The 55,428-nt window shown below is 62.5% G+C and carries 59 protein-coding genes and 1 riboswitch (1 of these 60 only partly in view); of the genes, 26 read left to right on the forward strand and 33 right to left on the reverse strand.

The features are described 5' to 3' along the window. The 3 genes from O0882_RS00295 to O0882_RS00305 form a co-directional block, all read left to right on the forward strand. On the forward strand, positions 1 to 220 hold the 3' end of the coding sequence (locus O0882_RS00295; protein ID WP_289944350.1) for an MlaD family protein. 812 nt of this gene lie to the left of the window's left edge; only the last 220 of its 1,032 coding nucleotides appear in the window; its start codon lies off the left edge, out of view; the stop codon is at positions 218 to 220. Then, positions 217 to 888 (forward strand): hypothetical protein, encoded by a 672-nt coding sequence (locus O0882_RS00300; protein ID WP_289944353.1) that lies wholly within the window; start codon positions 217 to 219, stop codon positions 886 to 888. The genes O0882_RS00295 and O0882_RS00300 overlap by 4 nt, the downstream gene beginning before the upstream one ends. Before the next feature lie 88 nt (positions 889 to 976). Next, entirely contained in the window at positions 977 to 2,302 is a 1,326-nt protein-coding gene (locus O0882_RS00305; RefSeq protein ID WP_289944355.1) for an ATP-binding protein, read from the forward strand. Here the strand turns inward: O0882_RS00305 and O0882_RS00310 are convergent. From O0882_RS00310 to O0882_RS00345, 8 genes are all read right to left on the reverse strand, one after another. Continuing rightward, positions 2,299 to 3,624, reverse strand: a complete 1,326-nt coding sequence (locus O0882_RS00310; protein ID WP_289944356.1) for an HD domain-containing phosphohydrolase — start codon at positions 3,622 to 3,624, stop codon at positions 2,299 to 2,301. The genes O0882_RS00305 and O0882_RS00310 overlap by 4 nt on opposite strands. 14 nt (positions 3,625 to 3,638) lie before the next feature. Next, entirely contained in the window at positions 3,639 to 5,120 is a 1,482-nt protein-coding gene (locus O0882_RS00315) for an ATP-binding protein (protein WP_289944358.1), read from the reverse strand. Then, complete coding sequence (locus O0882_RS00320; RefSeq protein WP_289944359.1) at positions 5,117 to 5,956, reverse strand: HDOD domain-containing protein; 840 nt, start codon at positions 5,954 to 5,956, stop codon at positions 5,117 to 5,119. The genes O0882_RS00315 and O0882_RS00320 overlap by 4 nt, the downstream gene beginning before the upstream one ends. After that, positions 5,953 to 6,285, reverse strand: coding sequence for a hypothetical protein (locus O0882_RS00325; protein ID WP_071076449.1), 333 nt, complete (start codon positions 6,283 to 6,285; stop codon positions 5,953 to 5,955). Before O0882_RS00325 ends, O0882_RS00320 begins: the two co-directional genes overlap by 4 nt. Further along, on the reverse strand, positions 6,282 to 7,124 hold the full coding sequence (locus tag O0882_RS00330) for a response regulator (RefSeq protein WP_289944363.1): 843 nt from the start codon (positions 7,122 to 7,124) through the stop codon (positions 6,282 to 6,284). Before O0882_RS00330 ends, O0882_RS00325 begins: the two co-directional genes overlap by 4 nt. Positions 7,125 to 7,297: 173 nt before the next feature. After that, positions 7,298 to 7,768, reverse strand: a complete 471-nt coding sequence (locus O0882_RS00335; protein WP_289944365.1) for a hypothetical protein — start codon at positions 7,766 to 7,768, stop codon at positions 7,298 to 7,300. Between the two features lie 87 nt (positions 7,769 to 7,855). Further along, on the reverse strand, positions 7,856 to 9,109 hold the full coding sequence (locus O0882_RS00340; RefSeq protein WP_289944367.1) for a DEAD/DEAH box helicase: 1,254 nt from the start codon (positions 9,107 to 9,109) through the stop codon (positions 7,856 to 7,858). 79 nt (positions 9,110 to 9,188) lie between these two features. Further along, the gene (locus O0882_RS00345) at positions 9,189 to 10,247 is read right to left on the reverse strand and encodes a DUF4105 domain-containing protein (RefSeq protein ID WP_289944369.1); all 1,059 of its coding nucleotides are present in this window, start codon (positions 10,245 to 10,247) and stop codon (positions 9,189 to 9,191) included. Between the two features lie 72 nt (positions 10,248 to 10,319). On the opposite strand from O0882_RS00345, the gene O0882_RS00350 reads away from it, so the two are divergent. The 5 genes from O0882_RS00350 (at position 10,320) to motA (ending at position 13,123) form a co-directional block, all read left to right on the forward strand. After that, a complete protein-coding gene (locus tag O0882_RS00350) occupies positions 10,320 to 10,841 on the forward strand; it encodes a hypothetical protein (protein ID WP_289944371.1) in 522 nt (173 codons plus the stop codon). Between the two features lie 27 nt (positions 10,842 to 10,868). Beyond that, positions 10,869 to 11,573 (forward strand): hypothetical protein, encoded by a 705-nt coding sequence (locus O0882_RS00355; protein ID WP_289944372.1) that lies wholly within the window; start codon positions 10,869 to 10,871, stop codon positions 11,571 to 11,573. Between the two features lie 41 nt (positions 11,574 to 11,614). Beyond that, the gene (locus tag O0882_RS00360) at positions 11,615 to 11,971 is read left to right on the forward strand and encodes a glyoxalase superfamily protein (RefSeq protein WP_289944374.1); all 357 of its coding nucleotides are present in this window, start codon (positions 11,615 to 11,617) and stop codon (positions 11,969 to 11,971) included. Positions 11,972 to 12,082: 111 nt separating this feature from the next. After that, on the forward strand, positions 12,083 to 12,217 hold the full coding sequence (locus O0882_RS00365; RefSeq protein ID WP_289944376.1) for a hypothetical protein: 135 nt from the start codon (positions 12,083 to 12,085) through the stop codon (positions 12,215 to 12,217). Between the two features lie 42 nt (positions 12,218 to 12,259). Beyond that, a complete protein-coding gene (motA, locus tag O0882_RS00370) occupies positions 12,260 to 13,123 on the forward strand; it encodes a flagellar motor stator protein MotA (RefSeq protein ID WP_071076441.1) in 864 nt (287 codons plus the stop codon). A 27-nt stretch (positions 13,124 to 13,150) separates the two neighbouring features. On the opposite strand, the gene O0882_RS00375 is transcribed toward motA, so the two are convergent. Together O0882_RS00375 and O0882_RS00380 are read right to left on the reverse strand one after the other, a co-directional pair. Beyond that, positions 13,151 to 13,549: a VOC family protein gene (locus O0882_RS00375; RefSeq protein ID WP_289944379.1), complete on the reverse strand. Its 399-nt coding sequence runs from the start codon at positions 13,547 to 13,549 to the stop codon at positions 13,151 to 13,153. A gap of 177 nt (positions 13,550 to 13,726) precedes the next feature. Next, positions 13,727 to 14,320, reverse strand: a complete 594-nt coding sequence (locus O0882_RS00380) for a TetR/AcrR family transcriptional regulator (RefSeq protein ID WP_289944381.1) — start codon at positions 14,318 to 14,320, stop codon at positions 13,727 to 13,729. Between the two features lie 165 nt (positions 14,321 to 14,485). Here O0882_RS00380 and O0882_RS00385 point away from each other — a divergent pair, with 165 nt between their 5' ends. Continuing rightward, the gene (locus tag O0882_RS00385) at positions 14,486 to 15,709 is read left to right on the forward strand and encodes an MFS transporter (RefSeq protein ID WP_289944384.1); all 1,224 of its coding nucleotides are present in this window, start codon (positions 14,486 to 14,488) and stop codon (positions 15,707 to 15,709) included. A 664-nt stretch (positions 15,710 to 16,373) separates the two neighbouring features. Here O0882_RS00385 and O0882_RS00390 read toward each other — a convergent pair. From O0882_RS00390 to O0882_RS00410, 5 genes are all read right to left on the reverse strand, one after another. Beyond that, a complete protein-coding gene (locus tag O0882_RS00390) occupies positions 16,374 to 16,643 on the reverse strand; it encodes a hypothetical protein (protein WP_289944388.1) in 270 nt (89 codons plus the stop codon). A 108-nt stretch (positions 16,644 to 16,751) separates the two neighbouring features. Next, positions 16,752 to 17,153: a hypothetical protein gene (locus tag O0882_RS00395; RefSeq protein WP_289944389.1), complete on the reverse strand. Its 402-nt coding sequence runs from the start codon at positions 17,151 to 17,153 to the stop codon at positions 16,752 to 16,754. A gap of 81 nt (positions 17,154 to 17,234) precedes the next feature. After that, positions 17,235 to 17,621 (reverse strand): hypothetical protein, encoded by a 387-nt coding sequence (locus tag O0882_RS00400; RefSeq protein WP_289944391.1) that lies wholly within the window; start codon positions 17,619 to 17,621, stop codon positions 17,235 to 17,237. Between the two features lie 171 nt (positions 17,622 to 17,792). After that, a complete protein-coding gene (locus tag O0882_RS00405; protein ID WP_289944394.1) occupies positions 17,793 to 19,610 on the reverse strand; it encodes a DUF4153 domain-containing protein in 1,818 nt (605 codons plus the stop codon). 102 nt (positions 19,611 to 19,712) lie between these two features. After that, positions 19,713 to 20,150, reverse strand: coding sequence for a hypothetical protein (locus tag O0882_RS00410; protein ID WP_289944396.1), 438 nt, complete (start codon positions 20,148 to 20,150; stop codon positions 19,713 to 19,715). 80 nt (positions 20,151 to 20,230) lie between these two features. On the opposite strand from O0882_RS00410, the gene O0882_RS00415 reads away from it, so the two are divergent. Then, positions 20,231 to 20,626: a MerR family transcriptional regulator gene (locus O0882_RS00415; RefSeq protein WP_289944399.1), complete on the forward strand. Its 396-nt coding sequence runs from the start codon at positions 20,231 to 20,233 to the stop codon at positions 20,624 to 20,626. Positions 20,627 to 20,678: 52 nt separating this feature from the next. Here the strand turns inward: O0882_RS00415 and O0882_RS00420 are convergent, their stop codons facing one another. The 3 genes from O0882_RS00420 to O0882_RS00430 all read right to left on the reverse strand — a co-directional run bounded on the left by O0882_RS00420 (position 20,679) and on the right by O0882_RS00430 (position 23,249). Further along, positions 20,679 to 21,320: a choice-of-anchor C family protein gene (locus tag O0882_RS00420; protein WP_289944401.1), complete on the reverse strand. Its 642-nt coding sequence runs from the start codon at positions 21,318 to 21,320 to the stop codon at positions 20,679 to 20,681. A 151-nt stretch (positions 21,321 to 21,471) separates the two neighbouring features. Beyond that, positions 21,472 to 21,966, reverse strand: coding sequence for a ribonuclease E activity regulator RraA (rraA, locus tag O0882_RS00425; protein WP_289944402.1), 495 nt, complete (start codon positions 21,964 to 21,966; stop codon positions 21,472 to 21,474). Positions 21,967 to 21,998: 32 nt separating this feature from the next. After that, positions 21,999 to 23,249: an MFS transporter gene (locus O0882_RS00430; protein ID WP_289944404.1), complete on the reverse strand. Its 1,251-nt coding sequence runs from the start codon at positions 23,247 to 23,249 to the stop codon at positions 21,999 to 22,001. 175 nt (positions 23,250 to 23,424) lie between these two features. On the opposite strand from O0882_RS00430, the gene O0882_RS00435 reads away from it, so the two are divergent. Then, the gene (locus tag O0882_RS00435) at positions 23,425 to 24,150 is read left to right on the forward strand and encodes a helix-turn-helix transcriptional regulator (protein WP_354670248.1); all 726 of its coding nucleotides are present in this window, start codon (positions 23,425 to 23,427) and stop codon (positions 24,148 to 24,150) included. 23 nt (positions 24,151 to 24,173) lie between these two features. Here O0882_RS00435 and fliD read toward each other — a convergent pair whose 3' ends face one another. The 4 genes from fliD to alr all read right to left on the reverse strand — a co-directional run bounded on the left by fliD (position 24,174) and on the right by alr (position 28,930). Further along, the gene (gene fliD, locus O0882_RS00440; RefSeq protein ID WP_289944407.1) at positions 24,174 to 25,559 is read right to left on the reverse strand and encodes a flagellar filament capping protein FliD; all 1,386 of its coding nucleotides are present in this window, start codon (positions 25,557 to 25,559) and stop codon (positions 24,174 to 24,176) included. 231 nt (positions 25,560 to 25,790) lie between these two features. Beyond that, on the reverse strand, positions 25,791 to 26,111 hold the full coding sequence (locus tag O0882_RS00445) for a PilZ domain-containing protein (RefSeq protein ID WP_289944409.1): 321 nt from the start codon (positions 26,109 to 26,111) through the stop codon (positions 25,791 to 25,793). 261 nt (positions 26,112 to 26,372) lie between these two features. Continuing rightward, entirely contained in the window at positions 26,373 to 27,749 is a 1,377-nt protein-coding gene (radA, locus tag O0882_RS00450) for a DNA repair protein RadA (protein ID WP_096236532.1), read from the reverse strand. Between the two features lie 74 nt (positions 27,750 to 27,823). After that, positions 27,824 to 28,930, reverse strand: a complete 1,107-nt coding sequence (gene alr, locus O0882_RS00455) for an alanine racemase (protein WP_289944412.1) — start codon at positions 28,928 to 28,930, stop codon at positions 27,824 to 27,826. 247 nt (positions 28,931 to 29,177) lie between these two features. Here alr and lplT point away from each other — a divergent pair, with 247 nt between their 5' ends. Continuing rightward, positions 29,178 to 30,440, forward strand: coding sequence for a lysophospholipid transporter LplT (gene lplT, locus O0882_RS00460; protein WP_289944414.1), 1,263 nt, complete (start codon positions 29,178 to 29,180; stop codon positions 30,438 to 30,440). 66 nt (positions 30,441 to 30,506) lie between these two features. On the opposite strand, the gene O0882_RS00465 is transcribed toward lplT, so the two are convergent. From O0882_RS00465 to tsaB, 4 genes are read right to left on the reverse strand one after another with little or no spacing between them, the layout of a single operon-like run. Then, positions 30,507 to 31,388 carry a DUF1853 family protein gene (locus O0882_RS00465; protein ID WP_289944416.1) on the reverse strand — a complete coding sequence of 294 codons (882 nt, stop codon included), beginning with the start codon at positions 31,386 to 31,388 and terminating at the stop codon, positions 30,507 to 30,509. Positions 31,389 to 31,437: 49 nt separating this feature from the next. Further along, positions 31,438 to 32,316 (reverse strand): uracil-DNA glycosylase, encoded by an 879-nt coding sequence (locus tag O0882_RS00470; RefSeq protein WP_289944417.1) that lies wholly within the window; start codon positions 32,314 to 32,316, stop codon positions 31,438 to 31,440. Beyond that, positions 32,313 to 32,810: a ribosomal protein S18-alanine N-acetyltransferase gene (rimI, locus tag O0882_RS00475; RefSeq protein ID WP_289944418.1), complete on the reverse strand. Its 498-nt coding sequence runs from the start codon at positions 32,808 to 32,810 to the stop codon at positions 32,313 to 32,315. Before rimI ends, O0882_RS00470 begins: the two co-directional genes overlap by 4 nt. Further along, a complete protein-coding gene (tsaB, locus tag O0882_RS00480; RefSeq protein ID WP_289944419.1) occupies positions 32,807 to 33,532 on the reverse strand; it encodes a tRNA (adenosine(37)-N6)-threonylcarbamoyltransferase complex dimerization subunit type 1 TsaB in 726 nt (241 codons plus the stop codon). Before tsaB ends, rimI begins: the two co-directional genes overlap by 4 nt. Before the next feature lie 260 nt (positions 33,533 to 33,792). On the opposite strand from tsaB, the gene dapC reads away from it, so the two are divergent. From dapC to O0882_RS00525, 9 genes are all read left to right on the forward strand, one after another. Beyond that, a complete protein-coding gene (dapC, locus tag O0882_RS00485) occupies positions 33,793 to 35,022 on the forward strand; it encodes a succinyldiaminopimelate transaminase (RefSeq protein ID WP_289944420.1) in 1,230 nt (409 codons plus the stop codon). A 16-nt stretch (positions 35,023 to 35,038) separates the two neighbouring features. Next, on the forward strand, positions 35,039 to 35,866 hold the full coding sequence (gene dapD, locus O0882_RS00490) for a 2,3,4,5-tetrahydropyridine-2,6-dicarboxylate N-succinyltransferase (RefSeq protein ID WP_070223998.1): 828 nt from the start codon (positions 35,039 to 35,041) through the stop codon (positions 35,864 to 35,866). A 122-nt stretch (positions 35,867 to 35,988) separates the two neighbouring features. Continuing rightward, on the forward strand, positions 35,989 to 37,536 hold the full coding sequence (locus tag O0882_RS00495; RefSeq protein WP_289944422.1) for an FAD-dependent oxidoreductase: 1,548 nt from the start codon (positions 35,989 to 35,991) through the stop codon (positions 37,534 to 37,536). Between the two features lie 115 nt (positions 37,537 to 37,651). Then, a complete protein-coding gene (locus O0882_RS00500) occupies positions 37,652 to 38,368 on the forward strand; it encodes a hypothetical protein (RefSeq protein WP_289944425.1) in 717 nt (238 codons plus the stop codon). 10 nt (positions 38,369 to 38,378) lie between these two features. Continuing rightward, positions 38,379 to 38,987, forward strand: a complete 609-nt coding sequence (locus O0882_RS00505; RefSeq protein ID WP_289944426.1) for an RES family NAD+ phosphorylase — start codon at positions 38,379 to 38,381, stop codon at positions 38,985 to 38,987. Between the two features lie 138 nt (positions 38,988 to 39,125). Beyond that, positions 39,126 to 39,482 (forward strand): ArsC family reductase, encoded by a 357-nt coding sequence (locus tag O0882_RS00510; protein WP_289944428.1) that lies wholly within the window; start codon positions 39,126 to 39,128, stop codon positions 39,480 to 39,482. Positions 39,483 to 39,516: 34 nt separating this feature from the next. Next, entirely contained in the window at positions 39,517 to 40,653 is a 1,137-nt protein-coding gene (gene dapE, locus O0882_RS00515; RefSeq protein ID WP_289944430.1) for a succinyl-diaminopimelate desuccinylase, read from the forward strand. A 56-nt stretch (positions 40,654 to 40,709) separates the two neighbouring features. Beyond that, on the forward strand, positions 40,710 to 41,600 hold the full coding sequence (gene prmB / locus O0882_RS00520; RefSeq protein ID WP_289944432.1) for a 50S ribosomal protein L3 N(5)-glutamine methyltransferase: 891 nt from the start codon (positions 40,710 to 40,712) through the stop codon (positions 41,598 to 41,600). Between the two features lie 104 nt (positions 41,601 to 41,704). Next, positions 41,705 to 43,699: an ATP-binding cassette domain-containing protein gene (locus tag O0882_RS00525; protein ID WP_099763078.1), complete on the forward strand. Its 1,995-nt coding sequence runs from the start codon at positions 41,705 to 41,707 to the stop codon at positions 43,697 to 43,699. 40 nt (positions 43,700 to 43,739) lie between these two features. Here the strand turns inward: O0882_RS00525 and O0882_RS00530 are convergent, their stop codons facing one another. Beyond that, positions 43,740 to 44,240, reverse strand: coding sequence for a chemotaxis protein CheW (locus O0882_RS00530; protein WP_289944435.1), 501 nt, complete (start codon positions 44,238 to 44,240; stop codon positions 43,740 to 43,742). Positions 44,241 to 44,436: 196 nt separating this feature from the next. Here O0882_RS00530 and arfB point away from each other — a divergent pair, with 196 nt between their 5' ends. Further along, on the forward strand, positions 44,437 to 44,835 hold the full coding sequence (gene arfB / locus O0882_RS00535) for an alternative ribosome rescue aminoacyl-tRNA hydrolase ArfB (RefSeq protein WP_034779396.1): 399 nt from the start codon (positions 44,437 to 44,439) through the stop codon (positions 44,833 to 44,835). Here arfB and O0882_RS00540 read toward each other — a convergent pair whose 3' ends face one another. Both O0882_RS00540 and O0882_RS00545 read right to left on the reverse strand, forming a co-directional pair. After that, the gene (locus O0882_RS00540; protein WP_289944437.1) at positions 44,836 to 46,695 is read right to left on the reverse strand and encodes a flagellar assembly protein A; all 1,860 of its coding nucleotides are present in this window, start codon (positions 46,693 to 46,695) and stop codon (positions 44,836 to 44,838) included. 159 nt (positions 46,696 to 46,854) lie between these two features. Next, the gene (locus tag O0882_RS00545) at positions 46,855 to 47,256 is read right to left on the reverse strand and encodes a hypothetical protein (RefSeq protein ID WP_289944439.1); all 402 of its coding nucleotides are present in this window, start codon (positions 47,254 to 47,256) and stop codon (positions 46,855 to 46,857) included. Positions 47,257 to 47,520: 264 nt separating this feature from the next. Here O0882_RS00545 and ompR point away from each other — a divergent pair, with 264 nt between their 5' ends. Together ompR and O0882_RS00555 are read left to right on the forward strand one after the other, a co-directional pair. Continuing rightward, positions 47,521 to 48,222, forward strand: coding sequence for a two-component system response regulator OmpR (ompR, locus tag O0882_RS00550; RefSeq protein ID WP_223278807.1), 702 nt, complete (start codon positions 47,521 to 47,523; stop codon positions 48,220 to 48,222). 13 nt (positions 48,223 to 48,235) lie between these two features. Continuing rightward, positions 48,236 to 49,594, forward strand: coding sequence for a sensor histidine kinase (locus tag O0882_RS00555; RefSeq protein ID WP_289944441.1), 1,359 nt, complete (start codon positions 48,236 to 48,238; stop codon positions 49,592 to 49,594). A 46-nt stretch (positions 49,595 to 49,640) separates the two neighbouring features. Here the strand turns inward: O0882_RS00555 and O0882_RS00560 are convergent, their stop codons facing one another. Beyond that, on the reverse strand, positions 49,641 to 50,120 hold the full coding sequence (locus O0882_RS00560; protein WP_289944443.1) for an Imm26 family immunity protein: 480 nt from the start codon (positions 50,118 to 50,120) through the stop codon (positions 49,641 to 49,643). A gap of 93 nt (positions 50,121 to 50,213) precedes the next feature. Beyond that, positions 50,214 to 50,519 carry a hypothetical protein gene (locus tag O0882_RS00565; RefSeq protein ID WP_289944446.1) on the reverse strand — a complete coding sequence of 102 codons (306 nt, stop codon included), beginning with the start codon at positions 50,517 to 50,519 and terminating at the stop codon, positions 50,214 to 50,216. Positions 50,520 to 50,661: 142 nt separating this feature from the next. On the opposite strand from O0882_RS00565, the gene O0882_RS00570 reads away from it, so the two are divergent. Together O0882_RS00570 and O0882_RS00575 are read left to right on the forward strand one after the other, a co-directional pair. Continuing rightward, the gene (locus tag O0882_RS00570) at positions 50,662 to 51,819 is read left to right on the forward strand and encodes an iron-containing alcohol dehydrogenase (protein ID WP_289944448.1); all 1,158 of its coding nucleotides are present in this window, start codon (positions 50,662 to 50,664) and stop codon (positions 51,817 to 51,819) included. Between the two features lie 66 nt (positions 51,820 to 51,885). Then, positions 51,886 to 51,983: riboswitch (TPP riboswitch) on the forward strand. A gap of 86 nt (positions 51,984 to 52,069) precedes the next feature. Next, positions 52,070 to 54,214, forward strand: a complete 2,145-nt coding sequence (locus tag O0882_RS00575; RefSeq protein WP_289944450.1) for a TonB-dependent siderophore receptor — start codon at positions 52,070 to 52,072, stop codon at positions 54,212 to 54,214. Here O0882_RS00575 and O0882_RS00580 read toward each other — a convergent pair. Together O0882_RS00580 and pnuC are read right to left on the reverse strand one after the other, a co-directional pair. Next, complete coding sequence (locus O0882_RS00580; RefSeq protein WP_289946764.1) at positions 54,211 to 54,759, reverse strand: ATP-binding protein; 549 nt, start codon at positions 54,757 to 54,759, stop codon at positions 54,211 to 54,213. The two genes, O0882_RS00575 and O0882_RS00580, sit on opposite strands and share 4 nt — an antisense overlap. Then, the gene (gene pnuC / locus O0882_RS00585; protein WP_289944452.1) at positions 54,759 to 55,370 is read right to left on the reverse strand and encodes a nicotinamide riboside transporter PnuC; all 612 of its coding nucleotides are present in this window, start codon (positions 55,368 to 55,370) and stop codon (positions 54,759 to 54,761) included. The genes O0882_RS00580 and pnuC overlap by 1 nt, the downstream gene beginning before the upstream one ends. Positions 55,371 to 55,428 lie beyond the last annotated feature (58 nt).

The following is a 55,428-nucleotide window of genomic DNA, read 5'->3' on the forward strand; positions in this document are numbered from 1 at the left end:
GCTGAACGCGCTGCTGGCCGACACCCGCAACAGCCTGAAAAAAGTCGATGCCGTGCTGGTCGAGGCGCAAGCCGTGGGCGCCAACGCCAGGGCGGCGACAGCCGACCTGGGCCCGCTGCGCGCGGACGTGGAAAGCAATCTGCGCAAGGTCGAACAGCTGGTCAATGAAATCAACCGCAAATGGCCGTTCAAGCGCAATCCGGAGATCAAACTGCCATGAGAAATATCAAACTCCTCCTGTCTGCCCTGGCCATGGCAGCGCTTGCCGCCTGTTCCAGCGGCCCACCCGTGCCGGACTGGAAAATGAATGCGCAAAGTTCCGTCGAGCGCTTCCAGGCCGCCTATCTGAATGGCAACGCCCTGGTCGAACAGACGGAATTCCGCCGCGCCCGCAGCCAGGTGGCCGGCACGGGCAAGCTCGAGCTCGTGGCACGCATTGAACTGCTGCGTTGCGCCGCGCGCGTGGCCAGCCTGGCCTTCGATGACTGTGCCGGCTTCGACGCCCTGCAAGCGGACGCGAATGACGCCGACCGCGCGTATGCGGCTTACCTGGCCGGCAAGGCGCAAGCGTCCGACATCGCCCTGCTGCCGCAAGCGCAGCGCGCGCCAGCCGGTGCCGGCGCCGACATTGCCGCCGCCAGCGCCGTGGCGACCATCAAAGATCCGCTGTCGCAGCTGGTGGCGGCCGGCGTGCTGCTGCGCTCGGGCCGCGCCACGCCGGAGCTGCTCGACACGGCCGTGGCCACCGCCTCGGACCAGGGCTGGCGCCGCCCGCTGCTGGCGTGGCTGGGCGTGCAGCGCCTGCGCGCCGAACAGGCGGGCGACACGCAAGCGGCGCAGCGCATTGCGCGGCGCATGGCGATCGTCGAGCAGCCACTGGCCCCCTGAGCGTGCCGATGATGGACCCAGAGCAGGCAGAATCAGGCATAATCAAGCCAGGATGACGGCAATGCGGTGCAGGCAGCGAGGTGTGACGATGCAGTTCGAGGATTTCGACTTTTCCAACCCCGAGGCCGGCAAGCACGGCGAGGGGCCACCTGGCGATGGCACGCCGGCCGCCACGGCCGTACGCCTGCAATACCTGCTCGACAATACGCCCTCCATCATCTATTGCACCGTGCCCAGCGGCGACTTCAAGATGACCTTTGTCAGCAACAATGCCTTGAATGTGCTGGGCTACCCGCCCGAGGAAATGGTGGCCGACCCCAACTTCTGGTTCGACCACATCCACCCCGACGATGCGCCCGGTATTTTTTCCAGCCTGGCACAGATCTTCGTCGAAGGCGCGCGCGCCTATGAATACCGTTTCCGCGTGCGCGACGGCAGCTATCTGTGGATGCACGACAGCCTGCGTCTGGTGCGCGACGAGCATGGCGTGCCGTTCGAGGTGATCGGCTCGCTGACGGACATCACGGAACGCAAGCGCATGGAAGCGATGCTGCAGGCGCGCGGCGAAGAACAGCAACTACTGATCAGCAAGTTGCAGGAAGCGCACGACCAGCTGCTGCAATCGGAAAAGATGGCCTCCATCGGCCAGCTGGCGGCCGGCATCGCGCATGAAATCAACAACCCGATCGGCTTCGTCAATTCCAACATGAGTTCGCTGCAAGGCTATGTCGGCACCCTGTTCGGCGTGATCGGGCAATATGAAGCGGCGATGCGCGAGACACTCGACGGCCCTGCCCTGGCCGCACGCGTGGCCGAGGTGCGCGCGCAGGCCGACCTGGCCTTCCTGCAGGACGACATGGTGGACCTGGTGCGCGAATCGATGGATGGCTTGAAGCGCGTGCGCGATATCGTGCAGGCGCTGAAGGATTTTTCCCATGTGGGCGAGACGGACTGGCAAGTGGCCAGCCTGCACGCGGGCCTGGACAGCACCCTCAATATCGTCGCCAACGAATTGAAATACAAGGCGCGCATCGAGAAACAGTATGGCGAACTGCCGCCGATACTGTGCCTGGCGTCGCAGCTGAACCAGGTGTTCATGAACCTGCTCGTCAACGCGGGCCAGGCCATCAGCAGCGACGGCGTGATCAGCATCCGCACGGGCCACGCGGGCGACTGGGTGTGGGTGGAAATCGGCGACACGGGCGCCGGCATCCCACCGGAGCACCTGAACCGCATCTTCGAGCCATTCTTTACCACCAAGGCGGTGGGCAGCGGCACGGGCCTGGGGCTGTCGCTGTCGTACGGCATCGTCAACAAGCATGGCGGGCGCATCGAGGTGGCGTCCGAAGTGGGCCAGGGCACGCGCTTTACCGTGCACCTGCCGCTGCAGCCGCCCACCGCCACGAACGCCTAGGCTTCCTTGACGGGCGCGTACACGCGGATGCTCAGGCGCCCGCCATTCTTGCCTTCGAAATCGAGCAACTGGGCAATCACGCGGGCCGTCAGCACGTGTTCGGCCGCCAGCAGCATCAGGCCATCGCGGCTGATCAGGTCGCGCGACAGCGTCATGCCCGGTTCCAGCTGGCCTGACAGCACGGTCAGGTCGCGCGCCGGCGGCTCCGTCTCTTCCATGATGCTGCGGAAAGCGGCCACCACGGCCGGGTCGTAGCGCTTGCCGACGCTGTCGTAGATCAGGGTGCGGGCTTCGTCGGCGCGCAGGCTGCGCTGCACCATGGCGCCGATCTGCAAGCCGTCGTAGTCGGACGCCAGCGCCAGGATGCGCGCGCCCATGGGAATGGCCAGGCCCACCATGCCATCGGGAAAGCCGCCGCCGTCGAAACGCTCCAGCTGCGAGCGCAGGATGACGGAGACGGCGCGCAACTCGTCGAGCGCCATCAATAATTGTTCGGCGCGCAGCGGATGCTTGCGGAACGCGGCCAGCTGCTCGCCCGTCCAGGCGCTGGCCGGCAGTTCCAATACATCGTCACTCAAGCTGAGCTTGCCGATATCCTTGAGCAGGGCCGCGATGAACACGTCGCGCGCCTCCTGCCCTTCCAGGCCCAGCGCCTGCGCCAGCTTGCGCGACAGCTCCGCCACCCGCCGCGCATGGCCGACGAGCTTGCCGCCGCGCATCTCGATCAGGTTGGAAAACACCTTGATCGTCGTCACGAACGTGGCCTTCAGGCGCTCATTGGCCGCCTGCACCTCGTCGTGCGACTGTTTCAGCTGCTGCGTGCGCGTGGCCACCTTCGCTTCCAGGCTGGCGTTGAGCGCCTGCAGCTGCACGTTCTGGCTGGCCGTCAACGCTTCCAGGCGCAGTTTTTCCTGTTCCAGCGCGCGCCGTTCCAGCGCGTGTCGCACCACCAGCACGATATCGTTCTCATCCCACGGCTTGGTCACGTAGCGGTAGATTTCGCCCTGGTTGATGGCGTCGAGGATGGACTGGATATCGGCATAGCCCGTCAGCAGCAAGCGTATGGTGCCGGGCCAGCGCTGGCGCACCTGGGCCAGGAATTGCGCGCCATCCATCTGCGGCATGCGCATGTCAGAGATGACCAGGTCCACCGTCTCGCTCTCGAGCAGGGCCAGGCCCGCCGCACCGCCGTCGGCCGTCAGCACGCGGTAGCCGTGCGGGCGGAACAGCCGCCGCAGCGACGAGAGGATATTCGGTTCGTCGTCGACGCACAGGATGGTCGGCGGCGCGGCCGCGGTGCTGGCGCTGGTACTGGTGCTCATGCTGTCCTGTTCGGTCATGGTGCCACGGCCTGCGCCTGGCGCACGGGCAAGGTGATGCGGAAGGTGGTGCCGCGGCCGATGATGCTGCGCACGTCGATGCGGCCGTGGTGTTTCTGCACCGTGGTGTAGGCCAGCGACAGGCCCAGCCCCGTGCCCTTGCCGACGGCCTTGGTGGTAAAGAACGGATCGAAGATGCGCGACAGGTGTTCGGGTGCGATGCCGCCGCCCGTATCCTCGACCTCGATCCACACTTCCGTGGCGTTGTCGCTGCCCGTGCGCAAGGTGATGCGTCCGTGCTCCTCGCCCATGGCGTGGGCCGCGTTGACGACCAGGTTCATGATCACCTGGTTCAGTTCGGAAGGCTGGCATTCGATATCGGGAATGTCACCATATTCGCGCACCACGTCGGCCTTGTACTTGACCTCGTTATTCACGATATTGAGCGTGGTATCGATGCCCTGGCGCAGGTCGGCCCAGACCCACTCCTGGTGCGCATCCGTGCGCGAAAAATCCTTCAGGTCCTGCACGATGCGGCGCACGCGCGAAATGCCTTCCTTCGACTCGCCCATCAGCATCGGTATATCGGTGCGCAGGAAGTCCAGGTCGATCTGCTCGCGCAGCGCGCGCAGGCGCGCCGCCACCACGGCGTCGGCGACGGCCGGCTCGGCTTCCTCGTAGGCGTCGAGCATGCTGAACAGGTCGTCCAGGTAGCCTTCCAGCGTGCCGACATTCGAAAATACATAGCCGATGGGATTGTTGATCTCGTGCGCCACGCCGGCGGCCAGCTGGCCGATCGAGGCCAGCTTTTCCGACTGCAGCAGCTTTTGCTGGGCCAGCGACAGCTTGCTGTTCAATTCCGTCAGGGCCAGGTTACGCTCGCGCAATTCCAGATCGGCGATCTGGCGCTGGCGGATATCGTCGGCCAGGCGCTCGTTCATTTCGGCCAGCTGGGCCGTGCGCTTGGCCACCAGGTGTTCCAGGTTGTCGTGCGCCTTGCGCAGCGCCAGTTCGGCCAGGCGCCGTTCGCTCACATCGCGCAGGGTTTCGATGGCGCCCACCAGACGTCCCTGGCGGTCGCGCAGGGGTGCCGCCGTAAAATGCAGCCAGTGGCCGTCGGGGCCGATATCGGCAAAGAAATCCTCGGCCTCGAAGGCGCCGGGAATCACGGGGGAGCGCTTGAGCTTGCCAAGGTAAAGGTCATTTTCACCGAGCGCGATATCGTCGGCCACCAGCAGGTCGGCCAGACAGGCGCGCGGCTGCGGATAAAACGCCTTCCAGTGGTCGCGCGTGCCGACCATCTCGGCGGCTGTAAAGCCCAGCAACTGTTCACAGGCGCTGTTCCAGTGCGTCACCACATGCTCCGTATCGATGGCGAAGGTGGCCACGGGATGGCCGTCGAAAAACGCCGATAGCGCGATGGTGTCGCCCTGGCGGCGTTCCGGCGTGGCGGGCAGTGCCTTTCCTGGGTCTGTTTCCATGGCCTCTTTCTTGTTCATGCCAGCATGATCCGCGACATTTCATCGAAGGTGTGTTCAGTTTGCCCCAGCAGCGCCAGCCAGGCCTGCTCGTCCAGCGCGACGCTGCGCCAGCCCATCGGGGACAGGGCCGGCACCAGCGCATCGTCGACGCCGGCCAGGTCGAGCGCCAGGGCGACGGCATTGGCCATGTGCACGACCAGCGGCAAGCCGCCCGCCTCCAGGCGGTCGATGGCGTGGTGGTCGGCCACCGCCTGCTGTATCGCCTCGGGAAACTTCCAGTAGGCGGCCAGGGCGCTGCCCACTTGCGCGTGATCGATGCCGATGACGGCCAGTTCCGCCTCGGCCATCTGGCAGTCATGCGTCTGGCGGTAGCTGCGCACGAGCGCGTGCTCGGCAGGGAAACGCGTCACCAGCACCAGGGTGCCCAGGTCGTGCAGCAGGCCGGCCGTGAACGCCGTCTCGGGATTGACGTGCAGGTGCGGCGCCAGCAGGCGCGCGGCGATGGCCGTGGCCAGCGAGTGGCGCCAGAACGCCTTGAAATCGAAGCCGCCGGCCACCGGCGCGAAGCTGCCCGTCAGGGCGCAGGCCGTGACGACGGTGCGGATGCTGTGAAAGCCCAGCACGGAAACGGCTTGCGGAATGCTGGTGACCTTCGATTGCATGCCGTAGAACGAGGAGTTGGCGATGCGCAAGGTCTTTGCCGCCAGGGCCTGGTCCAGCTCGATCTTTTGCGCCAGCACATGCACGTCCGTATCGTCCTGGTCCATGCTCGACAGCAGCTCCAGCACCACCACCGGCAGCGAAGGCAGTTCCTGTATCTGGCGGATGATATGTTCAAAACTGAGCCGTGTCATGCCGCGCCCCCTTGCCGGTAGCGCTGCAGCAGCGCCAGCAGTTCCGCCCCGGCGGAATCGGGCGGCGTGGCGCGAAACAGTACGGCCAGCCGTTCCAGCCGGCGCAAGCGTTCCTGCTCCGCATGCGCCTGTGCGGCGGGGTCCGGCGCCTCGTCCATGACAACATGGCAGCGCTCCACATTGCGCCTGCGCAAGGCTGTCAGGCTGGCCGCCGTCAGGGTGGCGCCCCGGGCCAGCAGCACGGCGCCGCTGGCGTCACTCAACGCCTGCGCCAGCACCATGCCTTCCTGTGCCTGCTCCATGGAAATCTCGCGTCCGCTTTCACTCATGTATCCACTCCATGACGACTCAGGGTGACCAGGCTGCCGCGCGAGCGCGAATGCAAGCCCATCGGATGGATTGCCACGACATACGGCTGGCCGTCGATGGCGGCCAGGCGGGGCGTGTCCTGCCCGTCGAACAGTTGCGGCAAGACCAGCGCCGCCTCGTTGCCCAGCAGGGCCGCGCCCCGCTCGAACAGATTGGCTGCCGCCGCGTTGATGAAGGCGATCATGCCTTCATCGTCGAGCCCGATCACGGGCAGCGGCAGAAATTGCAGCACTTCGCGCGCGATGCCCAGGCTGACTTCATCGCGGCTGATCTGGTGCTGCTGCTGGCTCACCAGCGCCTGCATGGCGGCATTGGCCGCCGCCAGCGCCTGGTTGGCGTCGCGCAACTGCGCATTCAGGCGCACATTGTCGTCGTCGATGCCCTTCAGGCGAAAGGCTTCGGCGATATGCTCGCGCAGCTGATGGTCTTCCCAGGGCTTGGTGAGGAACTTGAAGATGGCGCCCTCGTTGACGGCGTCCGTGACGGCCTGCAACTCGGTATAGCCCGACAACATGATACGGATGGTTTGCGGACACAGCAGCTTGGCCTTGCGCAGGAAGTCGGCGCCCAGCATGCCGGGCATGCGCTGGTCCGACACGATCACGTCGACCACATTGCTGGCCAGCACGTCCAGTCCTTCCTGGCCGCTGTTGGCCGTGAGGATATGGTAGCCATCGCGCCGCAGCAGGCGCTTGAGGGAAGCGAGGATATTCGGCTCGTCATCGACCAGCAGCAAGGTGCGCCGCTGCGCCGCAGGCTGCTGTACGGCGTCAGCCGCCAGCACCGCGGTACCCGGCATACCATGCTCGTCGTGCAAATCCATCGGATCATCCTCTCATCGCCACGGCGATATGGAAGCTTGCCTGGAGCGGGAATCTGCCGCGCGGCATCATCTTGCGCGGCAATCAGCTTGCGCTGAAATTATACGACTAAATATTCCCGTATGACACTAATCCCGCACTTATCCGGCACTTATCCGCGCCGCGCCGGGCAAGGCGTGTCGCGGTAAAACACAAAGCCGCCCAGGCCGATGGCCTTGGTGTCGGCTTTCACGCCATAGACCAGCGTATTCTTGTCCGCCTCGATGCGCAGCAGATTCTGGTGCTGCACGATTTGCGCGTGGGACAGCTCCAGCGAGGGCGTCGGCGCCAGCTGCAGGCGCAGTTCGGACGTGGCCGCATCATACGCCCAGCGGCCCGGGTTAAAGAAAGCGAAGCCGCCGTCGAAACGCAGGCTGCCATCCGTGAACTGGGTCAGGCAAATGCCGGGAAATTCACTGGGCGGGTTGTACCAGGTGGCCGCCACGGCCGCATCGGCCGGCGCTTTGCCCGGCATCTGCATGCCGTTCGTGCCATCGGGCTTGTCACCGCTCCCGCCCATGCCGGCGCAACCGGCCAGCGCCAGCGCGCAAGCCAGTGCGCCCGCGCGTGTGATGAATGTCATGTGCATTCCCATCCCCTTGCCTTATAGAAACACAATCTTAATCCGGGAAACCTGGCCGTTCAAGCGGCCAGCGCACATAAGGCCGATTTAATTGCCCCCCGCCGCTTTGGCAGCCGCTTCGCGCAATTTATCCTTTTTGCTTTTGCGCGCGCCCTTCACGCCGCCGTTCACCGTATCGGTAACGGGATGCACGGGCGCGGGCAGTTCCGTCGGTTCGAAACCAGCCACCACTTCGCGCACGATGCGCAAGTCGTTGCGGTTTTCGATCAGGCGGAAATGCGCTTCCGTATCGGCCGTGACGAAACTGATGGCCGTGCCGCTTTCGCCGGCGCGGCCCGTGCGGCCGATGCGGTGCGTGTAGTCGACGGCCGAACGGGGCAAGTCGTAATTGACGACGGCCGGCAAGCCGGCGATGTCGATGCCGCGCGCGGCCACGTCGGTGGCGACCAGCACCTGCAAGCGCCCCGCCTTGAAGTCGGCCAGCAGCTGACTGCGCGTGCCCTGGCTGAATTCGCCGTGGAAGGCGCCCACATGCAGGCCCGCGCGCTGCAGCTTGTCGGCCACGTGTTCGGCCGCGTACTTGGTGGCGACGAACACCAGCACCCGATCCCACTGCTGCTGCAGGATCAGGTAGCGCAGCAGCTGCGTGCGGCGCGGCACGTCGACCGTGATGGCGCGCTGCACGATGTCGGGCTTGTCCTGCGGTTCGGACGCCACTTCGATGCGCACGGGCTCCTTGAGCAGGCTGTCGGCCAGCGCCTGCACGCTGTCGGGGAAGGTGGCGGAAAAGAACAGGTTTTGCCGCTTGCCCGGCAGCAGCGCCAGGATGGCGTTGATTTCTTCGCTAAAACCCATGTCGAGCAAACGGTCCGCTTCATCCAGCACGCACAGCGACACGCCGCCCAGTTTCACGGCATTTTGCCGCACCAGGTCCAGCAAGCGGCCCGGCGTGGCGACGACGATATCGGCGCCGCCGCGCAAGTCCATCATCTGCGGATTGATCGAGACGCCGCCGAACAGCACGGAAATCTTCAGTTTGATCGGCAGCGGCTTGGCCAGCGCGTGCACCGTCTGTCCCACCTGCGCCGCCAGCTCGCGCGTGGGCACGAGGATCAGCGCGCGCACCTGGCGCGGGCCGGAAACGGGCGCCATCAGCGCCTGCAGCAGCGGCAGCGCGTAGGCGGCCGTCTTGCCGGAACCCGTCTGCGCCGCGCCCAGCACGTCACTGCCGCGCAAGATGGCGGGAATGGCGGCCGCCTGGATGGCCGTCGGCGCGGCATAGCCGGCCTTGTCGACGGCACGGACCAGGGCGGGAATCAGACCCAGTGAGGAAAATGGCATAGCGGGCCTTCTTTATTCGTAAAGTGAGACCGGCCGCGAAAGGCGGCCGGTCGGAATTGCGACAGTATAAGGCAGACCGCTACTGGCGTGGCATTTGCAGCGTCGGATGGCCCGTTTCATCGTAGCCCGGCATGCCGCGGCGGATCGCATGCGAAAAGTCCGCGTCGTCATTCGCCGCCCGCGCGCGCGCCGTGACGTGGCCCCCTGTACGCAGCTGCTGGAAGCTCTGGCCGGGCACCAGGCCCTTGACGTCGAACAGATAGCGGTCCAGGTAGCCCGAGGCCATCAGCCGGTAGTCGAACGGCAGGCCCGGCACGATGCGGCGCACCATCTCGAAGACGATGGTGGTGCAGTTGGCCGTCAGGGTGTTGTAGAACTGCGGCTTGGCCTTCAGCGCCTGCGCTTCGTCCAGGTAGGCCAGGAACAGCGAGCGCATGGCCGCTTTCGGCATCATCACGCGGTACAGATGCATGTCCTCGCCGCGCGCATTCGTGCGCACGCGCAGGATGTCGCGCTCGTCGGCGGCGATCAGGCTCATCTCGAAATGCTTGAAGAAGCCGCCGATGGCGGAAAAGCTCTCGCCCTTTTCCTTGCGGATCTCGATGGAAAACGTCAAAAAGCGCCCGTCGGCAAAACCGAAGGAAATCAAGGTATGCGCGATGTAAGGGCCCGTCCAGTACGACAGCGCCGTGTCCACCGTGCGCAGCTCGTCGAGGTCGTAGCTGCGCTGCTCCCACTTGACCGTGTAGTCATCGTCGCTGCGCCAGTCGAAATTGCGCACATTGTCCAGCGTGACGCGATTGCCCGTCACCGTGCCCGTGACATTGCGCGCCACGTCGTCGGCCCACACGCGCTGCTGTTTCGGCGTAATCAGACTCCACCACAGGAGCAGCAGGATAAAACCGGCCGCATACGGCAGCAGCACGCGCACATCGCCGCGCGTCCACCACAGCACGACGCTGGCCACGCCCAGCGCGCCCCACAGCAGCGCGCCGATGGCTTGCGCGGCCGTGCCGCCGGACAGCTGGTACCACAGCGCCAGCGCGCCCCACAGTGCAGTCAACAGAAGAATCAGGGAAACGGCCATTTTGCCGAGGGTGGCCAGCACGGAGCGGGCACGCAGTGATAAGAAAGTCATGCCTCAATTATAGGGGCAAGTGACGATGTGCCAGTATTTCGGGCGTGCCTGCCTATCTTGGGACAGGCCACGATGTTATTTGGATGGCATAATGATTTCTTTTGCAATCAATTCTGCCTGCGTATGCAACTCCATGGTTTTTCCATCGTCAAAGGTTTAACTAAAATCTTGCTTGAAGGGCAAGAACTTGACCTGCACAACGATTACGAATTCACGCAGATCGACTACCGCATCGCTGCACGGCAGCTGCAACTGCATTGGGTACGCAGTGCCGGCGACTGGGTCAGGCCATCCATGCCCCCGGCGCTGACACTGGTGTGCGCAGGCGTGCAGGTGCTGAAAATCCGGGAATCCGGCGAAGATGAGCATGTTGACGGGGAGAAATGCCTGTCCTCCATCGGCTTCATGTGGAATGCCATGCGCGATGACATGGACGGCGTCGCATCGCATGAGGCGAGCCAAGGCTGCACGGATCTCGCGTTGATTTTCATGAGTGACCTGAGCATCAAGATTGCCGCCGCCGAGGCACGCATCCTTGTTGGCGCAGGGCCGGCCAATCAGGCCGCATCCATCGCAGCAGAGCAACAACTATAACAAGCACAACAACATTCAGGTGACACTTTGCAGCATCAAACGCTCTACGCCCTCGCGGGCAGCCTCAACTCCCTCTTCATCGTCGTCAGCTTGTACGGCCTGTGGTCACAACTGCAAAAGATCTGGCAGCGCAAGCACGACGCCAGGGTCGGCGCCGGCCAGACGACGGACATCCTGTCGCTCAACCAGTTCAGCGTCAGCTTCCTTGCGTATTGCGCGTTCTTCGTCTACGGCTATTCGATCACGCCGTTCAACCATTACATCGTCTGGCCCCGCTTGATCGCTTCGCTGATCGCGCTGGCCATCCTGTATGAAATCGACCGTGACCGCCGCAGCCTGGCATCACGCAATGCGCTGCTGGCCTGCGCGCTGCTGCTGTGCGCGGGGGTGGCGGGGCTGGCGTTCGGCCCCACCTTCACCGACGAGAAACGCGTAATCTCGCAAAGCCTGATCGTCGCCGTCACCGTGCTGCTGGCGCAGGGCTATGCGCACCAGATCCGATTGATCTGGCGCTCGGGCAAGACGGGCGCCGTGTCGCTGAAAATGAGCCAGTTCATCCTGGCGATGGATATCAGCACCATCTTCTTTGCCTGCGTCATGGGGCTGAAAACCGGCTGGCCCCTGCTGCTGCTGGCCTGCGTCAGCGCCACGACCAAGCTGATCATCATGTGGCTGTTCCGCTGGGAGAAGATCAGTTCCGCCGCGCGGATCAAACGGCAAGCGCCGGCCTGAGGCTAGAATGGCGGGATCGCCACCATATTGAAAGCGCCGCCATGCATGCTCCCATTCCCATCCTGCGCAGCTTTTCCGAAGAAAAAGCGCGTGAGTTCTACCTCGATTTCCTCGGTTTTACCCTGGACTGGGAACACCGCTTCGTGCCCACCGCGCCGCTGTACCTGCAGGTGACGCGGGGCGAGCTGGTGCTGCACCTGTCCGAACATTACGGCGACGCCACGCCCGGTGCGGCGCTGCTGATCCCCGTCGACGACGTCGCCGCCCTGCACGCGGAGCTGCAGGCCAGGGATTACCCGTATGCGCGGCCCGGCATCCGCGACGAGGACTGGGGCCGCATCCTGGAAGTGGCGGACCCGTTCGGCAACCGGCTGCGCTTCTGGCAGCGCAGCGAATAGCGGTTACTGCCCGCTCAAGGCGCACATCTCCGCAGACAGGTTCGCTTTGCCCTCGAAGCCGATGCCGACCAGGTCCGGGGACGACTCATTGCCTCCCAGGCCCGCCGCGATATGTCACGGGCGCCTGCCAACCTGTACGCCTGCTACCCGAGCCGCCACCAGTTGCCCGCCAAAGTGCGCGCTTTTATCAATTTTCTCGGCCAGCAGTTGCAGCCGGAAGCGGCCACGGCGGCGGAATCAGGTTAAACTACAATATTGCGATATGGCAATATTATGAAGGAGTAAGTTTTGCTAGTCATCCTCGGATTTCTCGTCGTGCTGTTTTCCGTCTTCGGCGGCTTCGCCATGCAGGGCGGCCACCTGGCGGCCCTGTTCCAGCCGCTGGAACTGCTGATGATCGGCGGCGCCGCGCTGGGCACCTTCTTTGTCGGCAACGACGCCAAGGCCATCCGCGCCACGTTCGCCGCCCTGCCCACCCTGTTCCACGGTTCGCAGTACACGAAAGCGCGCTATATGGAACTGATGGGACTGATGTATGAAATCCTCAGCAAGATCCGCAAGGAAGGCTTGATGTCGGTCGAGGATGATATCGACGATCCCTACCGCAGCGCCATCTTCGTGAAATATCCGTACACGCTCGGCGACGAGCACATCCTGGAATTCATCACCGATTATTTGCGCCTGATGGTGTCGGGCAATATGGACGCTTACCAGATCGAAAACCTGATGGATAACGAGATCGAGACGCACCATGAAGATGCGGAAATGCCGATCCAGACGATTTCGCAGCTGGCCGACGCCATGCCCGCCTTCGGCATCGTGGCCGCCGTGATGGGCGTGGTGCATACCATGGCGTCCGTCGGCTTGCCGCCGGCCGAGCTGGGCGTGCTGATCGCGCAGGCGCTGGTGGGCACCTTCATCGGCATCTTGCTGGCCTACGGCTTCATCGCCCCGCTGGCCAGCTTGCTGCGCCGCAAGCACCATGAAACGGCAAAGATGTACCAGTGCGTAAAGGTGACCCTGCTGGCCAGCCTGAACGGCTATGCGCCAGCGCTGGCCGTGGAATTCGGCCGCAAGGTCATTTCCGCCACGGAACGCCCCTCGTTCAGCGAACTGGAAAACCACGTGCGCCAGGTGCGCACGAAGAACTGATACGGCCAGTTTCACTTGCCCGGCGCGTCAGGCTTCCGGCGCCGTCCATACCAGGTTCCACAGATGTCCATCGATATCCTCGAAGCCTTGGTCATACATGAAGCCATGGTCCTCGGGCGGATGCGGTATGCGGCCACCAGCGGCAGCTGCCTTGGCGATCAGGCTGTCCACCTCTTCCCGGCTTTCGCAACTGAGGCAAATGACGACTTCATTGGCTTGCCTGGCATTCGCCACCGGCTTGTCGATCAGGGACTGGAAGAACGGTTCCGTCGTCAGCATGGCCTGAATGGTGTCGTCGACGATGTTCATGAACGCCGCGCTCTCGCCGCTGAAGCGGTGATTGAAGGAAAAGCCGAGAGCGGAAAAGAAGGCCTTGGATGTATCCAGGTCCTTCACGGGCAGGTTGAGGATGATCTGTTTGTTCATGGCGCTTCCCTGGGTTCGGTGGAATGGGCAACCGGTGCGTCACCCCTGTGACGGGTGAGGCACACAAAATTGACACGCTGGCGAAAAAAACGTTCCTCTATCTAATATATCAATAAAAGTGACGGGCACGTGATCGATGGCATGCATGCAAGCTTGGCGCGATGACCTTGTAACGTTTCACGAAGACCTGTTAAGCAACAGCCCGCGTAGTAGCAATTCCAAGGCAGCAACTCCCTCGATCAATCGCGCCGTGCCTTCGTCACCGTCTGCGATCCAGAACGCCGCTTCTGCCAGACTGCCGTAAATCAGCGAAGCCAGTGCCCGTGGGCTGGCGTCAGCCACGATGCCTTGCTGAATCAGCTCCTGGATAATGCCCTGCATCGACGCGACGCAATGGCGCTGCGAGTCTGGTGAGGCACCACCCAGGACCGCCCTGGCATCGCGCAAGACGATGCGCTGAATTTCCGGCTCCAGGGCCATCTCCAGATAGGCACGGCAGCGACTGCGAAAACCGTCCCACAGATCGTCGGCGCTTTCGGAGATGGTTCGCAGGCGGTCATCCATTTCCGCGTCGATCTGTTCCACCACCGCGAGCAGCAAGCCCTGCTTGTCGCCAAAGTGGTGATACAGCGCACCACGCGTCAGCCCTGCCTGCGCGGTGAGGTCATCCATTGATGTGTCGGCATAACCGCGCTCGCTGAACACTTTGCGAGCAGTGGCCAGCAACGATGCACGGGTTTCTTCCATTTCGGCACGGGTGCGGCGAACCATTGCTTTCTCCTTACATACGTAGCGCATGATTGTTTACATACAGTGCGTATGAATATATACTTATTCATACGTGATGTATGTATTATCACTGTGACGTGTCTCCATTGCAAGCTGGGCATGCCAGCACAAACCATTTATCGCATGATCGAATGAAGGATATGACCCATGAGTACGTCTCCCTGCGCCGCAACAGAAACCGCTGTCCGTCACCCGTGGCTGGCGGTCACCGCCATAGGCATGGCCACCTTCTCGGTCGTGACGACGGAAATGCTCCCGGTCGGCCTGTTGACGCCGATTGCTGACACGCTGGACACCTCCACCGGAACCGCCGGCCTGATGATCTCGCTGCCAGCAATACTGGCGGCCTTGTTCGCTCCGCTGCTGGTGATCGCATCGGGAAGCCTGGACCGGCGCAAAATTCTCTGTGGTTTGCTGAGTCTGTTAGTGATCGCGAACATTGCCTCGGCATTGGCACAAAACATGGCGTGGATGCTGGCTGCACGTGTACTCGTCGGTTTTTGCATGGGCGGAATCTGGGCCATTGCCGGTGGCCTGGCTTCCCGCCTTGTTCCTGCTCCCTCAATCGGTCTGGCAACGTCGATTATCTTCGGCGGAGTAGCGATCGCTTCTGTGCTGGGCGTACCGCTTGGCGCACAAATCGGCGACTTTGCAGGATGGCGCTGGGCCTTTGGCGCCATGGCGCTGTTTAGCGGCCTGGTACTGGCGCTGCATCTGGCTGTCATTCCTGCCCTGCCCGCTGCCGGTTCGGCGACCTTGCGCCAATTCGGCAAGCAATTGCGCAACCGGCAATTGCAAGCGGGGCTGCTTCTGACCCTGTTGCTGGTGACGAGCCATTTCGTGGCCTTCACCTTTGTGCGTCCGTTGTTGCTGTCAGTGTCGGGGTTTGATGCGCAATGGCTGGGCGCACTGCTGTTTTTCTATGGCTTCGCAGGCATCATTGGAAACTTCCTGGCCGGTGCCGTTGCGGTGCGGCGCACGGCGCCCACCATCATCGCTATCTCGAGTGGCTTGCTGCTCACGCCGCTACTCTTCCTGGCGGTCGGCGACTCCAGCATCGGCGGCGGCGTGGTGTTGCTGGCCTGGGGACTAGCCTACGGTGGTGTATCGGTCGGCCTGATGACCTTGATGATGAAGGCGGCGCCCCGGGCCGTGGAGATAGTCGCCGCGCTGTATGTGGGCGTATTCAATGTTGCCATTGCGCTCGGGGCATGGGCCGGTGGACAGGCCGTCGACGGGCTGGGCCTCTGCTCCAACCTCTGGCTCGCCGCAGGATTCGCCGCTGCTGCCTTGCTGCTGTCGTTCAGGATCAGCTTTGTTGAACACGCAATGAAGGCTGCCGGCAAGCAGCTTGGCTCGACAACGGATTGACGCAATACAGTCTGTCATGAAAGCTTCTGGCCGATTGCCTCCGGCCAACAACTTGAGCGGCCCCGAAACGGGCGACTACCACGATTATTGCGGACTTCACCGTCCACCATCGTCACACTGCACAGCTCATTGCAGTTTCTTGGTGGATTGCAAATTGGGTTCAGGCGAGTCTAATTGTAAGTTCAAAAGCGCTTCCGCATTGGGTGGGATACCATCCTTGCGTCAATGCTTGCCGAATAGCGTGCTCCACGACTGAGGGAGTAATGGCACGCGCGTCAAAACCCAGCCAATTATCCGGCCGTGCAATATCTGTTTTCACCAGGAGCGTGGTTCGGCCATCGCTTTCAGATTCAACGGAAAAAGACAAACCAGTCCTCGCCTGGGCCTGTATGTATGTTGGTCGCCGCCTGACTGACCATCGATATGATATAAAATCGACAATAATTCGACGGCTTCCTTTGCTTGCGATGGACATTACATTACCTATGGTTCAGTGGCAGGTTCCGCCCCTAAGCGGAAGTTCGGTTAGCTGAATCTGAAATTCACCCGCACATTTTCCGGGGGCATTTACTACCCCAAGTTTTCCGCATCCAGTTTCGGCAAAGGTTGGGACCAAAAAAGTGCCATATGCATGTTTTTTTGTTCACGATGAGCACTAACATTTCTAGCCACGAATTCCATCTTCAAAATGGTAGTGCTCTTGGCTAGCGCATGTAAATCTCTGTTCAAATTCCGGAGTAAATTCGTGCTCCTTCATCGGTGTAAAGAAGTCATTCTTAATTGCCCAGTCGTACATCCCAAAGTTCACTGGATATTTTGTTAAAACGCCTGTCAATTTTTTTGATTCTATCCACAGAATGGCCTGGTCTTTATCTGAGAAGACTCCTGATGCGAATTTCCCTCCGGAGCCGGAAAATATCCAAACCTCGTTCATCCGTTGTTCCTTGTGTGAAAAAGACTAAATTTAAGTGTTACCTTGAGCAGCTGCTTTTGGCCGATTCCCGTCGTTGCCAGGTTCTGCCCCAAAGCAGACGTAATCGCGTCACCACCATTTGCCGAACTTGTTGAGCGCAGAATGCAGCGCAAGCATTGACCCGGCATTGATCTTCAGACGAATTGCGATGCTGTCGCCATCTTGTGACTGCCTTTCCGAACGAGGATTGATCGTTAGATACTCCTGAGATGAATGCCGTTCGAAGTGAAGTATTGGGTACTCGCTCATATCATGCAGTCCCGCACCGCCGCCGTCACGGAGTTCACTTTCGAATTGAACGAGGGCGTCATACTCAAACCAAAGGTGCTCGGCAGTCCAGTTGAAACTCTGGCTACCGCTTGAATACTCAACTTCAAGCCGGACCTGGACGCCAGGATCTATCGGGTCTACTTCTGAAAACCAAAGCTGGAACTTGAGTGGTCCTTCGACGAAAGCTACGTCAGCAGCCATCTGAATCCTTTCTTGGGTGTGGTTCGCAATGGCCGCTCCTGGCCGATTGTTACCACCAAATAATGGATCTTCCCCACAAACTTACGCGCATCCAAACGTTTCTAGGGAGCCAGCGAGTTTGTAGTCGGTAAGTCCATAAAGTTTCTTTAGTAATGCATCGATCGCTTGAAATAGCATGTCAGGGTCAGCTGACTTGTACTGAACACATGCCAGCCGGCCGGGCGACCAATCGATGATCTGTGCAGGCTGAAGTACTGCAAAAACGTCGGTGATGAGTGAGACCGGTGAAGAATTTTCCGTATAAGAGAAATCCATGTAGTCGCCGTAGATCAGTAACCATACGTCAGGACGCCCCACAACGCTTAGTCTCGCGTAAAACTCCTTTGATGGAAGCTCACTATGGAGATTTTGGCTGCCAAAGACTCCCTGCAAGATCCGGCGAAGTTCTTCTTTTGATTCCTCTTGCATTGCTAATCCTACTCAGCTGATGAATGACTTTAATGCGCTGCATCTCGCATGTTTACACGACCGTGTGCTTCTGGCTGCCAGCGGACGGTCGAAATAACTGAACGCGCAAAGTTACTGCCTTCATGGCAAGCAAGAGGGTTTATCAGCCGCGCCAAGTCTTCTCCCTGCCATTTACTGGCCTGGCGCCGTCTCATCCGGGCAGCTGACCTCGTCCTCTGGCGTATATAAAGTCATCGGCACGCGCTGGCCATCGACTTCCAGCTCGCGCACTTTCGGCGGCACCAGCTGGAACTCGCCCGCCTGCAATTTCTCGCGCAGCGGCTTGCAGCGCAGGGCGTCCATGGGGATTTGCCCGCGCGCAGTCCAGCTGCCGTCTTCCTTTTCCGCCAGCAACACCGACGAGGCGCGCGGGTCATTGCTGATCAGCAGCACGTCCTCTTTGCCATCGCCGTCAAAATCGAGCAGGTAGGCGTCGCACTGTGGCCCTGCCCGCTTCAAGCAGGCGGGCAGGCGCCAGGCCGGGCTCACTTGTGTCCAGTCCTGGCGCAGGAAACTGTCCGGCAATTTCGCCGTGGCCGGGCGCAGGGTCAGGTTGATCGACACGTCGCTCAGCGCGCCCGTCTCGTCGAGGCGGTTCTGGCGCTTGAGCATGGCCTCGGCGCGGGCCCGCACGATGGCCGCATCCGGCCCCGTCGTGCGTTTCGTCAATTCCTGCAGGGCCGCCTGGCCATAGCGCGCGCCCTGGAAGCGCAGGTATTCGAAATCGAACTTGTCCACGCTCACTTTACCGCTGTCCAGGCGCGCCATCTGGCTGGCCACGGAGATGCGCGCCGGGTCCGCCAGCGGCGAGAACAGCGCGAACAGCACCAGCAGGGTGACAAAGGCGGTGGCCACGTTGACATTGGCGATCAGGTGCAGCCAGTCGCCATACTTGCTGGCCGCCCAGGCGTAGCCGGCGGCGTAGCAGGTGGCAACCAGCAGGCAGGCGGCGGCGATCAGGCGGTCGGCCGTCCAGCCATGCGACATCACGCGCAGGGTCAGTGCATAGATGGCGATGCCCACCACCCACGGCAGCAGCAGACAGGCCAGGCGCGTGCCCAGGCGGATGCCGCGCGCCACGCCATGGCCCACTTCGCCATTCTGGAAGGCGGCATTGATCAGCACCACCAGCACGCCGGCCATGCCCAGCAGCACGGATGCCGCATGGCGCGTGGCCCACAGGCGCTCGAAGCCGATGAATGGCAGGGTCAGCAGGAAACCGGAGACGAGCACGGCGGCGATCGGCATCAGCCACGACAACAGCACCAGCAGCAAGGTGCGGATGCCGCGCACGATGGATGGGCGCACGTCGGTGATATGGATGGCGAACGAGAATGCAAAGCAGATGACGGGAATCACGAACCAGGCCTGGCCCAGCAACTTTTTCAGGAAACTGAGCTTGATCAGCAGGAACAACTGCCCGCCCAGCCACAGCACCAGCCACAGGCCCAGCACGAACAGCAGGGAAAACAGCAGCTGGATGCCCAGCTTCCAGGCGATTTCAAAATACGTGGGATAGCGGGCGATGCGCTGGCCATCCTGGGCGCTGGCCAGCACCAGCGCGTGGGCGATATAGAAACCGACCACGCAAAAACCGAACAGCTGGGCGGAAATGACGCGCAGCGGCGCGCCCGGCTTGTAATTGCCCCAGATCACGTGTTCCGCGCCGCGCGCCACGTCATGCCAGGCCAGCACGGCCAGCACGGCGGCAGCACCCGCCATCCACAGGCCGATGCGCTTCGCCGGCATATGGCCCAGGCTGGAGACCAGCAAAATGGGCAACAGCAGGCTGATCAGCATCAATGGGCCCAGCAGGTAGGCTTCCGTGGCGGGCCACACCTTGTCTTGCGCCGTGCTGTACAGCCAGTACAGCAACAAGCCTTGCAGCAGGCCCGTCACCAGGCGCGTCACCGCGATGCGCGGCGCCACCACCGGATCGAGCAACGCCATGTTTTTTCCTGCGGCATCCTGCTGCATAGTTATTCCCTAAATAGTCGTTCATTGCAGTCATTGCTGCACTGCGAGCACGGCCATTATTGCATTTCGTTATCGTCATCTCAACAGCGATTCGTGCGGCGCCCCTTCCCGCGCGCCTACGCCGGAGTGCAATGTCAGGCTTTGCGCCAGGCCCCAGGCAAGTTCCGGCACGATGAACAGCCAAAGCACGGGCTGGCCCGTGACCAGCAGCGCCCACGCCATCCAGGTGGAAAACAGGTAGCGCGCCGCCGCGTCATAGCGGCCGAAGCGCGGCTGCGGGTTCAGCATGCGCAGCACCGACCAGACCATCACCACGCTGCCAAACAAGCTGCTGATGAGCAGATGAAACGGTCCGAAAACGGGCAGCGGCACGCCGCCCAGACCCACGTTGAGGGCGCTCAAGTGCTCGCGCAGGAGCAAAAACGTCCACGGCGTGGTAAACGGGGCCGTCATGAGCACATCATAAATGGCGCTGGCGCGCACCAGGCGGCGGAAAGCGGAAACGGACAACATGGCAACTCCTGTCGATGGAAAGTGTCCATGATCAAGGCTGGAGTACACTCCATGGTCAAGCATTTTATGAAAGACAACCCATGCAGATCGGCGAGATGGCGCAGGCGACGGGCTTGAGCCGCGATACCCTGCGCTTTTATGAAAAGCGGGGCTTGCTGCGCGCGCGGCGCGGCGCGAATGGCTACCGCGACTACCCGCCCGAGGCGGCCGACTGGCTGCGCTACCTGCGCACGGCGCAGCAGCTGGGCTTTACGCTGGCCGAAATCGAAGCGGACATGCCGCTGCTGGCGGCCGCCGGCGATCCCGCCACGGCGGAACTGCTGCGTGCGGCGCTGGCGCGCAAGCTGGGTGAAATCGATGCGCGCATCGCGGGATTGACGCAGTTGCGCGGCGAATTGGCGCGACGGCTGGAGCCGGAGGCGGCGGCGTGTCCGTTACGGGGAGAGGCCGATGCAGCGCAACTCAACCTGGCGTAAAAAAACCGCCTGTGCATGGCAGCAGGCGGTTTGATCTCGGACACAACCAGGCTTACTTGGCGGCCTTGCGGCGGCGCAGGAAACCCATCAGGCCCAGGCCAGCGAGCAGCATGGCGTAGGTTTCCGGTTCCGGCACGGCGGCCATCACGGACACGTTGTCGATCACGGCGCCCGAGTATTTGTCGAATGGCGTGCCGGCCTTGGCGGCGCTGGCAAACGACAGGGTCGCCAAGCCGGTGGTGGCAGCCGTGAAGCTCAGGGTATTGCTGTACAAGGTGTTCGAAGCGGCAGCCGTCGAGTAGAAATTGCCTGCCACGCCACCGAAGCTGACCGCCACGCCCTGGCCTGCGGGGCCGCCGGAATTGCGCGCCATGTCAAAGCTCAGGTTATACGTCTGGCCGGCAACGACACTGAAACTTTGCGAGAGGAAACCCGGACCAGGTGTGCCCAGCATATCGATGCTGTAGCCATTGATGGCATTGTAGGCATTGCGGATCAGGTCGACGGAACTGGCGCCCACGGTCCAGCCCGTTAAGGCCGACGAACCGCTGTCGATGACTTTAAAACCGCTGTCGAAGGTGTAGCCGGAAGCGACTGCTTCAAAATTGCCGTTCGTGATCAGGTTGACGGGACTGGCGCTGGCGGTGCCTGCTGCAAACAGAGCGACAACTGCCGCGATGGTGGCGATTTTCATGAGCTGATTTCCTTGCCTTGTTGATATTAAAGTTACCTTAAGTGAAATCATATCTCAGCAATGATAAAAATCAAAGAACTTTGCAAAAAAATATTTAACGTGGACAATATGCAACGTCTTCTGGCGCACTCCCCTCCCGGCGGAGAATAGTTCAATCGAGTTCCTGCCGCGCCACCAGGATGCCGTCCGCATCGGCGTAGATCCAGTCGCCCGGATGCACGGCCACGCCGCTGAGCTGCACGCGCACGTCGCGCTGGCCGGCGCCCGTCTTGTTGCTCTTGCGCGGATGCGTGGCCAGCGCGCGTACGCCGATCTGGCAGACATTGATTTCCTCGCTGTCACGGATGCAGCCATCGACGACGATGCCGGCCCAGCCGTTGCTTTCGGCCAGCACGCCCAGCTGGCCGCCCACCAGCGCGCGGCGCAGACTGCCGCCGCCATCGATCACCAGCACATGGCCGTGGCCCGGCGTTTCCAGGGTGCTGCGCACGAGGGCATTGTCTTCGAACACTTGCAAGGTGGTGGCCGGGCCGCTGAAGCGCACGCGCTGGCCGAAAGCGCGGTACAGGGGCGGCAGCACGGCCAGGGTGCCATCGTCCAGCATGGCCGCATGGTCGTCGCACAGATCGGTGGTGGCAAAGGTCATGGGAACTCCTTGAGTGGCAGATGGCAACGATTCTATGCCTTTTGCAGCGCCGCGGCGCGTGTTTTACCGCCCACGCCCACGGCCGTGGCAATCGCCAGCGCCTGGAATACGCCGATGAAGACAAACAGCAAGGCCGGATGGTCGCCATCCATCAGCGCGCCAAAGAACAGGGGCCCCACGGCCAGGCCGCTGTCGAGGCCCGAATACACGACGCCATACACGCGCCCCGTGGCATTCTTCGGTGCCGCCGCGCGTATCATCAGGTCGCGCGATGGTCCCGCCACGCCCGACGTCAGGCCGATGGCGCCCATCAGCAGCACCGCGCCCCAGGCCGGCACGACGGCCATGGCCAGCAGCACGGCCAGCAGCGCGGCGGCGGAAAAGGCGATCGCCACGTTGCGGTCCGGCTGCTTGCTGCGCGCGCCCACCACGCCGCCGGCCAGCATGCCCACGGCCGAGGCCAGCATGTAGGCCGTGTAGGCGCTGGTGGCCAGCGCCAGGCTCATGCCGTACAGCTTGACCAGCGCCACGCTGGCAAAGCTCTGGATGCCCCCCAGGGCGATGGCGGTAATGAAGAAGAAGGCAAAACACATCCACACGGCCGGCAAACGCAAAAAGTCCAGCGTGCCTTCGCCGCCGCCCGCCTGGCCCGGCACGGCCTTTTTCAACGGCTCGGGACGGATGGCGTGGCGGTTCAAAAACAGGATCAGCAGCACGCCAAACGGCAGCACGGCCGCGCACTGCAGCGCGATTCTCCAGTCATACTGGGTGGCAACATACGTCATGAACAGGGGCGCCAGGGCCCAGCCGATGTTGCCGCTGATGCCATGCACGGAAAAACCGTAGGCCACGCGGGCCGCCGAGACGCGCTGGTTGAGGATCGTATAGTCGGCCGGATGGAACACGCTGTTACCCATGCCGGCCAGCATGGCGCCCAGCATCAGCGCCGCATAGCTGTGCGCGGTGGACAGGGCCAGCGCCGACACGCCCAGCAGAAAAATGCCGGAAAACAGCACGGCACGGGCACCGAAACGGTCGACGACAAAGCCGGCCAGCGCCTGCCCCACGCCCGAAATGATGAAAAACACCGTCATCAGCAAGCCCAGTTCCGCATACGACAGGCCGAAGGCGGGCTTCAGCCAGACGAACAGGGCCGCGAGGATCAGGTGGTAGAAGTGCGAAATGCCATGCGCCAGGCCCACCAGGGCGATGACGCGCGCGTCGCTGCGCAAGGTTGGCGGTGACTGCGGTGGTAAGTCTGTTGCCGAGTTAGTTGTTATCATGTCATACCATGTCTTATACTGGTGAAGCTCAAGTGTATGCAAAATACCATCGTCTGTTTTCCGACAGAACGACATAATTTATCGAATTAAGGCCAAGCTGATGGGTGTACCTATCCTCCACCATACCCGTATGTGTCCGCCAAGGGAGGCGCCCAGTGCGACCATCCCCGTGACCATGGTCGCACGCGACCTGCAACCCGATGAATTTTTATTACCGCACCGCCACCCCTGGGGCCAGGTCACCATGGCGCTCGAAGGCGTGCTGCGCATTACCGCCAACAACAGCAGCTGGGTGCTGCCGCCCATGCGCGCCATCTGGATCGCGCCGAACGTGGAGCATGCCGTCACGATACTGGAAAAAACCCGCTTGCGCCCCCTGTGCATCCATGCCGCGCGCGCGCCGTTCGCGGGCAGCGACTGCAAGGTGCTGGAAGTGTCGAACTTGCTGCGCCAGTTGATCATGGCGCTGGAGCAACTGGACCCGGGCCAGGAACCGGCGCGCGAGGCGCTGCTGGCCGAACTGATACTCGACGAGCTGAAACGCTCGGACACGCGTCCCATCCGTGTGCCCTTGCCCAGCGACAAGCGCCTGAAGACCCTGTGCGACAGCCTGATCGACAAGCCCGGCTTGAACCAGACGCTGGAACACTGGGCGCAGCAGGTCGGCGCCTCGGAGCGTACCCTGGCGCGGCTGTTCGAACGGGAATTGGGCATGAGTTTTGGCCAGTGGCGCCAGCAGGTGCGCCTGGCGCACGCGGCGCCCCTGATCGCGCGCGGCGTGCCGCTGTCGCAGGTGGCCGAAGAACTGGGCTACGCCAGCCAGTCGGCCTTTTCCGCCATGTTCAAGAAGACCTTCGGCAGTTCGCCATCGGCCTTCTTTGCGCAGGGCGACAGGGGCTAGGCAGGACGCGAGCGCGCCGGGCCTTAAGCCATGAAGTCAAATAAAGAGTTTTTGCCGGTGTAACCCGGCAAGGCCGAGTTAGTACCCATCTGTTCCTGGGCCGAATACGCCTTCACCAGCGCCTGCGCCTGCGCCGTCAATGCCTTGGCCAGCACAGCTTTCTTGTTGGTCAAGGTGGTGATGTCCTTGCCCACCGATTGCACTTCCTTGCGGATGATGCTCGTTTCGCCCGTCAGTTCACCGATCTTGCTGGAAAACTGGTCCGCCACGCCCTTGCCGTTATTCGTAAACAGCTTGCTGACGGCGTCCGGATCGGCGGCGATGGCGGCCTTGAGTTTTTTATCGTCGAGTACCAGCTCTCCGCTCTTGCCCAGGGTCACGCCAGCGCTGCCCAGGATGGAAGCGGGCACGCCCGTGCTGGCCGTGCGCAGCACTTGCTCCATCTGCGAGCGCACCTGGCCCAGGGCCGTGTCGGACTTCAAATCGCCCTGCTGCAGGCTCTGCAGCTTGCTGTTGAGTTCATTGTAGGCCGTGACGAAGCTGGCCACGTTGCTGGCGATCTGGCTGCTGTCCTTGGCGATGACGAGGTCCGTCGTGCCTGTTTTCTTCAATTCGATGGTGGCGCCCGCGACGGCAGTCGTCAGGGTATTCGTGGCGCTCTTGATGTCCTTGCCGTCGACGGTGAGCAGCGCATCCTGCGCGGCGGCCGTCTGCTGCAGGCCCTTGCCGGCACCGGGCGCATAGCTGAGCAGGTTGCTGACGGCCGCGTCGCCGGACACGCTGATGCGCATGCTGCTGTCGGCGCCGCTCTTGCCGTTCAGGGCCAGCGAATAGCCATCCGGGCCCTTCACCACGCTGGCGTCGATGCCCTGCTGCTTCAGCGCGGCGGCGATGCCATCGAGGCTATTGTTGCTGCTGTCAATCGTCAGCGAAATGATCTTGCCGCTGCCGGGCGTGAATTGCTTGCCGTCCGTGCCGCCCACTTCGATTTTGACCAGCGCCGGCGCGCCCGTGCCGATTGCCGCGCTCGAGGACTTTTGCGCGCCGCTGAGCAGGGTCTGCCCCTGCGCCAGCTGCTTGATGTTCATTTCGTGGCTGCCGCTGACAGCCTTGTCGGTGGTGGTGGCGCTCAACACATCCTTGGTGCTCGACGTGGCCGCCGTGGCCAGGCCGCTGCCGGCCATGTTCTTGGCCACGGTCTGGAATTTCGCCAGCGCCGATTGCAACTGGCCCAGGCCCGAGAATTTGGCCTGATCGCGCGCCAGGCTGGCGTTGAGCTTGACGACGCCCGTGTTCTGCGACTGCATCTGGCGCTCCACCTTCGCATACACATCGGCCGAGATATTGCCCTGCGTCGTCTGTTGCGTGTTGTTGGTGTAAGCCCTGCTGTTGATGGTCGAATTAAACATGGTAGGCATTCCCGTCGGGTGTAAGGTCATGGCACACGGTTCAGGTCATGACCGCGCGCTGCGCTGGAAACGGACATCAAGCGCGCGTGGCGCGGCAAGGTCCCTCTTCTGGTTGATAATTATGCAGTATTACCGGAATATCAAAACAGCGAACAGAACAAGTTTTTCCTGACTGCAAACCCATATGCACCATTTTAGCGCATTTCACCGGCAGCACTTCCCGGACGTGCCTCAGCGCATGAATTTCGAAATGGCGCTGCTGACAGCCATGTCCAGCTGAAGGAAAGTGAGTCCCACCTTGAAACCTGCACTGCTGAAAATGCAGTGTGAGACGGACACGCGCGCCTCGATAATGTGTGTCGAGCCATCGTAAAACAACTCGAACAGCACCTTGCCCTGCTTGCCTGTCGGCACCGGTTCCGCGATGACGGCCGCCATGCCGCCCGGCCCCACATCGAGGGTGCGCGCCGCCACAGGCCCCGCGCCATCCATTACCAACATTGCCTTGGCACGCAATATCTTGCGTGCGCCCTGCCTTTGCTCAACTGACACTGTATTCCGCTTCTCTAGCTATGCATTGTCGATGCGAACTCGCTGCGCGAATCCATCGGACAAATATTATAGTTCTAAACGGAAATTCCGTTTGACTTGTCTCAAGCTTGGCATTTACACCATACCAAGTTGAGCCCTGGAACACCGAACAAAACCGTAACGAGCGGCAGTGATTTGTGGCCGAGAAGCGCAACCGTACTTTAGTACGGTGAGCATCGCCGGCCGCAAAGCGCGACGCGCAGCAGGTTTGGTTCGGTGTTCTTACTCCAGATCGCGCAGTTTGTTGAACGCCTCGTCGATACGCTCGACGCCGATGACCTTGAGGCCTTCGATCGCTTGCTTGGGCAGGTTGGACTTGGGCACCACGGCCAGGGTAAAGCCCAGCTTGGCCGCTTCGCGCAAGCGTTCCTGGCCCCGTGGCGCAGGGCGGATTTCGCCGGCCAGGCCCACTTCGCCAAACACCACGAGTCCCCGCGGCAAGGGTTTGTTGCGCATCGACGAGTTAATCGCCAGCAACACGGCCAGATCGGCCGCCGGTTCCGTAATTTTGACGCCGCCGACGGCATTGATGAAGACGTCCTGGTCAAACGCGGCGATGCCCGCGTGGCGGTGCGCCACGGCCAGCAGCATGGCCAGGCGGTTCTGTTCCAGGCCGACAGACAGACGGCGCGCATTCGGCAAGTGGCTGGTATCGACCAGGGCCTGGATTTCCACCAGCAGCGGGCGCGTGCCTTCCTGCGTCACCATCACGCAGGAACCGGGCACCTGATTGTCGTGCTGCGACAGGAACAGGGCGGACGGGTTCGACACGCCCTTCAAGCCCTTTTCCGTCATGGCGAACACACCCAGTTCGTTGACTGCGCCGAAACGGTTCTTGATGGCGCGCACCAGACGGAAACTGGAATGGGCGTCGCCCTCGAAATACAGCACCGTGTCGACGATGTGTTCGAGCACGCGGGGGCCGGCCAGCGCGCCCTCTTTCGTCACGTGACCCACCAGGATGATGGTCACGCCCGTCTGCTTGGCTGCCCGCGTCAGCTGCGCCGCGCATTCGCGCACTTGCGCCACGGAACCGGGCGCCGAGCTGAGCGCGTCCGAATACACGGTCTGGATCGAATCGATCACCACCACTTCCGGCTTCAGGTCGGCCAGGGTGCCGAGGATTTTTTCCAGCTGGATCTCCGCCTGCAATTTGAGTTCCTTGGCATCAATGACGAGACGCTTGGCGCGCAGGGCGATCTGCGCACCGGACTCTTCACCACTGACATACAGCACGCGCTTGTGGTGCGACATGTTCGCCAGCGCCTGCAGCAGCAGGGTCGACTTGCCGATGCCGGGATCGCCGCCGATCAGCACCACGCCGCCCGCCACCATGCCGCCGCCCAGCACGCGGTCGAATTCCTCGATACCCGTGCCGAAGCGGGGCACGTCGATGGCGTCGATATCGTCGAGCGACAGCACGGGCGCCGTCTGCGCCAGCGACATGTGCTGCGGGTTCGAATAGCGGTTGTTGCCGCCCGTTTCGGGCAGGGTTTCCACCATGGTGTTCCACTGGTTGCACGAGGTGCATTGCCCCATCCATTTATTACTGATGGCGCCGCAATCGCTGCAGGTATAGATGGTCTTGACTTTTGCCATGGTGTACTTTGCTCAGGTAAAATGAAACAGCTGGTTATATATACAGTATATACAAACCGCGCTTCCGCGTCACCCTACGCTTCGTTCACCGGTACGCGCGGCGCCAGTGCGCACATCAGCTCGTAGCCGATGGTGCCGGCTGCCAGCGCCACTTCGTCGATCGGCATGCCCTGGCCCCACAAGGTGACGCTGCTGCCAACCCTGGCGCCGGGCACCTGCGTCAGGTCGACCATCAGCATGTCCATCGACACCCTGCCGATGAGCCCCGTGCGCACGCCGTCGACCAGCACGGGCGTGCCTTCGGGCGCATGGCGCGGATAGCCATCCGCATAGCCGCACGCCACCACGCCCACCTTGATATTGCCGGCCGCTTCGTAGCGGCTGCCGTAGCCCACCACTTCGCCGGCGGCGATATTCTGGATGCCGATGATGCTGCTGCGCAAGGTCATCGTGGGCAGCAAGCCGAACGCCTGCGCCGACGTGCCGCCGGGAGCGCCGCTGGGCGTGCCGCCATACAGCATGATGCCGGGGCGCACCCAGTCGCTGTCCAGCTGGTGCAGCAGCAAGCCGGCCGAATTGCACAGGCTGCGCGGCAAGGCCGTGCCTTCGCCGGCCGCACCTATGCTGGCCACGCCCGCTTCAAAACGCAGCATCTGCTGGGCCAGCGGCAAGCGCGTGGGCGCCGCCTCGTCCGCATTGGCGAAATGCGTCATCAGGGTGATCGTGCCGATATGCGGCATGGCGCGCAGGCGCGCATACGCAGCCGCCACGGCATCTGGCGTAAAGCCCAGGCGGTTCATGCCCGTATTCATTTTCAGGTGCACGTCGATGGCGTGCGGCAAGCGCGCCGCTGCCAGCATGGCGATCTGTTCTTCGCAATGTACGCTGCCATTCAAGCCATATTGCGCCATGACCGGCAAATCGCTGGCGTCGAAAAAGCCTTCCAGCAGCAAGATGGACTTGGTCCAGCCCAGGTCGCGCAAGCGCACGGCGTAATCGACCTCGACCAGCGCCAGGCCATCGGCGTCAGCAAAGCCCCGCATGGCCCGTTCCAGGCCGTGGCCATAGGCATTCGCCTTGACGACGGCCCACACCTTGGCGCCGCGGGCGCAGGCACGCGCGCGCGCCAGATTCTGTTGCATGGCATCCAGATGGATGGTGGCGATGAGGGGCCTGGGCATATGCGTCGTTCACGGCGGGTGGGAAAGCCGTATTTTACCGGATGCACAGTAAGCGGACACTGCAGACGCCCATGATCGTGTGCAGGGGACATCATTTACAAAATGCTCACATGTATGTGTATTTTTCTACGGCAGAAAAATTAAGCTTCGCTTAGGCAAGACTATGCAAAGCGACCCCGCCCAAACTTGGGGTTTGCCGTTTTTTCGTGGTATAAAGCAAGCCAGATATGATTTCAGGCAATCCAGAATGAATCGTGGTTTTTATACCATCATGGCGGCGCAGTTCTTTTCCTCGCTGGCAGATAACGCCCTCTTTTTTGTCGCCGTCGATTTATTGGTGTCCATGAAATCCCCGGCGTGGATCACGCCGCTGCTCAAATTGTCGTTCGTGCTGTTTTACGTGCTGTTGGCCGCTTTTGTCGGCGCCTTCGCGGATGCATTGCCGAAAGGCAAGGTCATGTTCATCGCCAACATGGTCAAGATCTTCGGCTGCGCCCTCGTCTTCTTCCATGTACACCCGCTGCTGGCCTACGCCGTCGTCGGTTTCGGCGCGGCCGTGTATTCGCCCGCCAAGTACGGCATCCTGACGGAACTGCTGCCGCCGGAAAAGCTCGTGGCGGCGAATGGCTGGATTGAAGGCTTGACCGTCACCTCCATCATCCTCGGCACCGTCATGGGCGGCGCGCTTGTCAGCGGCCACGTGTCCGACATGCTGCTGTCGATCGACATCCCGCTGATCGATACGGGCATCGCCAACAAGACGGAAGCGGCCTTGTGCGTGGTGGTCGGCATTTATGTGCTGGCGACCCTGGCCAACCTGAAGATTCCCGATACGGGCTGCGTGTATCCGCATCAGGAACGCAATCCTATCAAACTGATCACCGATTTTGCCAATTGCTATTCCATCCTGTGGAAAGACAAGCTGGGCCAGATCACCTTGGCCGTGACGACCCTGTTCTGGGGCGCTGGCGCCACCTTGCAACTGATCGTGCTGGAATGGGCCAAGCAGTCGCTGAACATGCCGTTCGACAAGGCGACCAGCCTGGTGGGCGTGGTCGCCATCGGCGTGGCCGCTGGCGCCGTGCTGTCGGCACGCTTCATTCCGCTGCGCAAATCGCTGACCGTCATTCCGCTGGGCATCGCCATGGGCGTGATCGTCATGATGATGACGCAAGTGCACTCCGTGTGGATCGCCTACCCGCTGCTGATACTGATCGGCGCCCTGTCCGGCTTCTTCGTCGTGCCAATGAATGCCCTGCTGCAACACCGCGGCCACGTCCTGATGAGCGCGGGCCATTCCATCGCCGTGCAGAACTTCAATGAAAACCTGTCAATTCTCACCATGCTGGCCGTATATTCCATCATGATCCGCCTGCACCTGCCGCTCAATATCATCATCACCCTGTTCGGCCTGTTCGTCGCCGGCACCATGTACATGATCATGCGCCGGCACAAGCTGAACCAGCTGGAACACGACAGTCTGTCCTTGATCGGCGAGCATAAACACTAAACCCAAGCAAGGGCTGGGGTCAGACCCTCAGGGTCTGACCCCGGATGTCGTTTGGGGTTGAGTGGCTTAAATCGGCAGCGCGCCAGCCAGCCGCCGCGCGGCAGCCTGCTCCGTCCAGTCATGGGGCACGACAAAACCGCGCGTGCGCTCCACTTCCCAGCCTTCGACATTGTCCACCGTGGCGACCATCACCGGTTGCGCCAGATCAGACAACTGCGCGCGCAAGGTATCGACGTCCAGCACTGCCACCTCGCGCCCCTTGAACGGCGCCAGCCATTGCAATCGCGGCAGCACGACATAGCGCTGCGCCGACAATTGTGTTGGCGTGCACCAGAAGCCGTGTCCATGTTCCGGGGAAATACCGTCCATGCCGGGCATGGTGCCCGGAGCATAAAACAGCCAGCCCTTGACCAGCGCCTGCGCCGCGCGCACGGGCTGCGCCAGCAGGCTTTGCGCAGCCGGGTGGCGAGACAAGGCGAGTTGCTTGTCGAGAATCTTGCGCATCTTCAAGCCCAAGGTGTCGGCCAGGTTGGGGCCGATCAAGTGGTTGAAGACACCGGGATCGGGTGCGCCTTCCAGCAGGTAGAACTTGGTGGCAAATTCCCAGTGCAACAGCTCATTCCCGTCACGCAGCAGGAAATCGAACTCGCCCACCGTGTCGTTGCGGTTCACCTGCACTTGCAAGCCATGTGCTTGCAATACCCCACGCTGCTCAAAATAAAAGGCCAGCAGCTTTTCAGCGTACAGGCCCAGGCGGGAATAAAATTTCGGCCCCAACGCCGCATCGAGCGGCGACGGATCATCTTGCAGCGCCCCCAGCCAGGCCGCCACGGCAGGCGTGACGGGAGGCAAGCTGGCGATGCGCCCGCCCCAGTGGGCGCCGGCCGGATCCAGCAAGTCGGGCGAGTCGAGCAGCCAGGCCAGCGCCCGCACGCGGGGGTGCGTCAAATGCCCCCAGCGGCGCTCGAAGCGGGCCTGAAAGGTTGCGACAGCCGTATCAACCACCGTGCGTGCTTTTCGCCAGGCACAGGTCGGCCCAGGCGCGCGCCTTGGCCTTGCCCGTCTCGTCCTGCAGCAACATTTCCGGGTGGAAGGTGGCCACGACGGACGCACTGCCCAGCTGACGCACCTTGCCGCGCACGGGTTTTTCACCGGGATTGATGCCGGCTGCGGCCATCGAACCCAGGGTGACAATGGTTCGCGGCTGCAGCAGGGCCAGTTCGCGCTCGAAATACGGGCGGCAGGCGGCGGACTCCAATTCGGTGGGCAAGCGCTCCTGGCCCGCCTCGTCGAGCGGACGGCATTTCAGCAAGTGCGTAATATAGACATCGCGGCCCGCATCGAGGTCGATGGCTTTGAGCATATTGTCGAGCAATTTGCCCTGCTCGCCCGGCAAGGCGCGCCCTTCGCGTTCTTCCGCGCGCGAGGGGCTGCTGGCCAACATCAGCCAGGCTCCCTGGCGGTCGCCACGGCCCATGACGACGCCCTTGCGCGTCTTGCACAAGTCGCAGCGCGCGCATTTGGCGACGGCGGCCGTCAAGCCATCCCAGTCGAGGGCGGCGATATCGGCGTCACTCAGCTGCCTGGCCGGTGGCGGCGCGGGCGCATCGTCGAACCAGGCCGTGTCATCCGACTCGGCGGCAGGAGCTGGCGTAGCGGCAACGGCGACAGGTGTTTCGGCCTGCACCTCGGCGACCACCTCAGTGACCACTGCGGTCACGGCTTCAACGGCTTCGGCCACGGGCGCCGCCACGGCGACGTCCATCTCCAGGGAAGCTTCGACGACAATATCAACGACCTCGGGCGCGGCACCCTGGCGCAAGCGCCACAGGGGGCCGACGCCCATTTCATCGAGGAAAACGGCGCTGCGGCTCATAAGGTATAACGCATCACGATGGCGTCCTCACGTTGCGAGTTGCTGGCCGGATAGTATCCCTTGCGCCGGCCGATCTGTTCAAATCCATAGCGCTGGTAAATATCGAGCGCGCGCACGTTCGACGGGCGCACTTCCAGCAGCATCGATTCCATGCCCAGCTGGCGCGCGCAGGCGCAGGACTGCTGCAGCAGGAAGCGGCCCAGTCCCTGGCCCTGGATGGCGCCTTCGACGGCCACGTTCAGCAGGTGCGCCTCGTCGACGACCAGCATCAGCAAAAAGTAACCGAGCAGGGTGCCGTCCACGTCACGCAGCACCCAGGCCGGGTAGCCGCTCTTGAGCGAATCGACGAAGTTGCCGTGCGTCCAGGGATGCGGATACACGCGCTGTTCCAGCGCCAGCACCTCAGCCAGGTCCGCCTCACGCATCGGCTGATAATCAAGCCGCAGCAAGTCCCAGTCTGCCGCGCTGTCCTGAACCGGGCCCGCTACGCTCATTGCGCGGACTCCGCAGCGGCCTTGGCCAGTTGCATGTCGTGCCGTTCCGCGCTCGTATAGGCAATCTTGTTGCGCAAATACAAAGGCTGCGCCTCGGCCGCCGTCACGAATTGACCGGCCGCAAAGGCGATGCGCGCCAGCTGCGCCACCTGCACGGCGTGCGGCATGATGGCGGCGTCGGCCGTGGCGGCGCACGGCAGCGCGGCCAGCGCTTCGGCGTAGGCCGTAAAGCCGTTGCCGCAGCCAGCCACATCGCCTTGCGGCGCCACGCCCGCCGGCGCGCTCAGGGCCGGCGGCAGGACGGCTTGCAAGCCATTTTGATAGTCATATTGCGCCCAGTACACTTCACCCATGCGGGCGTCGAGCATGGTCACGATGTGTTGCGCGCCATGCTGCTGGTGGCAGGCGAGCGCCATGGCGTCGAGCGTGACGACGGGCACGACGGGCAGATTGGCGCCGTAGGCCAGGCCTTGGGCGATGCCGCAAGCCGTGCGCACGCCCGTAAACGAGCCGGGGCCGGAGCCGTAGGCGATGGCGTCGACATCGGCCAGGGTCACGCCCGCTTCGCCCAGCAATTCCTGCACCATCGGCAAGATCGACTGGGAATGCGTGCGCACGCCCGACGAGGCGCGGGACAGGACGACATCGCCGCGCAGCAAGGCGCAAGAGGCGAGTTCGGACGAAGTTTCAATAGCAAGCAGGGTGGGAAGTAAGGTAGGCATGGCGTATTTTACCTTGCCGCGCCATGGCGCGGCACTCCCCGCTGCGGCCAGCCTGGAGCAGCCGTACAGCGATCAGGCCGATGCGGCTTGCACAGCGGGCCCGCGAGGACGGCTATAATGAAAGACGCAGCTAATTATTTGACCGGTATCAAGTCTGCCGTGCCAAGCAATCGTTCAGCCCGTTCAGCCATTACTAAGCAAAATTACCAAGCAACATCGCTCAGCAACATCGCCTTTCCACTCTTGCCCTGGTCCGCTCCGTGAATCCACTTCTTGCCAAACTGCAACCATATCCATTCGAAAAGCTGCGCCAGCTGTTTGCCGGCGTGACGGTCAACCCCGAGTATGCGCCCATCAGCCTGGGCATGGGCGAACCCAAGCACCCGACGCCGACCTTCATCGAGCAGGCATTGACCGACAACATCCATGGCCTGGCCAGCTATCCGACCACCATCGGTTCGGAAGCCTTGCGTACCGCCATCGCCGGCTGGCTGGAGCGCCGCTATGGCATCCCCAAGCTCAATCCTGCCACGCAAATCCTGCCCGTGAATGGTTCGCGCGAAGCGCTGTTTGCGCTGGCGCAAACGGTGATCGATCCGTCGGCCGGCTCGCTCGTGATCAGCCCGAATCCGTTTTACCAGATCTATGAAGGCGCGGCCTACCTGGCCGGCGCCGAACCGTATTTCGTCAATTCCGATCCGGCGCGCAATTTCGGCTGCGACTATGACAGCGTGCCCGACCATATTTGGGAAAAAGTCAGGCTGCTGTTCCTGTGTTCGCCCGGCAACCCGACGGGCGCCGTGCTGACCCTGACAGACTGGGAACACCTGTTCGCCCTGTCCGAGCGCTATGATTTCGTCATCGCCGCCGACGAATGCTATTCCGAAATTTACCACGGCGACACGCCCCCGCTGGGCGCGCTGCAGGCGGCGCACATGCTGGGCCTGTCCACGATCGAGCGCCCATATGCGCGCCTGGTGGTGTTTTCCAGCCTGTCGAAGCGCTCGAACGTGCCCGGCATGCGCTCGGGCTTTGTCGCCGGCGACGCGGAAGTACTGAAAAAATTCCTGCTCTACCGAACCTACCACGGCGGCGCCATGAGCCCCGCCGTGCAGGCGGCCTCCGTCGCGGCCTGGAACGACGAAACCCATGTCGAGGAAAATCGCGCCAAGTACCGCGCCAAGTTCGACGCCATCACGCCGCTGCTGCAAGCGGTGATGGACGTGCAATTGCCGGACGCCGGCTTCTACCTGTGGGCAGACGTCAGCCGCACGGGACTGTCCGACACCGAATTCGCGCAACGCCTGTACGCCGAATATAATGTCACGGTATTGCCTGGCAGCTACCTGGCGCGCGACGCGCACGGCATCAATCCGGGCCGCAACCGCATCCGCATGGCCCTGGTGGCCGAAACGGCCGAAGGGCTGGAAGCCGCATTGCGCATAGTAAAATTCTGCCAGCAGCTTTCCGCATCCGCATCAACTCACTAATTAATAAGACATCATCATGAGCCAACAACTGCAAACCATCATCGACCAGGCCTGGGAAAACCGCGCCGAGATCAATCCGCGCAATGGCACGGCCGAACTGCGCGACGCCGTCTCCCACGTCATCAATGGCCTGGACAACGGCAGCATCCGCGTGGCGGAAAAAACCTCCGGCGACTGGGTCGTCAACCAGTGGGTCAAGAAAGCCGTGCTGCTGTCGTTCCGCCTGGAAGACAACGTCGTCCTGCCATCCGATGGCACGATGCAGTTCTACGACAAGGTGCCGACCAAGTTCGCCAACTACACGGCAGAAGACTTCGCCAAAGGCGGTTTCCGCGTGGTGCCGCCAGCCGTTGCCCGCCGCGGCAGCTTCATCGCCAAGAACGTCGTGCTGATGCCGTCCTACGTCAACATCGGCGCCTACGTCGATGAAGGCGCCATGGTCGACACCTGGGCCACCGTCGGCTCCTGCGCCCAGATCGGCAAGAACGTCCACCTGTCCGGCGGCGTCGGCATCGGCGGCGTGCTGGAACCGATGCAAGCGAACCCGACCATCATCGAAGACAACTGCTTCATCGGCGCCCGCTCGGAAATCGTCGAAGGCGTGATCGTCGAAGAAAACTCGGTCATCTCGATGGGCGTGTACATCGGCCAGTCGACCAAGATCTACGACCGTGCCACGGGCGAAGTGACTTATGGCCGCGTGCCGGCCGGCTCCGTCGTGGTCTCGGGCAACCTGCCTTCGGAAGACGGCAAGTACTCGCTGTACTGCGCCGTCATCGTCAAGCGCGTGGATGCAAAAACCCGCGCAAAAACAGGTATCAACGAACTGCTGCGCGGTATCTGATAGCGGCGCCGCAAGGCGCACGTAGCACGCTGAATGTCCCGCCCCGGCGGGACATTTTCATTTCCAGAACACAACTTCAATCGTCCCGCCCCCGCTTCTCATCCTGTCCTATACTGGATGGCATGAATACTCCTCCCGTATTGATCGTCGGCGCCGGTCCTACCGGCCTCATGCTTGCCCTGCGCCTGGCGCGCCATGGCGTCGATTGCCGCATCATCGACAAGAACAGCGGTCCGGGCCAGGCGTCGCGGGCCATGGCCGTGCATGCGCGCACGCTGGAGTTTTACCAGCAGCTGGGCTTTGCCGATGAGCTCGTCAGCCTGGGCATCAAGATCAATGCCATGCACATCCATGAAGGCGGCGAGGAGCTGGTGAAACTGGCGCTGGGCGAGATCGGCGAAGGGCTGAGCCCCTACCCTTTCGTGCTGAGCCTGCCGCAAGACGAGCATGAACGCTTTCTTGTCAGCAAGCTGGCGGCGGCCGGCGTGCATGTGGAATGGAATGTGGCGCTGGACCTGTGGACGCAGGACGATAGCGAAGTGCAAGCCATCCTGCTCAAGGATGATGAGCGACAATATTGTACGTTTGACTATATCTGCGGCTGCGACGGCGCTCGCAGCAAGGTCCGCGAAATCGCCGGTGTCGACTTTTCCGGCGGTACCTACGACCACCTGTACTATGTTGCCGATGCGCAAGTGGCCGGCAAGAATACGGATTTGCACGCCCACCTGGGCGCGAACTCTTTCGCCCTGATGCTGCCCGTGCGCACCAGCGGCATGCAGCGCCTGATCGGCATCCTGCCCGACCGCCCCGATGGCGCGCCCGCGCCCGTGTTTGACGATGTGCGCGGCGACGTGGAAAGCCTGCTGGGCATCCAGGTCGAGCACGTGAACTGGTTTTCCACGTATAAAGTGCACCACCGCGTGGCGGCGCAGTTCCGCGCGCGGCGCTGCTTCATCCTCGGCGACGCGGCCCATCTGCACAGCCCCGTGGGCGGCCAGGGCATGAACACGGGCCTGGGCGACGCCGTCAACCTGGCCTGGAAACTGGCGCAAAAGCTGCACGGCCAGAGCAACGACGCCTTGCTCGACACCTATGAAAGCGAGCGCATCGTGTTTGCCCGCAAACTCGTCGCCACCACCGACCGCGCCTTCCAGGCCATCGTCGCGCAAGGCATGGCCGGGCAATTCCTGCGGCGCTGGCTGGTGCCGCACGCGCTGCCCTTCCTCTCGGGCTTCGAACGGGCGCGCCGTTTGCTCTTCAAGACCGTGTCGCAAATCGAGATCAGCTATGAAGACAGCGCCCTGTCCGCCGGCCATGCGGAGTACCTGCGCGGCGGCGACCGCCTGCCGTGGTTCTCCGACGGCACGCAAGACAATTTCACGGCCCTGCGCAGCATGGATTGGCAATTGCACATCTATGGCGAGCCGGCGCCCGAACTGCTCGACGAAGCGCGCGTACTGAAACTGCCCGTGCATTGCTACACGTTCAATGTCGCCGCCAAACTGGCCGGCCTGGGCCGCGATGCGGCCTACCTGGTGCGCCCGGACGGCCACATCGCGCTGGCCCTGCACCAGCAGGAAGGCGGCGCCCTGCGTGCCCTGGCCTTGCGACTGGGCCTGCATTTCGGTCCGGCGGAGACAGGCAAGGCGGCGCCACGGCCCGTGTAAGAAACAAGGCAGCAGGTTTGTGCTGCATCAAGGCGGATGGATTTAATTTCCTTGCTTTGTTTGCTTTGTTTGACTTCGTGTCCTATGCTGAAACATGCATTACAAGGAATTGGCCATGTCGAACACATCAAACACACGGCGCCCTGCCGGCAATGGCAACACCAGCACAATTGATGAGGCAGCCACCGAGGCCGCGCACGCTCCAACCGTGTCCTTGCTGACCAGGCAACTGGCGGAAACGCTCGCTGCCAGCGCCACTGGCTGGCGTTTCAACATTGCACAAGACACTTTCCAGGAAGCCTATGCATCGCTGCTCGACGCCGTGCCGCGCGACGACCGCCCCGCGCTGCTGGCGCAAATGCGGCGCGACCTCGATATCGTGGCCGAGCGCGAACTGAACCTGGATTCAGACAACGACGCACAGACAGGCCACGTCAGCACCCTGCAATTCATGCGCAACCTGGAAGAACAGGAACGGCAGCAGCGTGAAAAAGACCTGGCCTCGCACAGCTTGCTGTCTGGCGCCGAATTGCGCGCCCGACTGAAAGTCACGCCGCAGGCACTCAGTGCTGCACTCAAAGCCAGACGCCTGTTCGCCCTGCGCGGCGCTTCGGGTGAATATGTCTATCCGGCATTTTTCGCCGATCCCCGCCACGACCGCCACACCCTGGAAAAAATCAGCAAAATCCTCGGCGACTTGCCGGGCGCCGCCAAATGGGATTTTTTTACCATCCCGCGCCTGTCGCTGGGCGGCAAGTCGCCGCTGGAAGCCTTGGCCAAAGGCAAACTCGATGCCGTGATGGCAGCCGCCCGCGCCTGCGCTGACGAATAGCACCGCGACCGTGGCAATCTTGCGCCTGCCCCGCCTGCCACAACTGCCCGCAGCGCTAAAGACGGTGCGCTGCGATCCCGCCGCCTTGTGCCGGGTTTCCGGCCACGCCACGGGCGAACCCTATTTTGGCAGGGCGAACACCTATCGCTTCGACGATCCCCACTCGCAAGCGGCGGCCCGCTTCGGCACCTGCTACCTGGGCGCGTCGCTGGCCGTGGCCCTTGCCGAAACCTTGCTACATGACCGCAAGCCTATCCGCAACCACTTCATCGTCGGCCTGACCGTGATACAGGCGCGCTTTGTCATACGGCTCACGGGAGAAACGCTCGTCCTGGCCGACTTGACGGGTGCGGCCCTCAGGAAGCTGGGAGGTCACGCGGGACTCAGCGGCACATCGTCGTATCAAACCACCAAAGCCTGGTCGGCCGCCATTCATGCGCATCCGGATGAGGTAGATGGCATGCTCTACATGTCGCGCCACAAGAATGATGAAACGGCCGTTGTGCTGTTCCACCGCGCCGCGCCCAAGTTGGCGATGGCATCCGCCACACCGCTATCGGTCCATCCGGACTTCGGCCAGGTGGCCACTCAACTGGGCATCCGCGGCGCCTGGCCCTGAACTGCCCGGAACATGCAACCGTGTTGCACTGCCGCATCGACTGCGCATCGACTGTATAATGGCGGCTACCATCGCATTTTTCCCTGGCGCAAGCGCCGCGATCAAGCGAACCGCATTCATTCCCCCTTGGCCCTACCCATGACGACCATTACACTCTACGGTATCCCCAATTGCGATACCGTCAAAAAGGCCCGCACCTGGCTGGCTGCGCAACAACTCGACTTCACCTTCCACGACTTCAAGAAGCAGGGCCTGGAACGTGCCACCGTGCAAGCGTGGCTGCAGCAATTGCCGTGGGATATGCTGGTCAACAGGAAAGGCACGACCTGGCGCGCCCTGTCCGACGAGCGCAAAGCATCGATCACCGATGCGGCCAGCGCCCTGGAGCTGATGCTGGAAAACCCATCCATCATCAAGCGCCCCGTGCTGGACAAGGATGGCAAGTTCAGCGTGGCGTTTTCAGATGCACAGTACGCAGCCATTTTCGGGCTGTAATTTTTACTTAGACAGAAGCACCCCGCTCTACACCATGACCACCTCCAAAACCCTCGCCCTGACCGAAAAACTGATCGCCCTGTCTTCGGTCACGCCCGATGACAAGGGCTGCCAGCAGCACCTGATCGACATCCTCACGCCGCTGGGCTTTGTCTGCGAGACGATCCAGTCGAACGACGTCACCAATCTGTGGGCACGCCGTGGCACCACTTCCCCCGTGTTCGTCTTTGCCGGCCATACGGACGTGGTGCCCACCGGCCCCGTCGAGCAATGGCGCTCGCAGCCGTTCATCCCCACGCAGCGCGACGGCAAGCTGTACGGTCGTGGCGCGGCCGACATGAAGACCTCGATCGCCGCCATGGTGGTCGCTTGCGAGGAATTCATCGCCGCCACGCCCAACCACACGGGCTCGATTGCCTTCCTGATCACCAGCGACGAGGAAGGCCCGGCCACGGACGGCACCGTCATCGTCTGCGACAAATTGAAGGCGCGTGGCGAGCAGATCAACTATTGCCTGGTGGGCGAACCGACGTCGAGCGCGCAGCTGGGCGACATGATCAAGAATGGCCGCCGCGGTTCGCTGTCGGGCCGCTTGACGATCAAGGGCGTGCAAGGCCATATCGCCTACCCGCACCTGGCAAAAAACCCGATCCATGAAGCGGCGCAGGCGCTGGCCGACCTGGTCGAGGAAAAATGGGATGCAGGCAACGAGTATTACCTGCCCACATCGTGGCAAATGTCGAACATCAACGCGGGCACGGGCGCCAACAACGTGATTCCCGGCGACATGGTGATCGATTTCAATTTCCGCTTTTCCACGGCCAGCACGGCGGAAAGCCTGCAAGCGCGCGTGCATGCCATCCTCGACCGGCATGACTTGCAATACGATATGCAGTGGACCCTGAGCGGCCTGCCCTTCCTCACGCCGCGCGGCACCCTCTCCGATGCGCTGTCGTCCGCGATCCACGCGGAAACGGGCATCACGACGGAGCTGTCGACCACGGGCGGCACCTCGGATGGCCGGTTTATCGCGCAAATCTGCCCCCAAGTGATAGAATTCGGGCCGCCCAATGCCAGTATTCACAAGATCGACGAGCACATCGAACTACGCCACATCGATCCCCTGAAGAATATTTACCGGCGCACGCTGGAGCATTTGCTGCCCGTCTGAACCAGAATACCGAGGCCCGTCACGGCGGGCCAGAACACCGTCTTTTCGAGAATGCCATGACCCCGAACCCGTTTTCCACGCCACGCGACCTACTGCGCTACGCCGTTACCCGTTTTAATACCGCCAAGCTGTTTTTCGGCCACGGCAGCGCCGAAGCGTTCGACGAAGCGGCCTATCTGATCCTGCACACCTTGAAGTTGCCGCTCGACAAGCTCGAACCGTTTCTCGACGCCAAATTGCTGCCGTCGGAAATCGCCAGCGTCATGACGGTCATCGACCGCCGCAGCATCGACCGCGTGCCGGCCGCCTACATCACCAAGGAAGGCTGGCTGGGCACGTATAACTTCTACGTGGACGAGCGCGTGATCGTGCCCCGCTCCTTCATCGCCGAGCTGATCCCTGAATACTTCTCGCCATGGGTGGCGGAACCGGAAGCGGTGGAAAACATCCTGGAACTGTGCACCGGCTCGGGTTGCCTATCCATCATGATGGCCGACGCCTTCCCCAACGCCAGCGTCGATGCGGTGGACATTTCCGCCGACGCGCTGGCCGTCGCCAAGCGCAACGTCGACACATACAAATTGCAAGACAGAGTCAAGCTGATCGAATCGGACCTGTACACCAACGTGCCGGCCAAGAAATATGATTTGATCATCAGCAACCCGCCGTACGTGAATTCCGCGTCGATGGGCACGCTGCCCCAGGAATACCTGGCCGAACCGCAAATCGCCCTCGACGGCGGCAGCGACGGCATGGACCTGGTGCGCAAGATCATCGCCGGCGCGGCCGAACGCCTGACGGACGACGGCATCCTGATGATTGAAATCGGCAACGAACGCGCCTACGCGGAAGCGGCCTTCGGCGAGCTGGGCCTGACCTGGCTGACGACCAGCGCCGGCGACGACATGGTATTCCTGCTGACGGCCGAGCAGTTGAAGCTGGGTTAATTGACAAACGCACTACCTCACTCAACCCAACTGCAAATGCCGGGGTCGGACCCTCAGGGTCCGACCCCAGGTTTGCGCCTTTGGGTTAAAACGCAAAGAAAAAAATGATACGTTTCCTACAAGTAAGCCTGATGCGCGGCATCAAACCGTTGCTCGAACAAGTCGATGTCACCCTCAATCCGGGCGACAAGATCGGCCTGATCGGCGCCAATGGCGCGGGCAAATCGAGCCTGTTCGCCATGATGCGTGGCGAATTGCACCCTGACCAGGGCGAGATCGATTTCCCGGCCAAATGGCGCGTGGCTTACGTGGCGCAGGAAACGCCGCCGCTGGACCGTGCCGCGCTCGACTACGCGATCGATGGCGACATCACCCTGCGCAAACTGGAAGCGGAGCTGGCGCATCTCGAGTCGCAACCGGAAAGCACGGAAAACGGCATCGCCATCGGCAACATGTACAGCGCGCTGGCCGATGCCGACGCCTACACGGTGCAGTCGCGCGGCGAGCAATTGCTGCTGGGTCTGGGCTTCACCCTGGACCAGATGCAACAACCGGTCGCCAGCTTCTCCGGTGGCTGGCGCATGCGCCTGAACCTGGCGCAAGCGCTGATGTGCCCGTCCGACCTGCTGCTGCTCGATGAACCGACCAACCACTTGGATCTGGACGCCATCATCTGGCTGGAAGACTGGCTCAAGCGCTACGCCGGCACCTTGCTGATCATTTCCCATGACCGCGACTTCCTCGATGAAGTGGTCAACGTGGTCGTGCATATCGACGAACGCAAGCTGAAACGCTACTCGGGCAACTATTCGAGCTTCGAGCGCCAACGCGCGGCGCAGATGATCCTGGCCGCCGGCGCGCTGGAAAAGCAACAGCGCAAGCGTGCCCACCTGGAATCGTTCGTGAACCGCTTCAAGGCGCAAGCCTCGAAGGCGCGCCAGGCGCAAAGCCGCATGAAGGCGCTGGCGAAGATGGAAGAGCTGGCGCCATTGCGCGCCGCCGCCGAATTCTCGTTCGAATTCCGCGAGCCACTCTCCGCGCCGAACCCGCTGATGGTGATGGAAGACGTCGACGCGGGCTACAAGATCGAAAACGAAGCGACGGGCGAAATCACGCATAAAACCATCGTCAACGGCATCAAGTTTTCGCTGCAGATCGGCCAGCGCATCGGCTTGCTGGGCCAGAACGGCGCCGGCAAATCGACGCTGATCAAGACCATCGCCGGCGAACTGATGCCGCTGACGGGCGACGCCACCATGGGCAAGGGCCTCAACATCGGCTACTTCGCCCAGCACCAGGTGGAAATGCTGCGCCACGACGAATCGCCACTGTGGCATCTGTCGAAGATCGCCCCTACCGTGCGCGAGCAGGAACTGCGCAACTTCCTGGGCGGCTTCAACTTCCCCGGCAACATGGTCACCGCCTCGATCGCCCCATTTTCGGGCGGCGAAAAAGCCCGTTTGGCGCTGGCCCTGATCGTCTGGCAGCGTCCGAACCTGCTGCTGCTCGATGAACCGACCAACCATCTGGATCTGGAAACGCGCGAAGCGCTGACGGAAGCGCTGGCGCAGTTCGAAGGCACCCTGGTCGTCGTTTCCCATGATCGCCATTTGCTGCGGGCCACCACCGACGAATTCATCATCGTGGCCGACGGCAAGCTGCAACCGTTCGACGGCGACTTGGACGATTACAAGGATTGGCTGTTCAAGACCAAGCTGGGCAAGGGCACGGACGTGCTGCCGGCCGCCGGCAAGGCCAACAAGACAGACTTCCCTGTCGTCTCACCAGTAGCGGTAGCGGCCGCCGCCCCTGCCGCACCCGTGCGCGACAAGCGCCAGGAAGCGGAAGACCGCCAGAAGGCCGCCGCCCTGCGCAAGCCGATCGAAAACAAGATCAAGCGCCAGGAAGAGCAAATCGCCAAGCGCAACGCGCAAAAGGCGGAAACGGAAGCCAAGCTGGGCGAGCCGACCATCTATGACGCCGCCAACAAGGCCAAGCTGAAGCAATTGCTGGCCGACCAGACCTTCTTCACCAAGGACCTGGCGCAGCTGGAAGCGGAATGGCTCGATTTGCAAGATCAGCTGGAAAAGCTCGGTTAATCAGGCAACGACAAAAGACGACCTCCGGGTCGTCTTTTTTTCAGGCTGCCTGCATGGGACTGGGACTGCGGATGGCCATCAGGCGGTCGATGTCGACGAGGATCAATCTGCGTCCCGCCAGCGTGCCCAGGCCCAGCAGATAATCGGCTTCCGCCGCGCCCAGGCCGGGCACGGCGGCGATGTCGCTGGCGGCCAGGCTGACGATGTCGGTGACGCCATCGACCACCATGCCCATCACGCCATTACTCAGCTGCAAGATGATCACGTCGGTGGACGGGTCGGGCGTACCCTGGGCGCTGCCGAACGCGGCGCGCATGTCGACGATGGGGATGATCACGCCGCGCGAGACGGCCACGCTGCGCAGCACCTCCCCTTCCGAAGAAAAGCGGTCGAGTTCCTTCAGCGGGCGCAATTCCCGCACGCAGCGGTAATCGAGGCCGTATTCCAGGCCGCCCAGCCGGAAGCTCAAGTACTGCGTCAGGTATTGCGCGGTGCTGTGTTCCGCCGTTGCTGCGGCGCCAGGCGTCGTCGTGGGCTGCATGGTGTTCCTTTCATCCGGTAAGCGCTGCCAGGATGCGCAGTGGCGCAACGTTGGCCCCATGCTAACCAGCATCACCGCTAGCGGCGTTGAGAAACATCAACTTTCCCGGAAGGCATGCGTACTCTCACTGCCCTGGCTTGCGCCGGCGCAGCCATCTTCCCTTACAATACCCCCATCGTTTCCCCACAGGCAGGCCATGCAACACCTCGTCAATCCCGCTGAAGTTGAATTTTCCGCCATCCGCGCCCAGGGGCCCGGCGGGCAGAATGTCAACAAGGTGTCCAGCGCCATCCATTTGCGCTTCCCCATCGCCGCTTCGTCGCTGCCGGAAGCGTACAAGGAGCGGCTGCTGGCCCTGCGCGACAGCCGCATCAGCAAGGATGGCGTGCTGGTGCTCAAGGCGCAGCAGTCGCGCAGCCAGGAGCAGAACAAGGAAGAAGCCTTGCGGCGCTTGCAGGAAATCATCGACAGCGTCACCTTCCTGCCCGCCGTGCGGCGCGCCACCAAGCCCACGCGCAGCTCGCAGCGGCGCCGCCTCGACAGCAAGAGCACGCACAGCGTCCTCAAGCAATCACGTGGCAAGGTGATCGACTGATCAGGGTGGCGGCTGGTAAGTCCACTCCAGGCTGCCTGTGCTGTCCGCAAACACGCTCTGCGTGGCCGGCGTGGCGCTGCGCAACAGCGCCTTGATCTCCTTCGGCGGCCGGTCGTAGACCTTGGCCGGCCCGGGTGGCACGACCATGGCGCGCACGGCCGTTTCACCGTCGACCAATCCCAGGCTGCAGCGCGACTGGCCGGCCGTCGCCTGGCGCTGCTGGCGCACTTGCGCCACCAGGGCCAGCATTTGCGCCTGCAGGATTTCCGACTGATTCACTTCCACGCGCAGGCGCGCCACTTCCTTCAATACGGGAGCGATGCGCACCGCGAGCTTGTCGTACTGCAATTGCTGCACCGGCTGCAGCTGCAGCTCGCCGCGCCGCAGCTGGCCCGCCAGGGTCAGGTAGTTGCGCACTTCTGGCAATTGCGCAATGGCATCGATTTCCTGCTGGCGCTTGTGCTGCAGTTGCTGGTAGTGCGCGGCCTTTGCCAGGCTTTCCGCGATCTGTTGGTCCAGCGCGCTCAAATCGGGCACCAGCGGGAACAGCAACATCTCCACCTGCTTGCGGGGACCGGCGCTGCCAATGCGGATGGTGCGTGCCGCCACGGCGCAGCCTTCGGCCAGCTCGATGACGACCTCGTCGGCGATGATCTCGCAATTGCTGGCATGCTCGATCACCACGCGCGTGCCGGCGATGACGCAGCTTTCCGCGCGCTTCACGTGGACTTCGCCGCTCAGCGCCTGCAACACGGAACCGGAGGCGACCCCCTCGACGCGCACGTCGCCGTGTTCATTGAACGCTGTGCCGCCCACCAGATTGCGCTGTAGCCATATCAGCCCGCCATGCGAGTGCAGATGGCCGTACACGTCGCCATGGATGGTGATATCGCTGCCGTCGAGCTGGCGCTGCTCCTGCACGTCGCCATATTCCTCGTACGCGGCGCGCAACTTCAAATTGCCCGTGGTACGGCTGCTGACGCCTTCGCGGCTGACGATCTTGTTTTCGATGGAGAGCTTGCCGTGCGCATCGACATTCACATAGCCATCCTGGGTGGCCACCACGTAATCGCCATCGCTGAAGCGTTCGACCGCCGTGCCCGCCCCTGCCACCGCCGCCGGGTCCAGCTCCAGCGGTGCGGGCGGTGGCAGCAGCGTACCGTCCAGGTCGTAGCCGGGCAAGCCGGGCGCACCGGGCAGCAGCCGCAGCAGGCGCGCGTGTTTTTTCACTTGCGGAAAACGGTTCTTGAAACTGAGCAAATCCAGGCGGCCATTGGCGCGTTCGCGCGGCGCATCGTCGCGGTGGATGCCTTGCGACACTTCGACCAGTTGCGCGTCGCGGCCCGGCTGCGGCGGCAGCGCGCGCGCAACCGTGATGCGCTCGGCCTTGCCGCTGCCGAGAATGGCGCGCACGGCCGCGCCATCGATGCCATAGCGCACGCCCTTGCACCACAGGTCAGCCACCAGTTCGTCAAACTCGCGGCGCGCCGGCACCTGGCCATCCGCGTCAGGCGACAGCGCTTCAAAGTAGAACTCGGCGCTGTCGCCACGGATCTTGATTTGTTTATACAGCGCACGGCGCTGGGGCGGGAATGGCGCCACGCGAGCGGCAATGCGCAGCAAGGCGTCGCTCTTGGGCGCGGCGCGGGGCGCGGGGGCATGGAACAGAGTCAGCAGGAACAAAGCGTAGTCGAGACCGGCCAGCAGCTGCCCCGACTGGAACAGCTGGTCGACGGCGGCGCGCAACTGCGCGGGCGCCAGCGACAGGTCCAGACACACGCCCTCGTCGCGCTGGACCAGGCCGCGCGGCAAGCCGCCTGCGGGGACCGCCTCAGGAACGGGTGTGTCGTCGTCGCTCACGCCTTGCCTCCCCCGGCAACACATTCAGAGAATTGTTTCAGTGCACTAGAACAATATCACGGGGCGTGGCGGTGTGCCTGACTCGGCAAAAATGTGCTTGCCAGATGCCAACAGGGCCATGTCTTGCGAGATGGCCCTGTCGGATGGGGTGCGCGCTACCTAGCGGCGCGGCGGGTTGGAATAGATGTCCTGGCCCACTTCGTTGATCTGGCGGCGCAGGTCGCGCCGCTCGTCGGGCGTCATGCGGCCCGTGCGGCGCGAGGCGTCGGCGCCTTCGCTGGCGCGACGCTGCTCTTCGGCACGCGTGTCGAAGCTGCGTGCGTCACGCTGTTCGCGCAGTCGCGTATCATTGCTATTGCTATTGCTATTGCTGCGCTGTACCTGCTCATAACGCTGGGCCTGCACTTGCGGCTGGTCGTCACGGCGTGGCGGCGGCTGGTTTTGTGCCAGCGCCAGGCTGGCGGCAAACACGCAGCAAACGGCGAATGCGGACAGCACAGTCGTACGTGCGGCAATAGCTGCGCTGGGAGCGGTGTGAATTTTTTTAGTAAAGATATTCATTGAGTTCCTCTTCCGCGATGCCGTATAAACTTAAAGCTGATTTCCACTGTGGCCCCAGTGTATGATGCTTTACACGGTGCAGTAAGAGTAATTGGGTAAAGTTTGTAACACTTTGTAATGGGTCGCCATACCCCCTTGCCGACGCCGCGCGAGGCGTTACTATAGCAACTAATATAAGATAACACGACACATTAAATGACCACAACCTCCACATCCGGCAGCAACACGCCTACGCAATCAATCCACGGCCACCAGGCAAAAATCATGGTGGTCGATGACGATGTGCGCCTGCGCGACCTGCTGCGCCGCTACCTGACTGAACAGGGTTTCAATGTCTTCACGGCAGAGAGCGCGACGGCCATGAACAAGCTGTGGCTGCGCGAACGCTACGACTTGCTGGTGCTCGATTTGATGCTGCCCGGCGAAGACGGCCTGTCGATCTGCCGCCGCCTGCGCGGCGCGGGCGACCAGACGCCGATCATCATGCTGACGGCCAAGGGCGAAGACGTGGACCGTATCGTGGGCCTGGAAATGGGCGCCGACGACTACCTGCCGAAACCGTTCAACCCGCGCGAACTGGTGGCCCGCATCGGCGCCGTGCTGCGCCGCAAGGGTCCCGATGAAATCCCGGGCGCACCTTCGGAAACACCGCAAACCTTCGAATTCGGCGACTTCGTGCTGGACCTGGGCACGCGCACATTGAAAAAGAATGGCGAAACGGTGCCACTGACAACAGGCGAGTTTTCCGTGTTGAAAGTATTTGCCCGCCATGCGCGCCAGCCGCTGTCGCGCGAAAAACTGATGGAACTGGCGCGCGGCCGCGAGTACGAAGTGTTCGACCGCAGCCTGGACGTGCAAATCTCGCGCCTGCGTAAACTGATCGAACCCGATCCATCGAGCCCGCTGTTCATCCAGACCGTGTGGGGCCTGGGCTACGTTTTCATCCCGGACGGACAGCCGCGCTGATCGCAGGCGAGGCATGATGAAGCTTGTTCCCGATATCAGCCTGGCGCGGCTGAAAAGCGGCCTGTTCTGGCGCACCTTTTTGCTGCTCGGCACCTTGACCACGGTCAGCATGATCACCTGGATCGGCATGATTTCCGTCATCCAGCGCGAGCCGCAGGCGCAGCAGATTTCCGCCCAGATCATTTCCGTCGTCACCATCACGCATGCGGCATTGACGCACTCGGCACCCGAGCTGCGGCGCGAGCTGCTGTTCGACCTCGTCAGCAATGAAGGCATCCGCATCTTCTCGCTGGAAGAGGACGACCGCATCGAGCCGCCGCCCGACAATTACCTGATGCCCGAGATCGAGGCGCAGGTGAAAGCCAAGCTGGGCAAGGACACGCGCTTTTCCGCGCGCGTCAACGGCGTGGCCGGTTTCTGGGTCAGCTTCAAGATCGATGACGACGAGTACTGGCTGATGCTGGACCGCGAGCGCCTGCGCGGCTTGACGGGCTTCCAGTGGCTGGGCTGGGCCAGCCTGGTGTCCCTGCTGTCCCTGCTGGGCGCGGCCATCATTTCCAGCCTGATCAATTTACCGCTGTCGCGCTTGACGGCGGCCGCGCGCGACATCGCCAAGGGCAAGCAACCGGCGCCGCTGCCGGAAAAAGGCCCGATCGAAATCATCGAGGCGAACCGCAGCTTCAACCAGATGGTCGATGATTTAAAACAGGTGGAATCGGACCGCGCCGTGATTTTGGCAGGCATTTCGCACGACTTGCGCACGCCGCTGGCGCGCATGCAGCTGGAAGTGGAAATGGCCAACCTGTCGGACGAGGCACGCGAAGGCATCCAGTCCGATATCGGGCAAATGGACGCCATCATCGGCCAGTTCCTCGACTATGCCAAGCCGACGGAAACGTCGAGCTTTACGGACGTGGACCTGAGCGGCTTGCTGCTCGACATGACGCGCGAAGCGATGCGCCTGCCGGACGTGAAGATCAACGCCACCATTGCGGAAGGCGCGCATGCGATGGGCAACCCCACCGACTTGCGCCGCGTGCTGAACAACCTGATCGAGAATGCGCGCCGCTATGGCAAGACGCCGGACAGCGACCTGACGGAAATCGATATCGCCTGCCATGTGCGCACCAGCCACGGCGCGAAAAAGGTGATTATCGAGGTGCAAGACCACGGCACAGGCGTGCCGGCGGAAAAGATCGAGCAACTGATGAAACCGTTCACCCGCCTCGACACGGCGCGCGGGCAAGCCAACGGTGCCGGCCTGGGCCTGGCCATCGTCGACCGCGTGCTGCTGCGCCATGGCGCCGAATTGCAGGTGCGCAACCGCGAAGGCGGCGGCCTGGCGTTTCAGATCAGCTTGCCAGCGGTGTAAGGTAACACACCGGGGGCCAGTCCCGTCGGGCCTGCCCTCCCGGTGATTAAACCGACGCCTGCTCCGGCGCCAGCAATTTATTCATCAACAATTCTGTCGCCCCGTAGCCGTAGAGGGAATCGCTTTCCATGCCCGGCGTATCGAAGGGGATCGATTCCTCTCGGTTCAGCTTGGCAGGGTCGGCATCCGCATAGCTGGCGCGCCAGGCGCGCTGCAGCGATTCATTGCGACGGATAAAGGCCGGCATGGGCCAGGCATCGCGCTCCCAGTGGAGGCTGTCGCCCAGCAGGGGCCAGCGCTCGTTGAGCAGGGCCATGTCGCCCGTGCGCAGGCGGCGCACGGCCTGTTCCGGCTGCAAGCCTTCCAGTTCTTCCAGCGCAGGCAGGCTGTCGCGCTTCGGCCCGAACATATACGCCAGCATGATGCGCCCGGCAGGCGCGCGGCGCGCCACCACGCCGGCGGCATAGCCGCCGCCCGGCAAGGGCACAGCAAACCAGCTGCCTTCCCGGTATGGTAATGATTTCATTTCTGCAAACTCCCCCAAAATCGTGTTCGGGGCACAGTCTACGCGAAGCAAGGGCTATGTGGCGCATGGTACGCCACAGCAACAAACCAATAGTTACACTATTTTCTCGTCATAGTGATACTGGGCAACAATCGGCCCCGCCTTGAACAGCGCTTCCTTCATGGCCGCATCCAGCCGCGCGTCGCGGCGGCGCATCCATTCGAGCAGCATGGCCGCTTCCTTGCGGCTGGTGTCGCCCGCATGCGCGAGCACGCGGCGCAATTCCGGGTCCGTGCACGCCTCGAAACGCTGGCTGTTCAGGTCCAGCGCCTGCAGCGCGGCGATGGTGGCGCCGATGGCGCGGTGCATGTCGAGTGCCGTGGCCGGCAAGCCCGATTCTTCCAGTGGGACGGTGGTCATGCGCATTCCTTTTCGCGTGGTGGTGACATCGGCTGCATTCTCCACCGCGCGGGCGAAAAGCTCAAGCGTCCACGACACGTTTCCACCCGTTCGGCCATAATCATGGCTCAGCAACAGCCTAAACCTCAGCGGCAGGAGTCCCATGTTCAATTTCGACTTTTACAATCCGACGCAAATCCTCTTCGGCCAGGGCCAGATCGCCGCCATCGCCGGCCTGATCCCGCCGCAGGCGCGGGTCCTGATGACCTACGGCGGCGGCAGCATCAAGCGCAACGGCGTCTACGATGAAGTCAGGGCGGCGCTGGCCGGCCACACGGTGCTGGAATTTGCTGGCATCGAACCCAATCCCAGCTACGAAACCCTGATGCAGGCCGTGGCCCTCGTGAAAAGCGAGCGCATCGATTTCCTGCTGGCCGTCGGCGGCGGCTCCGTGGTCGATGGTACCAAGTTCATTGCCGCCGCCGCCCTGCATGAGGGCGAGGCGTGGGACATCCTGGCGAAAGGCGGCAAGATCGTCGAGGCCGCCCTGCCCTTCGGTACCGTCCTGACGTTACCGGCCACGGGTTCCGAAATGAATGGTTCGGCCGTAATCACGCGCAAGGCCACGCAGGAAAAGCGCTCGTTCATGAGCCGCAAGGTATATCCTAAATTTTCCGTGCTGGACCCGTCGAAAACGTTCACCTTGCCGCTGCGCCAGGTAGGCAATGGCGTCGTCGATGCATTCGCGCATGTGATGGAACAGTACCTGACCACCCCCGTGAACGCGTCCGTGCAGGACCGCTTCGCCGAAGGCATTTTATTGACCCTGATCGAGGAAGGTCCGAAAGCCCTGTCGCAGCCGGACGACTACGACGTGCGCGCCAACGTGATGTGGAGCGCCACCCTGGCCTTGAACGGCCTGATCGGCGTGGGCGTGCCGCAAGACTGGTCCACGCACGCCATCGGCCACGAATTGACGGCCCTGTACGAGCTCGATCATGCGCAAACCCTGGCCATCATCCTGCCCAGCATGCTGCGCGTGCGCAAGCAGGCCAAGCGCGCCAAGCTGCTGCAATACGCGGCCCGCGTGTGGGGCCTCGACGGCGGCGACGAGGATGGCCGCATCGAGGCAGCCATCGCGCGCACGGAATTCTTCTTCCGCCACATGGGCGTCAAGACGCGCCTGGCCGACTACGGCCTGAACCATGCCAGCGTGGACGCCGTCGTCGCTGCCCTGGAAGCGCACGGCATGACGGCGCTGGGCGAACAGCGCGAAGTGACGCCCGCCGTCAGCCGCAAGGTGCTCGAACTCAGTTTGTAGATTCGCACCACACTGTTGTAAAACGGTCAGCCAGCGGGACAGCTGGCCGTGCTTCATGCTAAGCTGTCATTTCGCTAGGGGTCCTGGAGCAGTCATCCGGGTGAGAGATACCCTTCGTACCTGATCTGGATAATGCCAGCGAAGGAAAGCGCAAAGTACCTCCCTCCTTTGATAGCTCCTGCGTTGGCGCCAGCCGAACAAGCAGCCTGCCGTGCTCTTTCCCAGACGCGGCTTGAACCACGAGCAATCTATGTCCACACCGAATTTATCTATTTCCGTTCTGACCCTGGCCATCCTGCACGCGTTTGCCGCGCCCGCCCTGGCCGCAAATGACACCGCCGAAGCGCCGGCCGATACGCCAAGCATGGCCGAAGTCGTCGTCACGGCCAGCAAGGCACCGGCCGCCAAGCGCGCCTCCGTGGGCGGTTTTTCGGACGCGCCGCTGCTGCAGACACCCGCATCCGTCACCGTCATTTCGCAAAAAGACATGCAGGATTTACAGATCCGCAATCTCAGCGATGCCGTCAAGCTCGACACCAGCATCAACGACGCCTACAACGCCGTCGGCTATGCGGAGCAATTTTCCATCCGTGGCTTCAAGCTCGATAACAATTCCAGTTACCGCAAGGATGGCGTGGCCATTCCTGGCGACACGCAAATTCCGCTGGAAAACAAGGAGCGCATCGAAGTCCTGAAGGGCCTGGCCGGCTTGCAGGCAGGCGTGGCCGCACCGGGCGGCGTGATCGACTTCATCGTCAAGCGCCCCACCGCCGCGCCATTGCGCACCGTCACCGTGGAAACGCGCGAACGGGGCACCCTGTACGGCGCCGTCGACCTGGGCGGCCGCCTGGAAGACACGCGCTTCGGCTACCGCGTCAACGTGGCGGCCGAGCGCCTGCGCTCCTACATCAAGGGTGCGGACGGCAACCGCAAGTTCATTTCCGGCGCCTTCGACTGGCAGATTTCGCCGCAAGCCCTGCTGCAACTGGACGCCGATTACCAGGACAAGGCGCAGGCGACGGCGCCCGGCTTCCAGTTGCTGAATAACACCACCTTGCCGACCGGCATCAGCGCCGACGCCATGCTCAACCGCCAGCCATGGACTCGCCCCGTGGAAACCGTCACCAGCAATATCGGCCTGCGCTTCCAGTACGCGTTCAACGACGACTGGCACGCCACCCTGTCGGCCAACCAGCACTCGTTCAAGCGCGATGACTACACGGCCTTCCCGTACGGCTGCAGCGGACAGGACCTGTACCCGGGCTTCTGCGGCAATGGCGACTATGACGTGTATGACTACCGCAGCCTGGGCGAGACGAAAAAGCCCCTGAGCGCACAAGCCATGATCCAGGGCAAGTTCGCCACCGGTGCCCTGCGCCATGAATTCACGGCCGGCGTTTCCACCTTCCGCCGCAAGGACCGCGCCGGCCTGTACGTGTACGACTGGGTGGGCGTGAGCAACATCTACCAGCCGCAAATCGTCGGCACGTCGCCCGGCGTCACGGGTCCCGTACGCCTGGTGCGCAAGGACACGGAAAACTCCGTCTTCGTGCAGGATATCGTCAGCCTGGCCCAAAACTGGAAGCTGCACGGTGGCTTGCGTCATATCGACGTCGACGGCTACCAGTATGTCTTGAAGGCCGACAAGGAAATCCGCGCCAGGCACGACTTCCTGCTGCCCAACGTCTCGCTCGTCTACACCCCGCTCGACAATGTCTCCGTGTATGCGGCCTATTCGCAGGGCATGGAACATGGCGGCACGGCCGACCGCAAGGCGATGAATGCCAACGAAGAGCTGACACCCAGCCGTTCGAAGCAGATCGAGTTCGGCGTCAAAGCCGACCTGACGCCGGACTTCATGCTGGCGGCCAGCCTGTTCCAGATCCGCAAGGGCCTGGAATTCCAGAATGCGGCCGGCTACTTCGTGCGTGCAGGCCAGGCGCAGCACCGTGGCCTGGAATTATCGGCGCAAGGCAAGGCGACCCGCGACCTGAACCTGGGTGTCTCGCTGACGGCCCTGAACAGCCAGCAATCGAACACGGGCGAAGCATCGCTCGACGGCAAGCGCGTACCGAACGTGCCCGCCTTCAAGGCGGCCGTGCATGCGGACTATGCCGTGCAGCAGGTGGCGGGCTTGAGCGTGAATGGCAGCTGGGAATATGCGGGCAAGAAAGCGTTTGAATACAACAACACGACCTTCGTGCCGTCGTACCACGTGTTCAACCTGGGTGCCGCCTGGGCCACGCGCATCGCCGGCAAGACAGCCGTGCTGCGCGCCGCCGTCAACAACGTGGCCGACAAGTTCTACTGGCGCGACGTGACGCCGGAATCGGATGGTTATCTGTATCCGGGCGCCAGCCGGACTTTCAAGGTGTCGGCGCAGTTTGACTTTTAATTGAGGGAAATGGCAGGCGCCGCAGCGAGCGCCTGCAGCAGCAAAGGCGCCGCCTGTTCCAGGCGCGCCTCCAGGCTGTCGCGCAGCACGTGGTAGACGATGCCGCGCGCGTCGAGCTCGTCGAGCAGGTAGCGGTAGATCAGCTGGCGCACCGCTTCCGACTCGCGTTGCAAGCCGTCGGCCACCCACGGGCTGTCGGGTGCTGTCACCAACGTCACATCGTACTGCGTGGCATCGGCCAGCGCCGCCAGCTGCGCGTCGGCACCATCAAAATAATGGCGGCTGTAGACGGCCGTCATCAAGGGCGTGGTGTCGCAAAACAGGAAGTGACGCGCTTGCGCGGCGGCTGCCGCTTCGCGTTCGACTTGCGTACGCGCAATACCATACTGGTCGGCCGCGACGGGCACCCTGCCCTGGGTTGCCACGAATTCGCGCAAGTATTCCGGTACCCAGACGGTGCCGTAGCACTCGGCCAGGGCGGCCGCCAGGGTCGACTTGCCCGACGATTCCGCGCCCAGGATCGCCACGCGCACGCAAGGCTCCATCACTTGAGGACCATCGCATCGGGTGCGGCCGGGGCCGACTTTCTCCACGCCAGCAAGCCGATGATGGCCATCACGACGAAGAAGCCATACAGCACGGCCGTCAGGGTCAGGCCCTTGTGCAGGTACAGCCAGACATACAGCACGTCGACGACGATCCAGGCGATCCAGTTTTCCAGCTTCTTGCGCGACAACAGGAATTGCCCGACCAGGCTACCTGCCGTGAGGAAACCATCCGCATGCGGCACGTCCGTGTCCGTCGTCGTCAGCAGCCAGGCAATCAGCAGGAAACCGATCAGCCAGCCCGCGGCGCAGGCCAGCCAGCCGCGGCTATCGAGGCGCGTGACGGGCAGGATCTTGCCGCCGCTGGCCGGATGCAGCCACTGGTACCAGCCCCAGAACGAGACGCTGATGAACAGCAGTTGCAAGGCCATGTCGCCATACAGGCGCGACTCGAAAAAGACGAAACCGTAGGCGGCCGAAGAAATGATGGCGAACAGCCACGCCCAGTGGTTCTGGCGGATGTTCAGCGCAACGGTTGTCAGTGCCAGGACAAAGGAAATCAGTTCAAGCGGCGTGGTGGCAAAACCCAGCAGGAGAAGCGTATCGTTCATGGGAATCGTGATGAGGCTGGTGGCGCAGTATGCAATACCGGCCATGAATAAGCAAGAT

The organism is Janthinobacterium sp. SUN073, from assembly GCF_030397665.1.
Taxonomy (GTDB): Bacteria; Pseudomonadota; Gammaproteobacteria; order Burkholderiales; family Burkholderiaceae_D; genus Janthinobacterium.

Coding starts and splice junctions, on each gene's coding strand:
- O0882_RS00300 (WP_289944353.1), top strand. CDS start 217: ATGAGAAATATCAAACTCCTCCTGTCTGCCCTGGCCATGGCAGCGCTT.
- O0882_RS00305 (WP_289944355.1), top strand. CDS start 977: ATGCAGTTCGAGGATTTCGACTTTTCCAACCCCGAGGCCGGCAAGCAC.
- O0882_RS00310 (WP_289944356.1), bottom strand. CDS start 3,624: ATGAGCACCAGTACCAGCGCCAGCACCGCGGCCGCGCCGCCGACCATC.
- O0882_RS00315 (WP_289944358.1), bottom strand. CDS start 5,120: ATGAACAAGAAAGAGGCCATGGAAACAGACCCAGGAAAGGCACTGCCC.
- O0882_RS00320 (WP_289944359.1), bottom strand. CDS start 5,956: ATGACACGGCTCAGTTTTGAACATATCATCCGCCAGATACAGGAACTG.
- O0882_RS00325 (WP_071076449.1), bottom strand. CDS start 6,285: ATGAGTGAAAGCGGACGCGAGATTTCCATGGAGCAGGCACAGGAAGGC.
- O0882_RS00330 (WP_289944363.1), bottom strand. CDS start 7,124: ATGCCGGGTACCGCGGTGCTGGCGGCTGACGCCGTACAGCAGCCTGCG.
- O0882_RS00335 (WP_289944365.1), bottom strand. CDS start 7,768: ATGACATTCATCACACGCGCGGGCGCACTGGCTTGCGCGCTGGCGCTG.
- O0882_RS00340 (WP_289944367.1), bottom strand. CDS start 9,109: ATGCCATTTTCCTCACTGGGTCTGATTCCCGCCCTGGTCCGTGCCGTC.
- O0882_RS00345 (WP_289944369.1), bottom strand. CDS start 10,247: ATGACTTTCTTATCACTGCGTGCCCGCTCCGTGCTGGCCACCCTCGGC.
- O0882_RS00350 (WP_289944371.1), top strand. CDS start 10,320: ATGTTATTTGGATGGCATAATGATTTCTTTTGCAATCAATTCTGCCTG.
- O0882_RS00360 (WP_289944374.1), top strand. CDS start 11,615: ATGCATGCTCCCATTCCCATCCTGCGCAGCTTTTCCGAAGAAAAAGCG.
- O0882_RS00365 (WP_289944376.1), top strand. CDS start 12,083: ATGTCACGGGCGCCTGCCAACCTGTACGCCTGCTACCCGAGCCGCCAC.
- O0882_RS00375 (WP_289944379.1), bottom strand. CDS start 13,549: ATGAACAAACAGATCATCCTCAACCTGCCCGTGAAGGACCTGGATACA.
- O0882_RS00380 (WP_289944381.1), bottom strand. CDS start 14,320: ATGGTTCGCCGCACCCGTGCCGAAATGGAAGAAACCCGTGCATCGTTG.
- O0882_RS00385 (WP_289944384.1), top strand. CDS start 14,486: ATGAGTACGTCTCCCTGCGCCGCAACAGAAACCGCTGTCCGTCACCCG.
- O0882_RS00390 (WP_289944388.1), bottom strand. CDS start 16,643: ATGAACGAGGTTTGGATATTTTCCGGCTCCGGAGGGAAATTCGCATCA.
- O0882_RS00395 (WP_289944389.1), bottom strand. CDS start 17,153: ATGGCTGCTGACGTAGCTTTCGTCGAAGGACCACTCAAGTTCCAGCTT.
- O0882_RS00400 (WP_289944391.1), bottom strand. CDS start 17,621: ATGCAAGAGGAATCAAAAGAAGAACTTCGCCGGATCTTGCAGGGAGTC.
- O0882_RS00405 (WP_289944394.1), bottom strand. CDS start 19,610: ATGGCGTTGCTCGATCCGGTGGTGGCGCCGCGCATCGCGGTGACGCGC.
- O0882_RS00410 (WP_289944396.1), bottom strand. CDS start 20,150: ATGTTGTCCGTTTCCGCTTTCCGCCGCCTGGTGCGCGCCAGCGCCATT.
- O0882_RS00415 (WP_289944399.1), top strand. CDS start 20,231: ATGCAGATCGGCGAGATGGCGCAGGCGACGGGCTTGAGCCGCGATACC.
- O0882_RS00420 (WP_289944401.1), bottom strand. CDS start 21,320: ATGAAAATCGCCACCATCGCGGCAGTTGTCGCTCTGTTTGCAGCAGGC.
- rraA (WP_289944402.1), bottom strand. CDS start 21,966: ATGACCTTTGCCACCACCGATCTGTGCGACGACCATGCGGCCATGCTG.
- O0882_RS00430 (WP_289944404.1), bottom strand. CDS start 23,249: ATGATAACAACTAACTCGGCAACAGACTTACCACCGCAGTCACCGCCA.
- O0882_RS00435 (WP_354670248.1), top strand. CDS start 23,425: ATGGTCGCACGCGACCTGCAACCCGATGAATTTTTATTACCGCACCGC.
- fliD (WP_289944407.1), bottom strand. CDS start 25,559: ATGTTTAATTCGACCATCAACAGCAGGGCTTACACCAACAACACGCAA.
- radA (WP_096236532.1), bottom strand. CDS start 27,749: ATGGCAAAAGTCAAGACCATCTATACCTGCAGCGATTGCGGCGCCATC.
- alr (WP_289944412.1), bottom strand. CDS start 28,930: ATGCCCAGGCCCCTCATCGCCACCATCCATCTGGATGCCATGCAACAG.
- lplT (WP_289944414.1), top strand. CDS start 29,178: ATGAATCGTGGTTTTTATACCATCATGGCGGCGCAGTTCTTTTCCTCG.
- O0882_RS00470 (WP_289944417.1), bottom strand. CDS start 32,316: ATGAGCCGCAGCGCCGTTTTCCTCGATGAAATGGGCGTCGGCCCCCTG.
- rimI (WP_289944418.1), bottom strand. CDS start 32,810: ATGAGCGTAGCGGGCCCGGTTCAGGACAGCGCGGCAGACTGGGACTTG.
- tsaB (WP_289944419.1), bottom strand. CDS start 33,532: ATGCCTACCTTACTTCCCACCCTGCTTGCTATTGAAACTTCGTCCGAA.
- dapD (WP_070223998.1), top strand. CDS start 35,039: ATGAGCCAACAACTGCAAACCATCATCGACCAGGCCTGGGAAAACCGC.
- O0882_RS00495 (WP_289944422.1), top strand. CDS start 35,989: ATGAATACTCCTCCCGTATTGATCGTCGGCGCCGGTCCTACCGGCCTC.
- O0882_RS00500 (WP_289944425.1), top strand. CDS start 37,652: ATGTCGAACACATCAAACACACGGCGCCCTGCCGGCAATGGCAACACC.
- O0882_RS00510 (WP_289944428.1), top strand. CDS start 39,126: ATGACGACCATTACACTCTACGGTATCCCCAATTGCGATACCGTCAAA.
- dapE (WP_289944430.1), top strand. CDS start 39,517: ATGACCACCTCCAAAACCCTCGCCCTGACCGAAAAACTGATCGCCCTG.
- prmB (WP_289944432.1), top strand. CDS start 40,710: ATGACCCCGAACCCGTTTTCCACGCCACGCGACCTACTGCGCTACGCC.
- O0882_RS00525 (WP_099763078.1), top strand. CDS start 41,705: ATGATACGTTTCCTACAAGTAAGCCTGATGCGCGGCATCAAACCGTTG.
- O0882_RS00530 (WP_289944435.1), bottom strand. CDS start 44,240: ATGCAGCCCACGACGACGCCTGGCGCCGCAGCAACGGCGGAACACAGC.
- arfB (WP_034779396.1), top strand. CDS start 44,437: ATGCAACACCTCGTCAATCCCGCTGAAGTTGAATTTTCCGCCATCCGC.
- O0882_RS00545 (WP_289944439.1), bottom strand. CDS start 47,256: ATGAATATCTTTACTAAAAAAATTCACACCGCTCCCAGCGCAGCTATT.
- ompR (WP_223278807.1), top strand. CDS start 47,521: ATGGTGGTCGATGACGATGTGCGCCTGCGCGACCTGCTGCGCCGCTAC.
- O0882_RS00555 (WP_289944441.1), top strand. CDS start 48,236: ATGATGAAGCTTGTTCCCGATATCAGCCTGGCGCGGCTGAAAAGCGGC.
- O0882_RS00560 (WP_289944443.1), bottom strand. CDS start 50,120: ATGAAATCATTACCATACCGGGAAGGCAGCTGGTTTGCTGTGCCCTTG.
- O0882_RS00565 (WP_289944446.1), bottom strand. CDS start 50,519: ATGACCACCGTCCCACTGGAAGAATCGGGCTTGCCGGCCACGGCACTC.
- O0882_RS00570 (WP_289944448.1), top strand. CDS start 50,662: ATGTTCAATTTCGACTTTTACAATCCGACGCAAATCCTCTTCGGCCAG.
- O0882_RS00575 (WP_289944450.1), top strand. CDS start 52,070: ATGTCCACACCGAATTTATCTATTTCCGTTCTGACCCTGGCCATCCTG.
- O0882_RS00580 (WP_289946764.1), bottom strand. CDS start 54,759: ATGGAGCCTTGCGTGCGCGTGGCGATCCTGGGCGCGGAATCGTCGGGC.
- pnuC (WP_289944452.1), bottom strand. CDS start 55,370: ATGAACGATACGCTTCTCCTGCTGGGTTTTGCCACCACGCCGCTTGAA.